This is a genomic window from Methylocystis sp. H62 (assembly GCF_015709515.1).
Taxonomy (GTDB): domain Bacteria; phylum Pseudomonadota; class Alphaproteobacteria; order Rhizobiales; family Beijerinckiaceae; genus Methylocystis.
This window is the reverse complement of the sequence record NZ_JADNQZ010000058.1, coordinates 225,021-281,366: the sequence shown is the minus strand read 5'-3', so window position 1 is coordinate 281,366 and position 56,346 is coordinate 225,021. Positions and strand designations below refer to the sequence as shown.

53 protein-coding genes and 1 tRNA gene (1 of these 54 cut by a window edge) are annotated in these 56,346 nt (G+C 63.0%); 28 read left to right on the top strand and 26 right to left on the bottom strand.

Annotated features, from left to right (window positions below):
- Positions 1-981 carry the 3' portion of a peptide chain release factor 1 gene (gene prfA, locus IYY11_RS18040; protein WP_196405131.1) on the top strand. It extends 90 nt beyond the left edge of the window, so 981 of the gene's 1,071 nt are visible here — the last part of the coding sequence; its start codon lies off the left edge, out of view; it ends in the stop codon at positions 979-981.
- A 122-nt stretch (positions 982-1,103) separates the two neighbouring features.
- Positions 1,104-1,367: a hypothetical protein gene (locus tag IYY11_RS18035; RefSeq protein ID WP_196405130.1), complete on the top strand. Its 264-nt coding sequence runs from the start codon at positions 1,104-1,106 to the stop codon at positions 1,365-1,367.
- A 66-nt stretch (positions 1,368-1,433) separates the two neighbouring features.
- Here IYY11_RS18035 and IYY11_RS18030 read toward each other — a convergent pair whose 3' ends face one another.
- From IYY11_RS18030 to IYY11_RS18020, 3 genes are all read right to left on the bottom strand, one after another.
- The gene (locus IYY11_RS18030) at positions 1,434-1,763 is read right to left on the bottom strand and encodes a cellulose-binding protein (RefSeq protein WP_196405129.1); all 330 of its coding nucleotides are present in this window, start codon (positions 1,761-1,763) and stop codon (positions 1,434-1,436) included.
- Between the two features lie 69 nt (positions 1,764-1,832).
- A complete protein-coding gene (gene purH / locus IYY11_RS18025) occupies positions 1,833-3,425 on the bottom strand; it encodes a bifunctional phosphoribosylaminoimidazolecarboxamide formyltransferase/IMP cyclohydrolase (RefSeq protein ID WP_196405128.1) in 1,593 nt (530 codons plus the stop codon).
- 25 nt (positions 3,426-3,450) lie between these two features.
- A complete protein-coding gene (locus IYY11_RS18020) occupies positions 3,451-5,172 on the bottom strand; it encodes a heparinase II/III family protein (protein ID WP_196405127.1) in 1,722 nt (573 codons plus the stop codon).
- Positions 5,173-5,384: 212 nt separating this feature from the next.
- Between IYY11_RS18020 and IYY11_RS18015 the strand changes: the two genes are divergently transcribed.
- On the top strand, positions 5,385-5,915 hold the full coding sequence (locus tag IYY11_RS18015; protein WP_196405126.1) for a gamma carbonic anhydrase family protein: 531 nt from the start codon (positions 5,385-5,387) through the stop codon (positions 5,913-5,915).
- An 8-nt stretch (positions 5,916-5,923) separates the two neighbouring features.
- Here the strand turns inward: IYY11_RS18015 and IYY11_RS18010 are convergent, their stop codons facing one another.
- Entirely contained in the window at positions 5,924-6,547 is a 624-nt protein-coding gene (locus tag IYY11_RS18010) for a transglutaminase-like cysteine peptidase (RefSeq protein ID WP_196405125.1), read from the bottom strand.
- Between the two features lie 485 nt (positions 6,548-7,032).
- On the opposite strand from IYY11_RS18010, the gene IYY11_RS18005 reads away from it, so the two are divergent.
- Entirely contained in the window at positions 7,033-7,620 is a 588-nt protein-coding gene (locus IYY11_RS18005; RefSeq protein ID WP_196405124.1) for a TMEM175 family protein, read from the top strand.
- On the opposite strand, the gene IYY11_RS18000 is transcribed toward IYY11_RS18005, so the two are convergent.
- The 7 genes from IYY11_RS18000 to ccmI form a co-directional block, all read right to left on the bottom strand.
- Positions 7,617-8,801: an FAD-dependent monooxygenase gene (locus IYY11_RS18000; RefSeq protein WP_196405123.1), complete on the bottom strand. Its 1,185-nt coding sequence runs from the start codon at positions 8,799-8,801 to the stop codon at positions 7,617-7,619. The two genes, IYY11_RS18005 and IYY11_RS18000, sit on opposite strands and share 4 nt — an antisense overlap.
- Before the next feature lie 13 nt (positions 8,802-8,814).
- Complete coding sequence (locus IYY11_RS17995; RefSeq protein WP_014890291.1) at positions 8,815-9,066, bottom strand: zinc-finger domain-containing protein; 252 nt, start codon at positions 9,064-9,066, stop codon at positions 8,815-8,817.
- Positions 9,067-9,162: 96 nt separating this feature from the next.
- Positions 9,163-11,442: a pentapeptide repeat-containing protein gene (locus IYY11_RS17990; protein WP_196405122.1), complete on the bottom strand. Its 2,280-nt coding sequence runs from the start codon at positions 11,440-11,442 to the stop codon at positions 9,163-9,165.
- A 70-nt stretch (positions 11,443-11,512) separates the two neighbouring features.
- Positions 11,513-11,971: a cytochrome c-type biogenesis protein gene (locus IYY11_RS17985; protein ID WP_196405121.1), complete on the bottom strand. Its 459-nt coding sequence runs from the start codon at positions 11,969-11,971 to the stop codon at positions 11,513-11,515.
- A gap of 128 nt (positions 11,972-12,099) precedes the next feature.
- Positions 12,100-14,067 carry a heme lyase CcmF/NrfE family subunit gene (locus IYY11_RS17980; RefSeq protein ID WP_196405120.1) on the bottom strand — a complete coding sequence of 656 codons (1,968 nt, stop codon included), beginning with the start codon at positions 14,065-14,067 and terminating at the stop codon, positions 12,100-12,102.
- Between the two features lie 166 nt (positions 14,068-14,233).
- On the bottom strand, positions 14,234-14,671 hold the full coding sequence (ccmE, locus tag IYY11_RS17975; protein ID WP_196405119.1) for a cytochrome c maturation protein CcmE: 438 nt from the start codon (positions 14,669-14,671) through the stop codon (positions 14,234-14,236).
- A 57-nt stretch (positions 14,672-14,728) separates the two neighbouring features.
- Positions 14,729-15,844: a c-type cytochrome biogenesis protein CcmI gene (gene ccmI / locus IYY11_RS17970; RefSeq protein WP_196405118.1), complete on the bottom strand. Its 1,116-nt coding sequence runs from the start codon at positions 15,842-15,844 to the stop codon at positions 14,729-14,731.
- A 92-nt stretch (positions 15,845-15,936) separates the two neighbouring features.
- Between ccmI and IYY11_RS17965 the strand changes: the two genes are divergently transcribed.
- On the top strand, positions 15,937-17,091 hold the full coding sequence (locus IYY11_RS17965) for an AAA family ATPase (RefSeq protein WP_196405117.1): 1,155 nt from the start codon (positions 15,937-15,939) through the stop codon (positions 17,089-17,091).
- 89 nt (positions 17,092-17,180) lie between these two features.
- A complete protein-coding gene (locus tag IYY11_RS17960; protein WP_196405116.1) occupies positions 17,181-17,657 on the top strand; it encodes a DUF2721 domain-containing protein in 477 nt (158 codons plus the stop codon).
- Here the strand turns inward: IYY11_RS17960 and purB are convergent.
- Positions 17,611-18,954 (bottom strand): adenylosuccinate lyase, encoded by a 1,344-nt coding sequence (gene purB, locus IYY11_RS17955; protein ID WP_196405115.1) that lies wholly within the window; start codon positions 18,952-18,954, stop codon positions 17,611-17,613. The two genes, IYY11_RS17960 and purB, sit on opposite strands and share 47 nt — an antisense overlap.
- Before the next feature lie 92 nt (positions 18,955-19,046).
- On the opposite strand from purB, the gene IYY11_RS17950 reads away from it, so the two are divergent.
- Complete coding sequence (locus IYY11_RS17950; protein ID WP_196405114.1) at positions 19,047-20,291, top strand: FAD-binding oxidoreductase; 1,245 nt, start codon at positions 19,047-19,049, stop codon at positions 20,289-20,291.
- Between the two features lie 30 nt (positions 20,292-20,321).
- Here IYY11_RS17950 and IYY11_RS17945 read toward each other — a convergent pair whose 3' ends face one another.
- Complete coding sequence (locus IYY11_RS17945; protein WP_196405113.1) at positions 20,322-20,732, bottom strand: DUF2794 domain-containing protein; 411 nt, start codon at positions 20,730-20,732, stop codon at positions 20,322-20,324.
- Between the two features lie 470 nt (positions 20,733-21,202).
- Between IYY11_RS17945 and htpG the strand changes: the two genes are divergently transcribed.
- From htpG to IYY11_RS17930, 3 genes are all read left to right on the top strand, one after another.
- Positions 21,203-23,113 (top strand): molecular chaperone HtpG, encoded by a 1,911-nt coding sequence (gene htpG, locus IYY11_RS17940; RefSeq protein WP_246720068.1) that lies wholly within the window; start codon positions 21,203-21,205, stop codon positions 23,111-23,113.
- 2 nt (positions 23,114-23,115) lie between these two features.
- Positions 23,116-24,015: a peptide chain release factor N(5)-glutamine methyltransferase gene (gene prmC / locus IYY11_RS17935; protein ID WP_196405111.1), complete on the top strand. Its 900-nt coding sequence runs from the start codon at positions 23,116-23,118 to the stop codon at positions 24,013-24,015.
- Positions 24,016-24,510: 495 nt separating this feature from the next.
- Positions 24,511-25,419 carry a DUF4167 domain-containing protein gene (locus IYY11_RS17930; protein ID WP_246720067.1) on the top strand — a complete coding sequence of 303 codons (909 nt, stop codon included), beginning with the start codon at positions 24,511-24,513 and terminating at the stop codon, positions 25,417-25,419.
- Here the strand turns inward: IYY11_RS17930 and IYY11_RS17925 are convergent.
- A complete protein-coding gene (locus tag IYY11_RS17925; RefSeq protein WP_196405109.1) occupies positions 25,416-26,186 on the bottom strand; it encodes an MOSC domain-containing protein in 771 nt (256 codons plus the stop codon). The two genes, IYY11_RS17930 and IYY11_RS17925, sit on opposite strands and share 4 nt — an antisense overlap.
- 94 nt (positions 26,187-26,280) lie before the next feature.
- Here IYY11_RS17925 and IYY11_RS17920 point away from each other — a divergent pair, with 94 nt between their 5' ends.
- Both IYY11_RS17920 and clpB read left to right on the top strand, forming a co-directional pair.
- On the top strand, positions 26,281-26,691 hold the full coding sequence (locus IYY11_RS17920) for a hypothetical protein (protein WP_196405108.1): 411 nt from the start codon (positions 26,281-26,283) through the stop codon (positions 26,689-26,691).
- Between the two features lie 177 nt (positions 26,692-26,868).
- Positions 26,869-29,493, top strand: coding sequence for an ATP-dependent chaperone ClpB (gene clpB, locus IYY11_RS17915; RefSeq protein WP_196405107.1), 2,625 nt, complete (start codon positions 26,869-26,871; stop codon positions 29,491-29,493).
- A 168-nt stretch (positions 29,494-29,661) separates the two neighbouring features.
- Here the strand turns inward: clpB and IYY11_RS17910 are convergent, their stop codons facing one another.
- The 8 genes from IYY11_RS17910 to hisB all read right to left on the bottom strand — a co-directional run bounded on the left by IYY11_RS17910 (position 29,662) and on the right by hisB (position 36,006).
- Positions 29,662-31,272, bottom strand: coding sequence for a Na+/H+ antiporter (locus IYY11_RS17910; protein WP_196405106.1), 1,611 nt, complete (start codon positions 31,270-31,272; stop codon positions 29,662-29,664).
- A gap of 56 nt (positions 31,273-31,328) precedes the next feature.
- The gene (gene coaA / locus IYY11_RS17905; RefSeq protein WP_018408999.1) at positions 31,329-32,291 is read right to left on the bottom strand and encodes a type I pantothenate kinase; all 963 of its coding nucleotides are present in this window, start codon (positions 32,289-32,291) and stop codon (positions 31,329-31,331) included.
- Positions 32,288-32,611 (bottom strand): phosphoribosyl-ATP diphosphatase, encoded by a 324-nt coding sequence (locus IYY11_RS17900; RefSeq protein ID WP_196405105.1) that lies wholly within the window; start codon positions 32,609-32,611, stop codon positions 32,288-32,290. Before IYY11_RS17900 ends, coaA begins: the two co-directional genes overlap by 4 nt.
- A gap of 175 nt (positions 32,612-32,786) precedes the next feature.
- Positions 32,787-33,563, bottom strand: a complete 777-nt coding sequence (hisF, locus tag IYY11_RS17895) for an imidazole glycerol phosphate synthase subunit HisF (protein WP_196405104.1) — start codon at positions 33,561-33,563, stop codon at positions 32,787-32,789.
- Positions 33,563-34,306 carry a 1-(5-phosphoribosyl)-5-[(5-phosphoribosylamino)methylideneamino]imidazole-4-carboxamide isomerase gene (hisA, locus tag IYY11_RS17890; RefSeq protein ID WP_196405381.1) on the bottom strand — a complete coding sequence of 248 codons (744 nt, stop codon included), beginning with the start codon at positions 34,304-34,306 and terminating at the stop codon, positions 33,563-33,565. Before hisA ends, hisF begins: the two co-directional genes overlap by 1 nt.
- On the bottom strand, positions 34,303-34,953 hold the full coding sequence (hisH, locus tag IYY11_RS17885; RefSeq protein WP_196405103.1) for an imidazole glycerol phosphate synthase subunit HisH: 651 nt from the start codon (positions 34,951-34,953) through the stop codon (positions 34,303-34,305). Before hisH ends, hisA begins: the two co-directional genes overlap by 4 nt.
- On the bottom strand, positions 34,950-35,375 hold the full coding sequence (locus IYY11_RS17880) for a DUF2628 domain-containing protein (protein WP_196405102.1): 426 nt from the start codon (positions 35,373-35,375) through the stop codon (positions 34,950-34,952). The genes hisH and IYY11_RS17880 overlap by 4 nt, the downstream gene beginning before the upstream one ends.
- 34 nt (positions 35,376-35,409) lie before the next feature.
- Positions 35,410-36,006: an imidazoleglycerol-phosphate dehydratase HisB gene (hisB, locus tag IYY11_RS17875; protein ID WP_196405101.1), complete on the bottom strand. Its 597-nt coding sequence runs from the start codon at positions 36,004-36,006 to the stop codon at positions 35,410-35,412.
- A 394-nt stretch (positions 36,007-36,400) separates the two neighbouring features.
- On the opposite strand from hisB, the gene IYY11_RS17870 reads away from it, so the two are divergent.
- The 4 genes from IYY11_RS17870 (at position 36,401) to trpS (ending at position 40,401) form a co-directional block, all read left to right on the top strand.
- On the top strand, positions 36,401-37,084 hold the full coding sequence (locus IYY11_RS17870) for a hypothetical protein (protein ID WP_196405100.1): 684 nt from the start codon (positions 36,401-36,403) through the stop codon (positions 37,082-37,084).
- Between the two features lie 120 nt (positions 37,085-37,204).
- Positions 37,205-37,768, top strand: a complete 564-nt coding sequence (hslV, locus tag IYY11_RS17865; RefSeq protein ID WP_196405099.1) for an ATP-dependent protease subunit HslV — start codon at positions 37,205-37,207, stop codon at positions 37,766-37,768.
- Between the two features lie 69 nt (positions 37,769-37,837).
- Positions 37,838-39,142 (top strand): ATP-dependent protease ATPase subunit HslU, encoded by a 1,305-nt coding sequence (gene hslU / locus IYY11_RS17860; protein ID WP_196405098.1) that lies wholly within the window; start codon positions 37,838-37,840, stop codon positions 39,140-39,142.
- A 224-nt stretch (positions 39,143-39,366) separates the two neighbouring features.
- Positions 39,367-40,401, top strand: a complete 1,035-nt coding sequence (trpS, locus tag IYY11_RS17855; protein WP_196405097.1) for a tryptophan--tRNA ligase — start codon at positions 39,367-39,369, stop codon at positions 40,399-40,401.
- Here the strand turns inward: trpS and glcF are convergent.
- From glcF to IYY11_RS17840, 3 genes are read right to left on the bottom strand one after another with little or no spacing between them, the layout of a single operon-like run.
- Positions 40,398-41,684, bottom strand: a complete 1,287-nt coding sequence (gene glcF / locus IYY11_RS17850; RefSeq protein ID WP_196405096.1) for a glycolate oxidase subunit GlcF — start codon at positions 41,682-41,684, stop codon at positions 40,398-40,400. The genes trpS and glcF overlap by 4 nt on opposite strands.
- A gap of 6 nt (positions 41,685-41,690) precedes the next feature.
- Entirely contained in the window at positions 41,691-42,905 is a 1,215-nt protein-coding gene (gene glcE, locus IYY11_RS17845) for a glycolate oxidase subunit GlcE (RefSeq protein WP_196405095.1), read from the bottom strand.
- A 2-nt stretch (positions 42,906-42,907) separates the two neighbouring features.
- Complete coding sequence (locus IYY11_RS17840; RefSeq protein ID WP_196405094.1) at positions 42,908-44,401, bottom strand: FAD-linked oxidase C-terminal domain-containing protein; 1,494 nt, start codon at positions 44,399-44,401, stop codon at positions 42,908-42,910.
- 239 nt (positions 44,402-44,640) lie between these two features.
- On the opposite strand from IYY11_RS17840, the gene IYY11_RS17835 reads away from it, so the two are divergent.
- The 8 genes from IYY11_RS17835 to IYY11_RS17800 all read left to right on the top strand — a co-directional run bounded on the left by IYY11_RS17835 (position 44,641) and on the right by IYY11_RS17800 (position 51,587).
- The gene (locus IYY11_RS17835) at positions 44,641-45,015 is read left to right on the top strand and encodes a response regulator (protein WP_196405093.1); all 375 of its coding nucleotides are present in this window, start codon (positions 44,641-44,643) and stop codon (positions 45,013-45,015) included.
- Between the two features lie 243 nt (positions 45,016-45,258).
- Positions 45,259-45,334 (top strand) — tRNA-Ala (locus tag IYY11_RS17830).
- Between the two features lie 349 nt (positions 45,335-45,683).
- Positions 45,684-46,043, top strand: a complete 360-nt coding sequence (locus IYY11_RS17825; RefSeq protein WP_196405092.1) for a hypothetical protein — start codon at positions 45,684-45,686, stop codon at positions 46,041-46,043.
- A 119-nt stretch (positions 46,044-46,162) separates the two neighbouring features.
- Positions 46,163-46,684 (top strand): (2Fe-2S)-binding protein, encoded by a 522-nt coding sequence (locus IYY11_RS17820; RefSeq protein ID WP_196405091.1) that lies wholly within the window; start codon positions 46,163-46,165, stop codon positions 46,682-46,684.
- The gene (locus IYY11_RS17815; protein ID WP_196405090.1) at positions 46,681-47,697 is read left to right on the top strand and encodes a xanthine dehydrogenase family protein subunit M; all 1,017 of its coding nucleotides are present in this window, start codon (positions 46,681-46,683) and stop codon (positions 47,695-47,697) included. Before IYY11_RS17820 ends, IYY11_RS17815 begins: the two co-directional genes overlap by 4 nt.
- 9 nt (positions 47,698-47,706) lie before the next feature.
- The gene (locus tag IYY11_RS17810; protein WP_196405089.1) at positions 47,707-49,965 is read left to right on the top strand and encodes a xanthine dehydrogenase family protein molybdopterin-binding subunit; all 2,259 of its coding nucleotides are present in this window, start codon (positions 47,707-47,709) and stop codon (positions 49,963-49,965) included.
- Entirely contained in the window at positions 49,966-50,982 is a 1,017-nt protein-coding gene (locus IYY11_RS17805) for an XdhC family protein (RefSeq protein WP_196405088.1), read from the top strand.
- On the top strand, positions 50,979-51,587 hold the full coding sequence (locus IYY11_RS17800; protein WP_196405087.1) for an NTP transferase domain-containing protein: 609 nt from the start codon (positions 50,979-50,981) through the stop codon (positions 51,585-51,587). The genes IYY11_RS17805 and IYY11_RS17800 overlap by 4 nt, the downstream gene beginning before the upstream one ends.
- A 42-nt stretch (positions 51,588-51,629) precedes the next feature.
- On the opposite strand, the gene IYY11_RS17795 is transcribed toward IYY11_RS17800, so the two are convergent.
- The gene (locus tag IYY11_RS17795) at positions 51,630-52,058 is read right to left on the bottom strand and encodes a cupin domain-containing protein (protein WP_196405086.1); all 429 of its coding nucleotides are present in this window, start codon (positions 52,056-52,058) and stop codon (positions 51,630-51,632) included.
- 187 nt (positions 52,059-52,245) lie between these two features.
- Between IYY11_RS17795 and IYY11_RS17790 the strand changes: the two genes are divergently transcribed.
- From IYY11_RS17790 to IYY11_RS17775, 4 genes are all read left to right on the top strand, one after another.
- Positions 52,246-52,962, top strand: coding sequence for a glutathione S-transferase (locus IYY11_RS17790; protein WP_196405085.1), 717 nt, complete (start codon positions 52,246-52,248; stop codon positions 52,960-52,962).
- Between the two features lie 108 nt (positions 52,963-53,070).
- Complete coding sequence (egtB, locus tag IYY11_RS17785; RefSeq protein ID WP_196405084.1) at positions 53,071-54,372, top strand: ergothioneine biosynthesis protein EgtB; 1,302 nt, start codon at positions 53,071-53,073, stop codon at positions 54,370-54,372.
- Positions 54,372-55,334, top strand: coding sequence for an L-histidine N(alpha)-methyltransferase (gene egtD, locus IYY11_RS17780; RefSeq protein ID WP_196405083.1), 963 nt, complete (start codon positions 54,372-54,374; stop codon positions 55,332-55,334). The genes egtB and egtD overlap by 1 nt, the downstream gene beginning before the upstream one ends.
- A 30-nt stretch (positions 55,335-55,364) precedes the next feature.
- A complete protein-coding gene (locus IYY11_RS17775; RefSeq protein WP_196405082.1) occupies positions 55,365-56,333 on the top strand; it encodes a DUF5996 family protein in 969 nt (322 codons plus the stop codon).
- Positions 56,334-56,346 lie beyond the last annotated feature (13 nt).

The window sequence follows — 56,346 nt, the reverse complement described above, 5'->3', positions numbered from 1 at the left end:
GTCGCGCTCTCGCGCGAACGCGCGACGCTCGACGCGGTCGTCGACAGGATTCGCGCCTATCGCGCGGCGCAAAAGGAATCCGACGATCTTTCCGCCATGCTCGCTGACGCCTCGCTCGACGCCGACATGCGCGGACTGGCTGAAAGCGAGACGGAGGCCGCACACGAACGACTTACTGCGGCGGAAAGCGCGCTGAAACTGGCGCTGCTGCCGAAGGACGAAGCGGACGAGAAAGGCGTCATTCTCGAAGTGCGCGCCGGCACCGGCGGCGACGAGGCGGCGCTGTTCGGCGGCGATCTTTTCCGCGCCTATCAGAGATATGCGGCGCTCAAGGGCTGGCGTATTGAGATCGTGTCCGAAAGCCCAGGCCCGCTTGGCGGATTCAAGGAAATCGTCGCCGAGATCATCGGGCGCGGCGTCTATGGCCGGCTGAAATTCGAGTCGGGCGTGCACCGCGTCCAGCGCGTGCCGGAAACCGAAACGCAAGGTCGTATCCACACGTCGGCCGCGACGGTCGCGGTGCTGCCGCAGGCCGAGGACGTCGACGTCGACATCGACGAGAAGGATTTGCAGATCGATACGATGCGCGCGCAAGGCGCCGGCGGGCAGCACGTCAACAAAACCGAGTCGGCCATCCGCATCACCCATATTCCATCGGGCATTGTCGTGATGATGCAGGAGGAGCGCTCCCAGCATCGCAACAGAGCCAAGGCGATGAACGTTCTTCGCTCGCGTCTCTACGACGCCGAGCGCCAGCGCCTCGACAATGAACGTTCGGAGGATCGCAAGCAGCAGGTCGGCTCAGGCGATCGCTCCGAGCGAATCCGCACCTATAATTTTCCGCAGGGACGCGTCACCGATCATCGCATCAATCTCACGCTGTATAAGCTCGACCGCGTGATGGAAGGCGAGTTCGACGAGATCTTCGACGCGCTGACGACCGATCATCAGCAAAAACTCCTCTCGCAAAGCGAGGCGTAGACGCGCGCCGCCGAAATGACGTGCGCATGCGTCCTGTGCGCCGACGCACGAACGTCGGGGCAGGCTCTCGCTAGAGTGCGGCTACTCGCCAAGTGACGAGTGAGAACGCCGAGGAGAACCTCATGTCTACGTTGAAAAAGATTGTCTCTACGAGTCTCGCCGCCAGCGTCATGTTGGGGGCGGTCGCGAGCGCCACGCCGGCATTGGCCTGGTCCAAATGGCATCATCACGGCTATGGCTGGGCGCCTTTCGCCGTGGGCGGCGCGCTCGCGTTAGGCGCAGTGGCGGCGGCGGCCGCGAGCGAGCCGGATTGCGATTACGTTCGCGAGCCGATCTATAGCCGCCGTGGCTATGTCATCGGCTACCGCGCCGTGCCGATGTGCTGACGCAGCCATGATCCAATCGTCAGGAAGGGGCCGGCCTACGCCGGCCTTTTCATTGTGAGGCGCCGCTCACCAGCCGTAATCGAAATACTGACCGATTTCATTGTAGCGCTGCGGATCTTGCAGCGAGAAATCCTGCTGCTCCAGGAAGTAATTGTCATTGGCGTATCGATTGGGCTGCAGATTTCCCTTCGCCGCGTCCGGCGCCGAGCCGTCGTCGAGCCAGTCCTTGCCCGTCGTCAGATTATGCGGCAGAGGAACCGGAAAATCGTCGCCCTGCGTCGCGGTGACCTGACCCGTCGCGACAGGCGCGCGTTGTTTCGATTTCGCGAGAGCGTCGCTCGAAGCAAGCGCGCCAACCAACGCGAGGCCCAACGCCAGTTTCAAAGACTTACGCATTTTTTGAACTCCATTTCGCGTCAAGCGCCACTCTAGCCGGATCGCGCGGCGCATGGCTAGTGTCGATGGCTAGTGTCGGAAGTGGCGCACGCCAGTGAAAACCATGGCGAGACCCTGCGCGTCCGCCGCGGCGATCACGTCCTTATCATTCATGGAGCCGCCCGGCTGGATGACGGCCGTCACGCCTGCCTCGGCCGCGGCCAATAGTCCGTCCGCAAAAGGAAAGAAAGCGTCGGAAGCGACGACGGCCCCTTTCGCGAGACTCACCGTTAACCCCGCCGCGCGCGCGGCCTCCTGCGCCTTGTGCGCGGCGGTGCGCGATGAGTCGACGCGTGACATTTGCCCGGCGCCGATTCCCACCGTGGCGGCGCCCTTCGCGTAGACGATGGCGTTCGACTTGACGTGCTTCACGACGCGGAAAGCGAATTTGAGATCCGCGAGCTCTTCGGCCGTCGGCTGGCGCTGCGTCACAACCTGCAGATTCATCTCGTCAACGACGGCGCGATCGCGCGATTGCGCAAGAAAGCCGCCTGAAACCGAGCGATAGGTCAAGCCGGCCGCGCGCGCATCCGGAACGCCGCCGGTCAACAGCAGACGCAGATTCTTCTTGGCGCCGATGATCGAAATCGACTCTTCGTCAGCGTCGGGCGCGATGATCACCTCGGTGAAAATCTTGACGATCTCGCGCGCCGCGTCGGCGTCGAGTTTGCGATTGAGCGCGACGATGCCGCCGAAGGCGGACATCGGATCGCAGCGCAACGCCTTGGCGTAGGCGTCGACAAGAGTCGCGCCTTCCGCGACGCCGCAAGGATTGGCGTGTTTGACGATGACGACGGCCGCGGTCCGCGCCGGATCGAATTCCGCGACGCATTCGAAGGCTGCGTCGGTATCATTGACGTTGTTGTACGAGAGCTGCTTGCCCTGAATCTGGCGCGCCGTGGCGACACCCGGCCGCTTCTCGCCGGTAAGATAGAAGCCCGCGGATTGATGCGGGTTTTCGCCGTAGCGCATCGGCTCGGCGAGTCGTCCGCCGAAGGCGCGTAGCGGCGGCGAGGCTTCGCCGAGCTGCTGCGCGAGCCAATTGGAGATCGCGGCGTCATAAGCGGCGGTGCGCGCGAACGCCTTCTGCGCGAGCCGCCTGCGCGTCGCGAGCCGCGTTGCGCCCGTCGTCGACGCGAGTTCCTCGACGAGCATCGCGTAATCATCGGGATCGACGACGACCGCGACGTCGTCGTGATTCTTCGACGCGGCGCGGATCATCGCCGGCCCGCCGATGTCGATGTTTTCGACGCATTCTTCGAACGGCGCGCCTTTCGCAAGCGCCGCCTCGAAGGGGTAGAGATTGACGACGAGCAGATCGATCGGTCGGATGTCATGCGCGAGCATCGCCGCTTCATGTTCGGGATTCTCGCGGATCGCCAGAAGGCCGCCATGCACCTTGGGATGCAGAGTCTTCAGCCTTCCGTCCATCATCTCCGGAAACTGCGTGAGATCGGCCACGTCACGAACCGCGAGACCCGCCTCGGCGAGCGCTTTGCGCGTGCCGCCGGTGGAGACAAGCTCCACGCCATGCGTCGCCAGAACGCGCGCGAACTCGACAAGGCCGGTTTTGTCGGAAACGGAAATCAGCGCGCGCGCCACGTGGCGCAAATCGACGGGCATTGCATACTCCTGACTGGCGCCGCGCTTAGCATACCTTGCCGCGGGGAGGAACCTGCGCGCCTGCGCGCCGCCGGAAACTCCAAGCGATCTCAGCCCCGGGAGCCGCCGCCCCTCGCACGATGATTTGGGCGCATTTGCGCGCGCCGCCGGGCGCGGCGAAGAAAATACTGTCTTCGATTTCCGGCGTCAGGTCTTGCGCTTCAAAGATGAGGATTTCGCCATCGGCGAGCGTGAGTTCGATTGCGCCGTCGGCGTTCGTTGCGATGCGCACGCGCGGATGAATGTGAAAGCGCAGAGCGAAATCGCTTGCTTGCGCATGTTTTCCACCGCGCTCCGCAGCGATGAGCCGATCGACTCCGAGGAGTGCGGCGCCATCGGCCGGAAGGGTCAGTTCGCGCTGATGGACAAGGCCGAAATCGCGCACATAGCCGTCATGCGACAAAACGAGCGTCGTCTCGCCCTCGAAACGGCGGCGCTCGACCGCCGTGTTGCGTGGGCCGCCAAGAACGCGCCCGGCGCGCCGGCGTGGCGCGCTCTGCGGCGCGATGCGGGCGCTGGAGCGATCGCCGACGATGAGCGTCGAATGCGCGGCGGTGGCGCGCGCCAGTTCACGCGCATCCAGATGCGGCGCCGAGGGAGCGCCGCAATTGACGACGACCCGCTCGATTCCCAGCGAATATTCGAAAGACAGGCAGCCGGCGTGGGCCGATAGGGAAAATTCGAAAGGCGGCGGCCCGCCGGCGTCGACGATGACCAGCGCGTCGCCGGCCTCCATGCGCTGATAGCCGGCGTATGGGGCGTTGACGGGCGGCGCGCCGCGCGTGTCCTCGTGGGCGAGCGCGCTCGCCAGCCGGTCCAGCGCCGTCGCGCCCATGCCGTTGAACAGCGCCAGCGAGCCGTCGCCATGCTGCAGCATCCGCAGCATCGGCATCATCCGGTCGATGGCGCGCAGGACGGCGGACGGCGTTTGCAGGCCACGCGCCGCAATCACCTGCCGCAATGGCAACAGGTCGAGCAGCAGGTCGACCGCGACCTGCGGATTGCGGCTGGCATGGCCGCCGTCAATGAGGATCTGGCGATCGAGCTCCGCGCTGAGCGCGCGCGACACATGCGGGGCGATCTTGCGGCCGGTGTCCGCGCAAACGGCGAATTCGGCAAGCGCGATGGCGCAGAAGGCGCGATCGGCGCCCCGCGCCCCATCGCCGGCCAGCGCCCGCCAGAGCAGCCGCGCGTTGCGCGCGAGCCCCAACATGAAGGCGTCATAAAAATCGGCGTCGGCGCCGTCGAGCAGCGTCGGCGATTGCGACAGAAACGAGAGGAGGCGCCGCGCGACGACGGCAGGCTCCATCGCCGGATCGTCGGCCGGAATTTTCGGAAGCGAAAGAAAATCCGCGACGAGTTCCTGCGCGGTGGCCAGCGCCACCCTCTTGTCCGAGGCCTGCAAATGCCGCAGCCAGGAAAAGCCTGCAAGGGAGCGCCGCCAGCATTCGGAAGGCGGCGCGACCAGAAAAGGCGATACGCCCCGCGCCTGCACGGTTTTTCCCTCGAAGGAGAAATAGCCGGCGTAGATCTGATCGGCGACCGTCGAATCGGTGGTTCTGATGTCGGGAGGCGCGATGCGCAGCCGCTCCGGCGGCGCGATCGCCATCGACTTCATGAGGTGATAGGGCGCGGCGGCGCCTCGCGCGAAGGCGCCCGCCGCCCGCGCCGCGGAAACGCTCGCCAGCCGAACCCGATCCCGCAACATGATGGCGCTCAGTGGGCGTCCTCCGACAGCGGCTCTCGCGCGATAGGTCCCCACCGGCCGCGCGCCAGCGGGCAATATCAAACCCCGCCTTCCGCTTATAGTCCAAATTTCCGTGACTTCCGAATGAGATCGCGCCGGCTTATGCGCTACGCCATTGCATGCGAAAGGGGGAAAATGGCAATGTCGCGCCTCTTTTTTAGGAGGCTTCGCCCATGCCGCTTTACACGATCGACGGAATCGCGCCGCGCCTGCCGGCTCCCAGCCGGTTCTTCGTGGCTCCAGGCGCGCATGTCATCGGCCGCGTCACGCTGGAGGAAGACGCCAATGTCTGGTTCGGCTGCGTGCTGCGCGGCGACAATGAGTGGATCACGGTCGGCGCCCGCACCAATATTCAGGAAAACAGCATTCTCCACACCGACATGGGCTTCCCGCTCGTCATCGGGCCGGACTGCACGATCGGCCATGGCGTCATCCTGCATAGCTGCATCATCGGCGAAGCGACGTTGATCGGCATGGGCGCGACAATCCTCAATGGCGCGAAGATCGGCGCGAACTGCCTCGTCGGCGCCAATGCGCTCGTGACCGAAGGCAAGGAGTTTCCCGACTATTCGCTGATCGTCGGCTCCCCCGCCAAGGCGATCCGCACGCTCGACGAAGCGGCGCGCGACCGCCATCTCGACTCGGCGAAACATTATGTGGAGAACGGCCAACGCTACGCGAGCGGGCTGACGCTGATCGGCTGAAAGCAGCCTCACCGCGACACATACAGCGGGGCGCTGGTCGCCGGGCCAATCGCCACCCAGGCGTTCTGATTTTGCTGCGACTGCCGCTTGACGAAGCGATAGGGAGCGCGCGTCCAGGGCCGCATCTCGTTGGAAAGATTGTCGAGCACGAATTCGCCGTGGTTGGTCTTGACCGTCAGGACGGAATGGCCGTCGCCGTTTTTCTCCTTCACCACGGTCAGCAGCAGCGCCTGCCGGGGAAAGCCTTCCTCGATCAGCATGCGGCGCTTTAGAAGCGCGAAATCCTCGCAGTCGCCCTTGCCGTCGCTCGGATAATCCCACTGATCGACCGCGCCCCAGTGATCGGCGTCGGCGATCGGGTCGATATTCTCATTCACCCAGGCGTTGATGCGCGCGATCTTGCGATAGACGGCGGCGGTGAGTTCGACCTCCTGCGGCGCGGTTTCCTCGTTCTGGCATTCGCCCCGGTAGCGCTGGCAGAAGTCCACCCAGCCGTAGGGCACGCTGGTTTCGGCGCCAAGCGTGGCGAAACTCGCGGTTTCGGGTCCGGCGAAACTTTTTGCATTGACGGCGATAAGCGCCGCGCCCGCCATCCCGAGAGCCACAACCGCCTTGCTAACGATGCCCAACATAACCCGCCTCCGTGACATGAGGCGAGGTTAGTTTTCTTGTTTTGCTTTCGATGAAAGTATTTCAGCCGCATTTTACGCGAACGCGTTTAGATTTTCTGAGGTCTTCGGTAAGTATAATTTCGTCTTATGGGAATGCATAAAATTTGATGCGATCTCCTATCACACTGAACTGCATCAATTTTTTTCCTGCCAGGCGTTTCGTTTTCGGCCCTTCCGGCCAACCCCACTTAAGCTTCGAGGACCGCCGGTTAATATGCGACCGTTCCGGCGGTTAACGCGCCCGCTCGGCGCGCAATTTTTTTTAGCGAGTGTGACGGCGCGCCTTCGTGGAAGCGCAAATTCGTCACAGAGGTTTACGCACTGGCCGAGGAATGGGACCGTTGCGAGACCGGCTGACGCCCGGTTGGCGAGCAGGAAACGGGCGAGCGCATTCCCGCGCGAATGCGTATAGCGTCGGAAAAAACAATCGGCCTTGGAGCAGACCTTTGGAGAAGCAGCGGCTTGAAGCCTTCAGCGACGGCGTCATTGCGATCATCATCACGATCATGGTGCTCGAACTGAAGCCGCCGCATGAGGCGAGCTTCGCGGCGCTCGCGCAGCTCGCCCCGGTGTTTTTCAGCTATGTTTTGAGCTTCGCCTATATCGCCATCTACTGGAACAACCACCATCATTTGCTGCAGGCGGCGTCGCATGTGACGGGCCGGGTGCTGTGGGCCAATATCCATTTGCTGTTCTGGCTGTCTCTCATTCCCTTCGCCAGCGCATGGATGGCGGAGAACCATTTTGCTGGAGCGACGGTCGCGGTCTATGGCGCAGCGCTGCTGGCGCCAGCCATCGCCTATTTCATCCTCAGCCGAATGCTTCTGAAGACGCACGGACCCGAGTCGACGCTCGCGCGCGCGCTGGGCGTCGACGTCAAAGGCAAGATTTCGGTGGTGCTTTATCTTCTCGCCATCGGGCTGACGCTGATTGATCCACGAATTTCGCTGGCGATTTACGTGCTCGTGGCGCTGATGTGGCTTGCGCCAGATCCGAGAATCGAGCGCGTTCTTACCGAGAAGCGCGAACGCTAACGATACAGCCAGGCGTTCCGCGCCAGCATGCCGCGTCCGCCGAGCGCGCGGATCGCAAGATTGCGCGCCGCGGCCGGCAGTCCGCGCATATGGAAATAGCCGCCCTGGCGACGAGACGCGCCCACGACCCGATCGGCGCGGGGAAGCCTTGCGCCCTCATAGGCGGCGAAGGCGGTTTCCACCGTCGCGCCCAGTCGCATGAAGGATTCGCCCAAGGCGTCGGCGTCTTCGATCGCCTGCGCCGCGCCTTGCGCCAGAAAGGGGACCATCGGATGCGCGGCGTCGCCGAGGAGCGTCACCGGTCCCTGCGTCCAGTGTTCCAGGGCCGGCCGCGTGAACAAAGGCCAGTGGCGCCAGGAGGCGCCGGCTTCGATCAAGTCGCGCAGTTCCGCCGCGATTTTACGCGGCGCGAGTCGGCGCGTGAGCGCGGCGCCGTCAAGCGACAGGCTTGAGCCGGCGTCCTCCGCCTCCAGCGGCTCTTCGATGATGACGACGGCGTTGATCATTGAGGCGTCGCGCAGCGGATAATGCACGACATGGGCGCCCGGCAGCAGCCAGAGATGCGATTCGCGCACGCGCAGCGCCGCCGGAACCCGGTCGGCGGGCAGCGTCGCGCGCCAGGCGACGCAGCCGGAATAGGCGGGCGCGTCGCGCTCCGACGGGACGAGATGGCCGCGCACGCTCGAGCGCACGCCGTCGGCGCCGATTAGGCCCGCCGCCTCGATTTCCTCGACGCCGTCCTGGGTGTGCACGCGCATGCGAACGCCTCGGGCGGTCGCTTCGAAATCGCCGACGCGGGCGCCGGCGCGGACATGCGTCTGCGGATTGTCCAGCGCCGCCTGCAGCAGCGCGCCCTGCAAATCGGCGCGGTGGAAAAGCCGGAACGGCGCGCCCCAGCGGGTTCTTGCGGCGGAAAGATCAAGCCGCGCCAGAACGGCGCCGTCCCGCCCGCGGCGAATATTGATGGCCTGCGGCTCCAGAGCGACGGCGGCGAGGGCCGGCTCGAGCCCGAGCTTGGCGAGAATACGGCCGGCGTTCGGCGCGATCTGAAATCCGGCGCCGATCTCTTCGATCCGAGCCGCGCGCTCGAGGACCAGCGTGCGCTTGCCGGCGCGCGCCAGCGACAGGGCCGCGGCGAGGCCGCCAATGCCCGCGCCGGCGATGACGATCGGCGCGTTCACCCGCGAGCTTCTATCAGGCGGCGGTGTCTTCAGAGATGCGATAGACGCATTCGGCCGGGTCGGCGCCGCCGCGCAGCGCCGCGTCGTAGACGTAATGCGTCGAGCAATAGGGGCAGATCGCCTCCGAGCCAGCGCCCATATCGAGATAGACATGCGGATGGTCGAAGGGCGGGAGCGCCCCGATGCACATGAATTCCTTGGCCCCGATCCGGATCTGCGCGACGCCGGGCTGATTGTGGAAATGGGGCGTGTAATGCTGGGCCATGATCCGCTCCTTGAGAGGCGCCGGGGCGGCGGGAACTGTCCCGCCCCTATAGTCCAGCGGGCGTGCGTTGGATAGGGGTTCGAGCAGTTTCGTTTTTTAAAAGGGAGCCACTTTACGTGTTCCGGTTTTTCTGCTTCGGTCCCCAAACAATTCGTCAACTGGCGGCGGAGATATCTCCGGCTCAGGAGGTATTTTCGGCGCTGTTGAACGTTGGAGCATTACCTCGTCCAGTTTTTTCCTTTTCTGTTTTTCCAACTCTTCCTTTTGCTTTGATAACTGCAACTTGTCTTCGAACGTCAATTGAGCTGAAACGGGACACTCCCCATTCTGATTACCGTTCAGAATGAGTTGGATTAGTTCTAGAGCGCCTTCGCCGGCAGCTGCGATCTGAGACAAGCCACGATATGAGTCTCGCAAAAGCCCTCGCAGAATGAAAATGGCGTTTACGTCACGAACACAAATGAGATCATGCAGTATATCGCCCACCGCCTTCTCACGATCAGGTCCCCGGGCCTTATTCAGTTCGCCTTGCCAATTTGCAACGGCCGCGGGCGATTGGGCATAGCGACACTTTTCGTCAGTATTGCTATAAGCGAGGCAAGCAATTCGTGAAAGCGCTTCCGTTCGTACTCTTCCCTCCGGAAAGCCTTCTATTAAGGCTTTCAAATCTGTATAGGACGCTCTGCTCCACAGAGAGCCATCCATTTGCGCCGAACTCCAATCCGGATTGTTAAGCTGCATAGGCGCATGTTCTTTGCCACTAAATTTTTCTCCGAAATTGGCCCGCCAAAAATAAGGGGACTGTAACGAAGCAGCCCTGAAAGTAACGTCGACTAGCGAGGTTCCCTGAAGTTGTGTGCTATCTAAAGAGGCACCTTCAAGCTGAGCATTGTCGAGCGATGCTCCATGCAATTCAGAGAAATGCAAAATTGCTCCCTTTAGATTTGCATTTTCAAGCGACGCAGCCTGTAAGTGAGCTGTTGACAGCAAAGCGCCTTGAAGATCAGCATATCTAAGTTGGGAACCCTCCAAGTGCGCTCCGCTTAGGAAGGCACCCTCAAGGTGAGCGGAAGCGAGCGAAGCAACTTGAATTGTGGCCAAGTTTAGATGTGCCCCTTGCAATTTTGCAACAGCCAATGAAGCTCCAGTTAAGTCTGCAAAGCTGAGCATTGCCCCTGTCAGCTTTGCCCCCACTAAGTATGCGCCTTCAAGGTCTGCCCAACGGAAATCTGCGCCTTTACCGAAGTCCGCCGCCAGGAAATCCGCATACTCTAGGTGTCTCTCTCGAAGGCTGATAGAATGCTCTTTCTTATCCAGTTTTTCGTGATCCATATCTAACGCGTCATAAAGGTTAAACTCGGGTAACCGCAAAGTATTTAAAGGCCAACTTCCAGTCGTTAGCCCGTCCATGGCGCGGACTTCTCCAAATATAAAGTTTGTTGCTGCCTTGGGTTCGATTATCGCAAACCATGCGTATGGATAGCGCTTCCATTCTCCCGGGAAGGTAGCAACTATCCACGAGAAATATATTGCAAGCCCGCTGACGGCTCCGCTCATTAACGCAGCGGACCGAACGTTCGACATCCTGAAATCTGTTGCTCGGCGTTGAAATGGATTGAATGCGGCTAAAGAGAAGCGTGAATGCAATTGCTTAGTTTCGGCGTCCCTCGCAGCGAGAATTTCCACCCAGAGCCACCAAACCAGCCCAAGATCGGCAAGCACCGTGAAGCGATGCAGCCAGGTGATTCGCCAGTCGTGATATGGTAGAAACTGTAACTGTACCAGCACAAGCAATGCGACTGGCAAGATGGCTAGCGTCATCCAGGCAATAGATTTCAATAGCAATCCGAAAGCACCCTCGCGAAAGTCGTCCGGGCCGGCGAGAAACTGCACAAAGATATTGCTCGGCAGCTGCCGTCGCAGACCGGTGCGAATTCCATGTGCCTGCGCCTCCTGCGCGGAATGACTGTCGCCGCTCTTGATTTGCTCCCGCAGTAGCTTGTGAAACCGTTTCGCTTTGTCGGAAAGCATGACGAAGTGCGCCATCGTATAAGCGTGGCTGATCAGGAACAACAGGGGCGCCAGTATGAAAAAGGCGAGCAGCGGAAGCTTAATGTTATTTAAGAATGGTAGGTCTATTGGTCTTTCCAGCAGCAAATCGACGTGGGTTACCGCGCCTGCTGCGAGGGCCAGGTAAAAAAGAACAAAGAGATAGGAAATCCAAAGCGCTCCACTGACAGCTGCTGCATCCTCCACTGCTTTCTTAATCGCCTTGAGATCATCGGCTTCTGAGGCAATTGGGGGCAAAACCAGCGATTTTTCTGATTGGCGCTGATGATCTTGCGCTCTCTTAAGAAAGGGCAATCTGTCGGGCATTGAAATGACCCCTTATTAAAGAAGGCCATTTTGTGCCTGGTGGACGGAAAAAAGCAATCTTCGCGAAGCGCTAATCGCGGTCCGATACGCCGAGGGCCCTCAGCCGCGCGCGCTCTTCTTCGCTGAGCGCCTTGGCCGGCGTGGCGGGGAAGCCTGCCCGTCGCCGCGCCGCCATCCAGATGGCGGCGGCGCCCGCGAGCAGCGCGATCAGCGGTGCGGCCCAGAGCAGCAGCGTGCCGAGCTTCACCGGCGGGCGGAGCAGCACGAAATCGCCATAGCGCGCATGGACGAATTCGCGCACCTGCGCGTCGCTCATCCCCTCCTTGAGCTTCTCGCGCACGAGCACGCGCAAATCCTTGGCGAGCGAGGCGTCGGAATCATCGATCGACTGGTTCTGGCAGACGAGGCAGCGCAGCTCCGTGGTGATCGCCCGCGCCCGCGCTTCGAGCGCCGGATCGGCAAGCCTTTCGCCCGGCGTGACGGCGTAAGCGGTCAGGGGGAAGAGAACGAGCGCGATGAAGACCCCCACCCCAACCCTCCCCCGCTTCGCGGGAGAGGGAGCCAGATTCGGCGATTTCTCGCCATCCGACAAATACCGATCGTTAGGGTCCCCTCTCCCGCGACAGCGGGGGAGGGACAGGGAGGGGGCTTCGACGCTCATTCCGCCGGCTCCAAGGCTGGCGCGGCGGCGCGGCGGGCGACGCCGATGCGCAAGCGCCGGTCGGCGAGCGACAGCCCGCCGCCGATCGCCATAATCAGCGCGCCGATCCAGATGAGCGTCACGAGCGGCTTCCAATACAGCCGCGCGTCGATCGTTCCGTCCTCATGAGAGTCGCCAATCGCCGCATAGACTTGGCCGAGCCCGAGCGTCACGATGCCCGCCTCCGAGCGCGCCATGCGCCGCGCCTGATAGAAGCGCTTGGCCGGTTCGATCGTCGCGAGCGTCGCGCCGTCCTTGCGCACCGCCATCACCGCATAGACTTCCGAATAATTCGGTCCCTGGCGCGGCGAAACGGAGTCGATGCCGATCTGATAGGGACCGACGTCGTAGAAGCTCGCGGGCTTCATCGCGACGATGGTTTCGACGCCCCAGCCGGTCGCGGCGAGGCCGAGCAGAGTCAGCCCCATGCCGGCGTGAGCGATCGACGTGCCGAAGACGGACAGCGGCAGCCCGGCGAGCCGCTTCAGGCTCGCGCGCCCCGAGCTTCCCCGCACGCGCAGCGCGAGATCGCTCAAAGCGCCGACGACGAGATAGATCGCGATGCCGGCGGTAACGATGGAGAGGAAGGGCGTTCCGTACCAGGCGCCGAAAGCCGCCGTCGCGACGACGCCGACAATGAAGGCGATGCGCAGCCGCTGCAAAGCGGCGGCGAGATCGCCGCGCTTCCAGGCGAGCATCTGGCCGATCGGCATCAGCAAGGCGAGCGGCAGCGCGATCGGGACCAGCACGGTGTTGAAGAAAGGCGCGCCGACGGAAATCTTTTCGCCGGTGATCGCTTCCAGCGCCAGCGGATAGAGCGTTCCGACGACGACGGTGGCGCAGCACGCCGAAAGCAGCAGATTGTTGAGGACGAGCGCGCCTTCGCGCGAGATGGGCGAAAACAGGCCGCCGACGGGCAGCGCGCCGGCCCGCAACGCGAAGAGCGCCAGCGCGCCGCCGATAAAGAACCCGAGAATGGCCAGAATGAACACGCCGCGATCGGGATCGCTCGCGAAGGCATGCACCGACGTCAGCACGCCGGAGCGCACGAGAAACGTGCCGAGCAGAGAGAGCGAGAAGGCGAGGATCGCGAGAAAGATCGTCCAGACCTTGAGCGCCTCGCGCTTTTCCATCACGGCGGCGCTGTGCACAAGCGCCGTGCCGGCGATCCAGGGCATCAGCGACGCGTTCTCGACCGGGTCCCAGAACCAGAAGCCGCCCCAGCCGAGCGTGTAATAGGCCCAATACGACCCCATCGCGATGCCGAGCGTCAGGGCGATCCAGGCGAAGAGAGTCCAGGGGCGAATGACGCGCGCCCAGCCGGCGTCGATGCGTCCGCCAATGAGCGCGGCGGCGGCGAAAGAGAACACGATCGAAAAGCCGACATAGCCGAGATAGAGCAGCGGCGGATGGATCGCGAGGCCCGGGTCCTGCAGGATCGGGTTGAGATCGCGCCCTTCCCACGGCGCCGGCGCGACGCGCGCGAACGGATTTGAGGTCAGCAGAATGAAAAGGAGAAAGGCCGCGCCGAGCAGCCCCTGCACGGCGAGCGCGTCGGCGCGCAGCCGGTCGGGAATTGCGTTGGAGAAAACCGCGATCAGCGCGCCGCAAAAGGAGAGAACGAGCACCCACAGAAGCATCGAGCCTTCGTGGTTCCCCCAGACGCCGGAGATTTTATAGATGAAGGGCTTCAGCGAGTGCGAGTTCTCGATCACGTTGACGAGCGAGAAGTCGGAAACGACATGGGCGTAGGTCAGCGCGCCATAGGAGAGCGCGACGAACAGGAATTGCGTGATCGCCGCGGGGCGCGCGACGCGCATCAGCGCGGCGTCATTCAAGCGCGCGCCGATGAAGGGGATGGCGAATTGCGCCAGCGCCAGGGCGAGCGCGAGGACAAGCGCGTAATGTCCGGTTTCAACGATCATGCAGACCTTCCAAGGATCGCAAGAAAGGGCGCATATCCCTCCCCTTGACGGGGAGGGTCGAACCGCGACGCGGTTCGGGGTGGGGTGATCTCGCAGAGGGACTGTGAAATCGCCCCCCACCCGTTCGCTTCCCGCAAGGGGGAGGTATGAACACGGCAGCCGCCCATCACTTCGTCTCTCCCTGCCAGACGCCCTGCTTCTTTAGAGCGTCCGCCACGTCGCGCGGCATGTAGCGTTCATCGTGCTTGGCCAGCACGCTGTCGGCGCGAAAGCCGCCGAAGGGCTGCAGCACGCCGTCAACGACGACGCCCTGCCCTTCGCGAAAGAGATCCGGCAGCAGGCCCGTGTAGGACACCGCAAGATCGCTCGTCTTGTCAGTGACCGTGAAGTTCACATCTTGGCCATTCTTGACCACCGTGCCTTCCTTCACCAGACCGCCGATGCGCAGCCGCGCGCCGGAGGCCGTTTGCTTCTTCGCAAGCTCCGAGGGCGTGTAGAAGAACACGATATTGTCGCGAAGCGCGAACAGCATAAGCCCGGCGGCGAGGCCAAGAACCGCCATCGCGCCGCCAATCAACGTCAGCCGCTTTCCCTTACGCGTCATTATTCTGAACGCTCCCATACGGCCCCGCAGGGCCGCTCTCGCGAAGAGGCAAAACGTCTAGCCTCCGATATTCAGCTCCTTCGCCAGCGCCTCGATGCGAGCCATGTCGTCCTGCTTACTGGCGAGCGCCTTGCGCGCGTCGGTCACGGCCTTTCTGGCCTTTTCGGTCTCGGCGAGGACGCTATAGGCGCGAATGAGCTTTAGCCATCCCTCGACGTCGTCGCTCTTGGATTCGAGCCGCGAGGCCAGCCGATCCACCATGCCGCGGATCATCTCCTGACGTTGGTCGGCGGGCATCGCCGCGATCGCTTTGCCCTGCTCGCTCGACGGCCCGCGCGCGACGACCGGCGGGCTTGCTTCGCCGCGCAGAATGGCGAGCTGGGCGTTGACCGCCTTCAGATAAGCGGCGTCGGCGGGCGCGTCAGCAGCCATCTTCGAAAAGATTGCGATCGCCTTGTCCTTCTCGCCGGCCTGCGCCGCCGCCACGCCGAGGTAATACTGCGCCTCGGGCGCCGCCGCGTCGAGCGCGAGCGCCGCCTCGAAATCGTTCCTGGCTTGGGGCGTCACCACGCCTTGAGCGACGACGACGCGCGCTTCTCCGAGCGCCGCATGTCGCGCCGCGGTTGCGCCCAAAAGTCGCAGCGCCTCCGAATAGGCGTGGACGGCGTCTTCGCCGCGCCCCGTGCGCAGCAGATATGGCGCGATGACTTCGTAGCCGCGGCCGTCTTCGGGATGCTCGCGCAAATGCTGTTCGATGCGCGCGACGGCGCCGGAGAGGTCGTTGCGGTCCGGCGCGGAGTCGAGCCGCGCGGTCAGCGGCATGTCCGGAATGTCGGAATGGCCGAGCCGCGCATAAAGCATCAGCGCGACGGCGGGGATGACCACGATGGCGGCGAGGGCCGCGCCGAGCGCGAGTTTGCGCGAAGCGACGACCCGCGCCTTTGGCGCGGCTTCCGCGCGCAACAGACGGCGCGCCGCCTCGGTCTTCGCGGCCTCAGCGTCCGTTGCGTCGAGGCGACCTTCCTCGCGCTCGCGCGCGATTTCGGCGATCTGCTCCTCGAAAAAGGCGACGTCGGCGGCGCTTTCATCCTGCGCCCCATTCCGCATGGCGAGCGGCGCCAGCACCGCCATCACCGCGGCGCCGGTCAGCAAGGCGAAGATAAGCCAGATCATGCCCGCTCTTTAAGGCTTTGCGCTCCCTATTGGAAGGGCGGCCATTGCCCCTGCACGCCCGTCCATCGGATATTCGCCCCAAGGGAGGCTCGGTGATCACGCGGCTTGCAATTTCCGGCTATCGGTCGATTCGCGATCTGGTCCTTGCGCCGGGGCGGCTCACCATCGTGACTGGCGCCAACGGCGCCGGCAAATCCAGCCTTTATCGCGCGCTACGCCTTCTTGCCGATGTTGCGCAGGGGCGCATCATCCAATCCCTTGCCCGGGAGGGCGGACTGAATTCGACGCTTCGGGCTGGGCCAGAGAAATTCTCCCGCGCCATGAAAGCAGGCGAAACGCCGATAGAGCCGTTGGCGCGCCAGTCGCAAAAGGCGGTGAAGCTCGGCTTCGCTTCGAAGACCTATGGTTATGCGATCGACCTCGGTCCAACTTCCAATGCTACGGAGGCCTTCCCGCTCGATCCGCAGATCAAGCTCGAGGCGCAATGGACCGGAGAATATCTCGGCCATGCTAATCTTTTCGCCGAGCGACGGGGACCGAGCGCACGCATTCGCGGGGAAAATGGCGAATGGCGGCAGGCCGCGGCTTCACTCGCCGGCGTCGACAGCATGATGACGCACTGCGCCGACCTGCGCGAAGCCTATGACCTCTCAATCTTGCGTGAGACGGTGCGGAGCTGGCGCTTCTATGACAATCTGCGCGCCGACCGCGAAGCGCCGGCGCGACGCCCGCAGATCGGCACCTTCACCCCCGCGCTCGCCGATGACGGCGCAGACCTCGCGGCGGCGCTCGCAACCATTCTGGAAGTTGGCGACGCGGACGGCCTGGGAGAGACGATCGACGACGCCTTTTCATCCAGCACGATCAATATTTCGGCATCGGACGGTTACGTGGAGACGCTGATGCGCCAGCACGGTTTGCTTCGGCCGCTACGCGCCGCGGAACTCTCGGAAGGCACGCTGCGCTATCTGCTGCTCGTCGCTGCGCTGCTGACGCCGCGCCCGCCGCCGCTGATGGTGTTCAACGAACCTGAAGCGAGCCTCCATCCCAATCTCATCGGCGCGCTGGCGCGGCTGATGCGCAAGGTCTCCAACAAGACGCAGCTTTTCGTCGTGTCGCACTCTGCCCAGCTGGTCTCGGAACTGAGAAAAGACCATTGTTGCGTCGAAATCGCGCTAGAGAAGCGTCTGGGCGAGACCCTCGCGCCCGAACATGAGTCGCCAAAATGGCGCTGGCCGTCACGGTAGCGCTTGACTGGCGGGCGCGCCTAATCGGAACTGCGCTGGATCCTCATGCGAGACCTCATGCTCCGAGACCCTCTTTCTCCGAGACCCTCATGCTCATCAACACGCCCTCCATCGAACAGCTTTCCAACGTCATCTCGCAGGTCACTGGCCCCGCTTTTCTGCTTGCAGCCGAGGCGCAGCTCTTGTCGGTGCTCGTCTCGCGGTTGGAGCGCATCGTCGATCGTTCGAGAAGCATCGCCGGGATGGACGCAGACAGCGCCGAATACGCCCAGCTGAAAGCTGAATTGCCGATCCTCAGAAAGCGCGGCTTGCTGATGCATTACGCGATGTATTGGGGCGTGGCGAGCTGCATCGTGACGAGCGTTCTCGTGATCGTCAGCTTCGGGGCGGCTTACCTTCATGTGCGCCACGAGTATGGCGCGGGATTGCTGTTCGCCGTGGCGATGGCGCTCTTCACCGCCGCGCTGGTCGCCTTCGCGAGAGAATTGCAGCTTGCATATCTGGAGATTAGCGGCGGCGCTATGCCTTCCCAAAGACCCGCGCAAAAATCACGTCCACGTGTTTGAAGTGGTACGAGAGGTCAAAGAGCGCGTCCAACTCTGACGGCGATAGTTTCGCGCTTACATCCTTGTCCTGCCCGAGCAGGGTGCGGAAATCGCCATCGAGATTATTTTCTTGCGACGGGCGTCCTTCGAACGCCCGATGCCAGACCGGCATGGCGTTACGCTGCACCATGGCGTAGGCGTCTTCGCGCGAGACGCCTTTTTGGGTCAGCGCCAGAAGCACGCGCTGCGAATGAATGAGCCCGCCGAGCTTCTCCAAATTCTTGCGCATATTTTCGGGGTAGACGACGAGATTGTCGATGACGTTCGTCAAGCGCGCCAGCGCGAAGTCGAGAGTGACCGTCGCGTCGGGCCCGATCATGCGCTCGACGGACGAATGCGAAATATCGCGCTCATGCCAGAGCGCGACGTTTTCCATGGCGGGAATCGCCATACCGCGCACCAGCCGCGCAAGGCCGGTCAGATTCTCGGTCAGCACCGGATTGCGCTTGTGGGGCATGGCGGACGAGCCCTTCTGCCCGGGGGAAAAATATTCCTCCGCCTCGAGCACCTCGGTGCGCTGAAGATGACGGATTTCGATGGAGAGCCGTTCGACCGACGACGCCACGACGGCGAGCGTCGCAAAAAACGCCGCGTGGCGGTCGCGCGGAATGACTTGCGTCGAGATCGGCTCGACGGTCAGTCCCATCTTATGCGCCACATAGCCTTCGACCCGCGGATCGATGTTGGCGAAGGTGCCGACGGCGCCAGAAATCGCGCAGGTCGAAATTTCCTTGCGCGCTTCAACGAGCCGCTGCCGCGCGCGGGTGAATTCGGCGTAGGCCTGCGCCAGTTTCAGCCCGAAGGTCGTCGGCTCGGCGTGAATGCCGTGCGAGCGGCCGATCGTCGGCGTGTATTTGTGCTCAAAAGCGCGCGTTTTGAGCGCGGAGAGCAGCGCTTCGACGTCGGCGATCAAGAGATCCGCGGCGCGCGACAATTGCACGGCGAGACAGGTGTCGAGCACATCTGAGGACGTCATGCCCTGATGCACAAAGCGCGACTCGGCGCCGATGAATTCGGCGAGATGGGTCAAAAAGGCGATCACGTCATGTTTCGTCACCCGCTCGATTTCGTCGATCCGCGCGACGTCAAAGGTGACGAAATCCGCTTTGTCCCAGATCGCCTTGGCGCTCTCCCGCGGGATGACGCCGATCTCCGCGAGCGCGTCGCAGGCGTAGGCCTCGATCTCGAACCAGATGCGAAACCGCGTCTGCGGCTCCCAAATCACGGTCATCTCGGGTCTGGAATAGCGGGGGATCATCCGGCGCGCCCTGAAAATTTGTGGAAGAAGAGAGGCGCTAGCATGCGCGTTGCATCAAAGTCCATATATGGGGCGACCAGCTTGGAGGATTCATGCAGTCGACGGATGTCGTCGTTCTTGGCGCCGGAATCGTCGGCGTCAGCGCCGCGCTGCATCTGCAGGCGCGCGGCCGCGACGTCGCGCTCATCGATCGCGTCGGCGCTGTGGGACAGGAGACGAGCTTTGGCAACGCCGGCCTGATCGAACGTTCTTCCCTCATCCCCTATCTGTTCCCGCGCGATCCGGCGAAACTCATCAAATATGCGCTGAACCTTCTGCCGGAGGCGCGTTATCACGTCTCGGCAATGCCGGCGGTGGGGCCCTGGCTTTTGCGTTATTGGCGCGAGAGCGCGCCAGAGAGGGTGCAGCGAAATATTGAGGCGCGACGCCCGCTGATCGAACACAGCCTGAGCGAGCATGAGGCGCTGATCCAGCAGGCAGGCGCCGGCGAGCTGTTGCGCAGAACCGGCTGGATCAAGCTGCATCGCAGCGAGCGGACTCTCGCCGCCGGCCTTGCCGACGCGGAGCGGCTGCGCGCCTATGATCTGCATATCGATACGCTCGACTCGGCCGGGGTCGCGGCGCTGGAGCCCGATCTCGCGCCGATCATGGGCGGTATCCATTACCGTGACACCGCTGCGATCATCGATCCCGCCGCTCTGTCGAAAGCCTATGCCGATCTGTTTGTCGCACGTGGCGGGCGATTGCTCGCCGGCGACGCGCGCAGCCTTTCACAAGAGCCGGACGGGCGCTGGCGCGTCGAGGCCGCGCAAGGGCCGCTCGTCGCCGGCGCCGCGGTCGTGGCGCTCGGCCCCTGGTCGGACGCCGTCTACGGACCGCTCGGCTATCGGATTCCGCTCGGCTGGAAGCGCGGCTACCATATGCATTACGCCGCCAAGGACGGCGCAAAGCTCAATCATCCGATCCTCGACGCCGACGTCGGTTATCTTTTGGCGCCGATGCGCCGCGGCGTCCGGCTGACGAGCGGCGCCGAATTCGCCCGCCGCGACGCGCCGCCAACGCCGGTGCAGATCGAGGTTTGCGAACCGACGGCGCGGCGATTGTTTCCGCTCGCCGAACGGCTGGACCCCGAACCCTGGCGCGGCGCGCGGCCCTGCCTGCCGGACATGCTGCCGATTATCGGTCCGGCGCCGCGTCATCGCGGCCTATGGTTCGATTTCGGCCATGCGCATCATGGGCTGACGCTTGGGCCGGTGTCCGGCCGGCTCCTCGCCGATATGATGACGGGCGAACAGCCCTTCATCGATCCCGCGCCGTATCGGGCCGATCGATTCTGAGCCGGGGTGGTTTGTGGGACTCCCGCGAGGCTATTCCGCGCCGACGAGCTTTAAGGCGCGATCCAAAACCCTCACCACGCGCGCGAGATCATGTCCGCGCCGAAGCACGAGCCCCGTCGCTGCGATCACGGCATAGGCGCCCTGCCGACGCGCCAGCGCCGGGTCCTTCTCGATTCGATACAGCGGCGCCTCGCTCGCCCGCCGGAAAATGGAGAACACGGCCTTGGCCGGCGTGAAGTCGATGGCGTAGTCGCGCCATTCCCCCTGCGCGACTTTCGCGCCGTAAAGATTGAAGATGACGTTGAGTTCCGGGCGGCTGAACGAGACCGCCACGCCGCGCTTGTCTCCCCGACCTCCCGACGCCGCGTCCGGCGAAGCGCCGTTCACGACGACGAGCGCGGGTCGAACCCGGCTGGGCTCCGTCGTCTCCGACTCCGCCATGCGTCCCGTTCTCCTCGACCTCTCTTAACCATGTTGGCCCGCAAGGATGCGCCGGGCAAGACTTAATGACTGGTTTACGACGAGAATCTTCGCGTCCGTGCGCGATGATAAGATTTGGCTGGGAAGAATCATACTTTCGCCGGCATGGCGCCCCTTGCCAGCCAAACGGGCCGCCCAAAATGAGGTTCATTGCCTCGACAGCTCGAGGCCACGCGTTTTCGGTTTCGTCAGCCCCCCAGCCCCCCGAAGGCGTGCGGTTCAGAGATTTAGAGGTCGTGGCGATGGTCGGGCCGGCCGGGAGTTTCGCTCCCGCGCCGGCTCGTCTAGCTTTGGCTCAATCCAGCTTTAGCTGGCGCGATGGGCCGGCGAGCCGGCGAGCCTCTTGCAAATTCCTCATCAATGACGAATTCAGGAGCCGCAGTCGCGTCGCCCGCGACGCCCCTTCTCTTTTTGTATTCATTGGAGAGAACATGACCGACGACGCCGCATCCGTCGACGCGGCGGCTCCCGCCGCCGATCCGCAACCCGCCGCCAATTTCGGTTTTGAGGCCGACGTCGCGCGGCTGCTCGAGATGATGACGCATTCCGTCTATTCGGAGCGCGACGTCTTTCTGCGCGAACTCGTCTCGAACGCCGCCGACGCCTGCGAAAAGCTGCGTTACGAGGCGCTTTCCGACGAAAAACTCGCCACGCAAGCCGCCGCGCCGCTCGTTACGATTTCACTCGATCAGGAGAAGCGCACGCTGACCGTCGCCGACAATGGCGTCGGCATGTCGCGCGAGGAGCTGATCAGCGCCCTCGGCACCATCGCCAATTCGGGCACGCGCGCCTTTCTCGACAAACTCGGGAAGGAGAAGGACGCCGGCTTCATCGGCCAGTTCGGCGTCGGCTTCTATTCCGCCTTCATGGTCGCCGACCACGTCGAGGTCGCGACGCGGCGCGCCGGCGAGGATCTGGCCTGGCTGTGGCGTTCAGACGGCAAGGGCTCCTATCAGATCGCGGCTCTGCCGCTCGAAGAGGCGCCCGCCGTCGGCGCCCGCGTCACGCTGCATCTCAACGCCGACAGCGATGAATTTCTCGACGGCTCGCGGGTTGAAAGCGTGGTGTGCGAGCACTCGGGCGCGATCGCCGCGCCGATTGATCTCATCGCGGCGCCGGGCGAAGAGCCTCGGCGAATCGCCGAAGGCGTCGCCCTGTGGACGAAGCCCAAGTCCGACATCACGCATGAGCAATATGTCGACTTTTACCGGCAATTGTCCGGTCAGCTGGACGAGCCCGCGCTGATCGCCCACTGGCGCGCCGAAGGACGCACCGAATATACGGTGCTCGCCTTCGTTCCTGGGGCGCGGCCCTTCGATCTCTTCGACCCGGCGCGAAAGAGCAAATCCAAGCTGTATGTGCGCCGCGTGCTGATCTCGCGCGACATGGAGCTGCTGCCCGCCTGGCTGCGGTTTATGCGAATCGTCGTCGACAGCGCCGACATTCCGCTCAATGTCTCGCGCGAGATGGTGCAGAAAAGCCCGGTCGCCGGCGCGATCGGCAAGGCCATCGCGACCCGCATTTTGCAGGAACTCAAGAAGCTCGCCGACGCCGAGCCCGAAAAATTCGCGGACGTGTGGAAGAACTTCGGCTCCGTGCTCAAGGAAGGGCTGCATGAAGACCCGAGCCGCCGTGACGCTCTGTTCGAAATTGCGCGATTCGCCTCGACGAAATCCGAGGAACAGACCCGCACGCTCAAGGATTACGTCGCCGATCTGAGGGAAAATCAGACGGCGATTTATTATCTCGTCGGCGACGATATGAAGCGGCTGCGCGCCAGCCCGCAGCTTGAAGGATTCCGCGCGAGGGGCGTCGAAGTGCTGCTTCTCGACGACGCCGTCGACGCCTTCTGGGTGACGAGCGCGCTCGGCTACGAAGGCAAGCCGTTCAAATCCGTCACGCAGGGCCAGGCCGACATCGATTCGATCGCGCTCGTCGAGGACGCCAAGACGGAGGCGACGCCGCCGGCCGACGTCGCCGACCTGCTGGCGGCCCTCAAGGAGACGCTTGCCGAATATGTGGACGACGTGCGCGCCTCGACGCGTCTGACAGACAGCGCCGTCTGCCTCGTCGCTCCCGACAGCGGGCTCGATCGCCAATTGTCCCGCCTTCTGGCCGAACATGGACAACAGGCGGCCTTCGGAAAGCCGGTTTTGGAGATCAACCCGAGGCATGAAGCGATCGTTGCGCTGGCGACGGCGTTGCGCGCAAAGGGGCGTGAAGCGGCGCGCGACGAGCAGTTCCTGCTGCTCGATCTCGCCCGCGTCGCCGACGGCGAGCATCCCATCGACGCAGCGGCTTTCGCGAAAAGACTGACGGCGCTTCTCGCCAGCCGGGGGTAGAGATGAATCTGGGCGCGAGGAAAGCCGCAACGAGCGATCCGCTGACGCGCGCCCAGGCGATCGCGACAGTTGCGGACTATCTTGGCGCGCGGGGGGTCGATGACGCGCAGGAGGACGCACGCGCCCTGCTGCGCGCCGCCACGGGGCTGACGCGGCTCGAACTCGCCATGACGCCGCGCGCGCCGCTTTCGGACGAGGAGGCGCGCGCCCTCTCCCGCTACGCGGCGCGACGGGCCGCCCGTGAGCCGGTGTCGCGCATTCTTGGAGAGCGCGGATTCTGGACGCTCGACCTCGCCGTCGCGCCGTCAGTGCTCGATCCGCGGCCCGACACGGAAACGCTGGTCGAGACGGCGCTGCGCGTCGTTGCGGACAGGCGCGACGCGCCGCTCTCGATTCTCGATCTCGGCGCCGGCTCGGGCGCTATCGCCTGCGCGCTCCTCAGCGAGCTTCCGGCGGCGCGCGCCCTCGCCGTCGATCTCTCGCAGGACGCCTGCGCGGCGACCGCTGCAAATCTCGCCCGTTGCGGCCTGTCGGACCGCGCGGCGGTTGTGCGCGGCCGCTGGGCGGAGGCGCTCCAGGCGCGTTTCGACCTTATCGTGTCCAATCCCCCCTATGTGCGCACCGAGGATATTGCAGGGCTCGATCCCGAGGTGCGGCTCCATGATCCGGCGCTGGCGCTCGACGGCGGCGCCGACGGGCTCGAGCGATATCGGGAGATCATCGGCGACCTGCCGCGGCTGATCGACGAGGACACGGTCGTCCTGTTCGAGGTCGGCTTCGATCAAGCTGGCGGCGTCGCCGCGCTGTTGGAGGCCCAGGGCTTCAACATCGAGCGTGTGGCGCGCGACGTTGGGGGCCACGAGAGGGTCGTGGCGGCGCGGCTTGGCCCGCCAATGCCGTGACATATTGGCGACAGTACCCGCTTTTTTGGCTCGTCTCGCCGCGCTCGGCCTTGTTGCCGGCCACCCCCTCCACTATAGTCATCCCCAGGTCCAGCCGATCGCCGACTTCGAGAAGAACTCGAACGCTTTGGCTCCGCTTCGCGAACGGAAGCCCGAAACGACCGGCCAGGAGCAACGTCGAAATCGACATGAAAGCGCCGGAGTGAAGACCACTTCGATTGTCGGGAGCGTTGCGATCCGGCAGGCAGGCATGCAATCGCGTTGGACGTCAAGCCGTTGCGCTGAGGGGAATTGGCGCAAAGCTACGTGGGGCCGCCGATTGGCGCCGACTTGAGGAAAATCGACTCGCGCACAGCGTTATCGAAGCTTGAGGTCCGAAAACGGATTGCTGTCGCCTGTCCGTTCGCGCATGCGCCGGGCGAAGGAATTTAGCGGCGACGTTATTGGGAACGCCGCGCAGGCGGGGCCGAGCGCAGCAAGATTTCGGGGAGTTTGATGAGACCAGGGCAAAACAAGAGAATGCGCGGACGGCCCAACAACAACCGCAAAGGGCCAAATCCGCTTACACGGTCCTATGAGTCGAATGGCCCCGACGTGAAGATCCGCGGCACGGCTCAGCATGTCGCCGAAAAATACCTTCAGCTGGCGCGCGACGCGCAGTCCTCCGGCGACACGATCATGGCCGAGAGCCTGCTGCAGCATGCGGAGCACTATTTCCGGCTGATCGCCGCCGCGCAGCAGCAACAGCAAGTCAACGGCTATGGGCGCCCGCAGCTGGAAGCGGAAGTCGACACTTCCGAGGACGACGACGATTTCGCCCCGCTTCCGGACCGTTTCGCGCCGCTTGCCGAACGGCTCCCAGCCCCGGCTTTCCAGCCGCCGCCGCCCTTCGCGTCGCAACCACAACCACAGCCGCAGCCGCATTTCTCGCAGCCGCAGCCGCAGCCCCAGCCTTTCGAGGAGCGCCCGATCGGCGAGATGCGCGCCGGCGAGCGCGTGGAGCGTCCGGAACGGCAGCAGCGGCCGGAACGACCGCCGTTTAACCGGGACCGAAACGCCGAAGGCGGCGAGCGTCCTCGCCACCAGGGATATGAGCGCGGTCGCGACCGCCGCTTTCAGCCGCGCCCGGAGGCCAGCGCGGCCGAGAGCGAACCAGGGACGGCGCTTCCTTCATTCATCACCGCGCCAGTGGCGCGCGCCGCTGTTCCCAGCGAGGGCGCGGGCGCGGAACCCGTTCTCGAGCGCGAGAATGCGCCGCGTGAAAACGAGGGCGGAGTCAATTATCATTTGAGTTCACGCCGGCGCCGGCGCCCGCGCCCGCCGATGGATGACGTCGCTGGCGGCGCACGGGACGATGAATCGCCGCAGGTGGGCGAACTTCCGCTGGAGCCCGATCGGTTCTAGCAGAAAGCTTCGGGGTCGAAGCTGATCGCGTCGCCGGCCTTGATCCGGCCACCCGCGATCACCCGCGCGTAAACGCCGCAATCGATGTGGCCGAAGTTCTGGCGCAGCGTTTGAACGAGATCCATGTCGCGTCGCCCCGTGCCCGGCTCGACGCCTATGGCCGCGCAGCGATCGGTCATTTTGAGCACCTCGAGCCGGGCGCCGCCGATCGACAGGGTTCGCCCCAAGAGCGCCGCTTCGGCCCACGCGTCCATGTCTTCGACATAGAGATTGGCGCGAAACCGCAGCGGATCCAGCGCGGCGCCTTGCGCCTGCGCAATCGCCGCAACGCTCGCCAAATTGACGAGTGAGACGAATCCCGACTTCGAATCCGTGAAGCGAAAGCCGTCGGGCGCCGCCAGAAGCCGCACGGGGCCACGGATTTCGGGCCCAAGAAAGCCAGTCAGGAAGGCCTCGATGGGTTGGCGCCCTTCGGCGAACCGCAAATCCCCTCGCGCGACCTCGCGCCCTGCCCTGGCGATCGTCAATACGCCTGTCGCGTCATCGTAGCGCGTCGCAAGACCCGCGAGCCCGCCGTTCCTCATCAGCATCAGAAATTTGATTTTTGGCTGATGCTCGGGCGCCGCGGGATCGAAGCCTGAAGCGCCGTTTTCCAGCGCGAACAGCCGATCTCCCGGAAAGTAATCCCCAGTCTTCAGATCGGCGGCGTCCAGCGGCTCCGGCGAGAGGCCCTTGACGGGATAGCGGTAGAGAGAGGCGAGTCGCATGGACGTCCCTGTTCGGTGACAAGTCGAGGCGAATTGCCTACACCTCCCCAGCCGTCACGAAAACAGCGCCGCCGTTTCGCAAGGAGAGCCAGCCATGCCGGACAAGACGCTCACGGTCCTCGTTCTGGCCGCAGTGGCGTTTTCCGCCGCGCATGATCTCGACCACCTGTTGCGCGACGATTTCTCGCAACCAAGGGCATGGGCGATCGCCGCCGCCTTTCTTTCGGTGAAATACGCGCTCACGGGCGCCGCGCTGTATTTCTATTTCCGCGGCAAGATCGGCGCGGGGTTCTGGGCGGTCATCGGCGTTCTTGGCGCCGTGGCGCTGTGGTTCGCGCATCTGAGCCCCGCCGCCGAGCAGCGGCCGCCTGACATTTCTGCGATGTACGGCAGTCCCATCGCTGGGTTCATCGCCTCGGGACTGGTCTATGCGATGACGCTGTCGCTCGCGGCCCTCGCGCTCTATGGCGGATGGCGCGCGGTTTGGACGGACAGGCGCGGTTAATCGATGCATCTTCGCTTGCGGTCGAGTCCGCGCTTTCGCGCCGCACCCCCTTTAACCTCGTGCAGCCCTTCCCATATCGACCACGAGGGCAGCCGCAAGGGGCCTTGAACGAGAAATTTTGGACGCGAGGCGCGCCGCTTAAAAGAAAGGGCCGCCTCCTGGTCAGAGGGGCTAAAAATGAATTTTGAGAAATACACCGAACGCGCGCGCGGATTCGTTCAGTCGGCGCAGTCGATGGCGACGCGCGAAGGCCACCAGCAGTTTACGCCCGAGCACATATTGAAAGTCCTGCTTGATGACGAGCAGGGCTTGTCCGCCGGGCTGATCGACCGCGCCGGCGGCCGCTCGCGCGAGGCGCTGGCGAAAACCGAGGCCGCGCTCGCGAAATTGCCCAAAGTGATGGGGGCCGGCGCCGGCCAGCTCTATCTCGCGCCGGCGACCGCGCGCCTCTTCGACAACGCCGAGAAGATCGCGCAGAAGGCGGGCGATTCCTACGTCACCGTCGAGCGGCTGCTGTTGGCGCTGGCGATGGAGAAGGACTCCGAGGCCGCGAAAATTCTTGCCGCCGCCGGCGTCACGCCGCAGACTCTGAACGCCGCGATCGAAGATTTGCGCAAGGGCCGCACGGCGGATTCGGCGTCCGCCGAAAACGCCTATGACGCGCTGAAGAAATACGCCCGCGACCTCACCGAAGCGGCGCGCGAGGGCAAGCTCGATCCGGTGATCGGCCGCGACGAGGAGATCCGCCGCGCCATTCAGGTGCTGTCGCGCCGCACCAAGAACAATCCGGTGCTCATCGGCGAGCCCGGCGTCGGCAAGACCGCGATCGTCGAGGGTCTCGCTTTGCGCATCGTCAATGGCGACGTGCCGGAGTCGCTTGAGGACAAGAAGCTGCTCGCGCTCGACATGGGCGCGCTGATCGCCGGCGCGAAATATCGCGGCGAATTCGAGGAGCGGCTGAAGGCGGTGCTGAACGAAGTCACCGCCGCCGAAGGCAATATCATCCTGTTCATCGACGAGATGCACACGCTCGTTGGCGCCGGCAAGGCGGATGGCGCGATGGACGCCTCCAATCTGCTGAAACCGGCGCTGGCGCGCGGCGAACTGCATTGCGTCGGCGCGACGACGCTCAATGAATACCGCAAACATGTCGAAAAGGACGCGGCGCTGGCGCGACGCTTCCAGCCGGTTTTCGTCGACGAGCCGACCGTCGAGGATACGATCTCGATCCTGCGCGGCCTGAAGGAGAAATACGAACTCCATCACGGCGTGCGCATCACCGACAGCGCGATCGTCGCCGCGGCGACTCTGTCGAACCGCTACATCTCCGACCGCTTCCTGCCCGACAAGGCGATCGACCTCATCGACGAGGCGTCGTCGCGCCTGCGCATGCAGATCGACTCGAAGCCCGAGGAGCTCGACGAACTCGATCGGCGCATCATCCAGTTGAAGATCGAGCAGGAAGCGCTCAAGAAGGAAACGGACACCGCGTCAAAGGATCGCCTGGCGAAGCTCGAAGGCGAGCTTGCCGACCTCGAAGAGAAATCGGGGGCGCTCACCACGCGCTGGCGAGCCGAGAAGGACAAGCTCGGCGCGGCGCAGAAGCTCAAGGAGCAGCTTGAAGCGGCGCGTAACGAACTCGCGCAGGCGCAGCGGCGCGGCGAATATCAGCGCGCCGGCGAACTCACCTATGGCGTCATTCCCGATCTCGAAAAGAAACTCGGCGAGACGGAAGGCGAAGCCGACACACTCGTCGACGAGGAGGTCACCGCCAATGACGTGGCGCAGGTCGTCTCGCGCTGGACCGGCGTGCCGGTCGACAAGATGCTCGAGGGCGAACGCGAGAAATTGCTGCACATGGAGGACGAACTCGCAAAGCGTGTCGTCGGCCAGCATGACGCGGTGGTCGCCGTGTCGACCGCGGTGCGCCGCGCGCGCGCCGGACTGCAGGACCCGAACCGCCCGATCGGCAGCTTCATCTTCCTTGGCCCCACGGGCGTCGGCAAGACCGAGCTGACGAAGGCGCTCGCGGCGTTTCTCTTCGACGACGAGACCGCGATGGTGCGGCTCGACATGTCCGAATACATGGAGAAGCATTCGGTGGCGCGGCTCATCGGCGCGCCCCCCGGCTATGTCGGCTATGAGGAAGGCGGCGCGTTGACCGAAGCCGTCCGCCGCAGGCCGTATCAGGTCGTGCTCTTCGACGAAATCGAAAAGGCGCATCCGGACGTCTTCAACGTGCTCCTGCAGGTGCTCGACGACGGTCGCCTGACCGACGGCCAGGGCCGCACGGTCGATTTCAAGAACACGCTGATCATCATGACGTCGAATCTCGGCTCGGAATTCCTCGTCATGCAGAAGGAGGGCGAAGATTCCTCCGCCGTGCACAGCGAAGTCATGCAGGTCGTTCGCGCGCATTTCAGGCCGGAGTTCCTGAACCGCGTCGACGAGATCATCCTGTTCAACCGCCTGCGGCGCGAGGACATGGGCGCCATCGTCGACATCCAGGTCAAGCGGTTGCAGAAGCTGCTCGAGGATCGCAAGATCACGCTGCGCCTCGACGCCAAGGCGCGCGATTGGCTGGCGGCCAGGGGCTACGACCCGACCTATGGCGCGCGGCCCTTGAAGCGCGTCATGCAGAAGGAGCTGCAGGACACGCTCGCCGAGCGCATCCTGGCCGGCGAGATCGTCGACGGCGCGAGCGTCGAAGTTTCGGCGGACGCTTCGGGCCTCATCATCGACGGCAAGGCGGCGCATCGAAATGTCGCGCCGCCGCTGCTGCGCACGGTGGGGAACGCGTAACCCCTCCCCAACCCTCCCCCGCTTCGCGGGAGAGGGAGCAGATTCCGCGCTTCGTCGGGATTTCGCTAACGCCGATCGTTAGCGTTCCCTCTCCCGCGAAGCGGGGGAGGGACAGGGAGGGGGCTCTTGACGTTTCCCGAGCGCCGCGTTCTTGGCGCGCCGCGCCGCCTACCCCAGCCGCTCTTTCCTCCGATTCAGCGTGTCCGCCTCGCGCAGATCGAGTTCGCGCTCGATGCGGCGGCGCGCTTCGTCGGTAAGTTTGTCTTCGCGTAGCATGCCGTTGATCAGATTGCGCTCCTCGGCGATGAGCTGCAGTTCGATCTCATCGTGCAGCGCCGTCAGCGCACGGCGTTCTTCACTTGCCTCACATTTCATGCGTACGCGCGACAGAAAATAGTCCTGTTGCGCGAGAAGCGAGTTCATCGCTTCTTCCGGCACGTCATTTTCCGCGCCAAAACGCGCGAGTTTTGCGCTCGACGCCTCGATCGCGGCGTGGCGGGCGCGCAGCTCTTCAGCCCGGTCGAGGACGCGTTCCCTCATGCCGGTTTTGACGAGGCCGAGTTTGCGAATGATCCAGGGCAACGCCGACCCCTGGAAGACGAGCGTCACCATCACGACGCAGAAGGTGAGAAAAAAGATCGAGTCGCGATAGGGAAACGGCGCGCCGTCCGCGGTGGCGAGCGGGATCGCCAGCGCCGCGGCGAGCGAGACAATCCCGCGCACGCCAGTGAAGGAAATGATGAACGGCCACTGCCACGGCGGCGAAGGATCGCGTCGCGCCAGCGGCGGAATCAGCCATCGCGGCAGGTAGGTGATCGGAAACGTCCACACGAAGCGCGCCGCGATTACGACAAGCGAAACGATCGCGGCGGACGTCGTCAGTTCGTACAGCGAATGGTCTTGGATTCGCGCAAAAAGCGCCTGCGCCTGCAGGCCGGTGAAGAGAAAAACCAGGCCTTCGATCAGAAAAAGGAAGAAATCCCAGAAGAACACGCCTTGCAAGCGCGTCGCGGCGCTGATCAATCTGGGGCCGTTCCAGCTGATATAGAGGCCGGTGGCGACCGTCGCGATGACGCCCGAGCCGCCGAGATGTTCAGGCGGCCAATAGGCCAAGAACGGGGTGATCAGCGAGAGAGTGATTTCAATGCGCGGATCGCGCATGAAGCGACGCAGCCGCAGCATCGTCCAGCCGACGCCAATGCCCCACACGATTTCGCCGGCGATAATCGCCGTGAAGGTCTCGCCTCCTTGCGCCAGCGAAAAGGAGCCGACGCTGACCGCCGCCACCGCGAAGCGATAAAGGACAAGCGCGGTAGCGTCATTGGCGAGACCCTCTCCCTCCAAAATGACCGAGATGCGCCGCGGCAACTGCATGCGGCGCGCAATGGCGAGCGGCGCCACGGCGTCGGGCGGCGACACGATGGCGCCGAGCACGAAACCGACGGCCAGCGGCCAGCCGAGCAGCCATTTCGTCGCGAGCGAGACGGAAATGGTGGTGAAGACGACGCAGCCAACGGCGAGCAGAAGGATCGGCCGCAGATTAAATTTGAACTCCCGCCAGCTCATATTGACCGCGGAGATGTAGATCACCGGCGGCAGCACGAGGAGCAGCACGAATTGTGGCTCCAGCACAAGGGCGGGCACGCCCGGGGCGACGGCGATCAGCACGCCGGCAGCGACCAGCAGGATTGGCGCGGCGGCGCCGGAGCGCGACGCGATGAAGGCGACGAACGCCACCGCCGCGAGAAGAAAGACAAGCGTTTGCAGACCCGCGATCATTCGCCTACCCTATAAGCCTTACGCAAGCGAACTCCACATCGTCGTCGAAGCGAAGCTTATAATTTGCGCAGCGACACTTCCTCGATCCTGTGATCGGCGTCCTTGGTGAGGATCAAACTCGCGCGCGGGCGGGTCGGGGCGATGTTCTGGCGCAGATTCTCGAGATTGATGCGCGTCCATATGTCTTTTGCGACGCGCGTCGTCTCCTCTGCATCGAGATCGGCATAGACGCGGAAGTAGGATTTCGGATCGCGGAACGCGGTCTGCTGAAGGCGCCGGAAGCGCTCCACATACCATCGCTCCAGCACGCCTTCGGGCGCATCGAGATAGACCGAGAAATCGAAGAAGTCGGAGACGAAGGGAATTTCGCGGCCGTCGCGCATGCGCGGCGCAAGCAAGACGTTGACGCCTTCGACGATGAGAATGTCGGGACGATCGACGCAGCTCGCTTCGCCCTCGACGACGTCATAGGTCATGTGCGAATAGACCGGCGCGCAGACGTTGCGCCGTCCCGCCTTCACGTCGGAAAGAAATCGCAGCAGCGACTTGTTGTCGTAGCTTTCCGGAAAGCCCTTCTTGTCCATCAGCTTTTCGGCTTCAAGGATCCTGTTGGGCAACAGAAATCCGTCGGTGGTGATGAGCTCCACTTTCGGCGTATTCGGCCAGCGCGACAGCAGAGCGCGCAATACGCGCGCCGTCGTGGACTTCCCCACGGCGACGGAGCCCGCGACCCCGATAATGTAAGGAACCTTGCCGTCCTCGGCGCCGAGAAAGCGCTGCGTCGCCTTGAAGAGGCCCTGCGTCGCCGCGACGTATAGCGCGAGCAGGCGCGACAGCGGCAGATAGATTTCGATGACTTCCTCGAGCGAGATCGGATCGTTGAGGGACTTCAATCGGACGAGATCATCGAGCGTCAGCGTCAGCGGCGTATCGGCGCGCAGCGACGCCCATTCGGCGCGCGTAAAATGCCGGTAGGGGGAAAGAGCCTCGTTGTTGGGGACGAGCTCCGCCACCGTCATTCCTTTGCTCCACGCGCGGCTTTCTCCGCAAGCCCGGACTGTTTCGTGCGCCGCTCCAGTTCGTGCAACACGTCGCCGAGCGAAATGTCCCGCGCTTCGAGCATGACCAGAAGATGATAGAACGTGTCCGCGGCCTCGTTGACGAGCGCGCTTCGGTCGCTCTCCATCGCTGCGATCACCGTTTCGACCGCCTCTTCGCCGAATTTCTTGGCGATGCGCGGCATTCCGGCGTCGAGCAGGGTCTTCGTATAGGAGGTCGAGGCGCTGTCATTGCGCCGTGCTTTGATGAGCGCGGCGAGATCGTCGAGCGTGAAACTCAAGACAGCCCCCCTCCCCAACCCTCCCCCGCTGCGCGGGAGAGGGAGCAGATTCCGCGCTTCATCGGGATTTCGCTAACGCCGATCGTTAGCGTCCCCTCTCCCGCGAGCGAAGCGAAGCGGGGGAGGGACAGGGAGGGGGTCATCGCCCCCGCGCTGCAACTGGATTTTGCCATCATCACATCGCCTCCAGGCCGTCGAGGCGCATCGGCAGCCCCGCCGCCGCCATGTGCAGCTTCGCCTGCGGGATCGAATATTCGCCGAAATGGAAAATAGAAGCGGCGAGCACGGCGCTCGCATGGCCTTCTTTGACGCCGGCGACGAGATGGTCGAGCGTTCCAACGCCGCCCGAAGCGATGACCGGCACCTGCACGGCGTCGGCGACGGCGCGCGTCAGCGCGATGTCGAAGCCGCTTTTCGTGCCGTCGCGATCCATCGAGGTGAGCAGGATTTCGCCTGCGCCGCGTTCGCTGACCTCCCGCGCAAATTCCACTGCGTCGATCCCCGTTGCGCGGCGCCCGCCGTGGGTGAAGATTTCCCAGCGTCCCTCGGCAGCGCGCTTGGCGTCAATAGCCACGACGATGCATTGCGCGCCGAATTTTTCCGACGCTTCGCGAACGAAGCCGGGATTGGCGACGGCGGCGGAATTGATCGAGACCTTGTCGGCGCCGGCGAGCAGCAGATTGCGAATGTCGTCCAGCGTGCGCACGCCGCCGCCCACGGTCAGCGGCATGAAGCAGGCTTCCGCGGTGCGCTGCACGACGTCGAGCAGAATGCCACGGTCTTCATGGCTTGCGGTGATGTCGAGAAAGCAGAGTTCGTCGGCGCCGGCGGCGTCATAGGCGATGGCGCATTCGACCGGATCGCCGGCGTCGCGCAGATCGACGAAATTGACGCCTTTGACGACGCGTCCGCCTTTCACGTCCAAGCAGGGAATGACGCGCGCCTTCAGCACTAAGCGTCCTCCGCCGCCCGCGCGCGGATCATCGCCAACGCCTGCCCCGGATCGAGCCGCCCGTCATAGAGCGCCCGTCCGGTGATCGCGCCGGCGAGCTTGCGGCAATCGGGCTGCAGCAGCCGCTCCACGTCGGCGAGCGACGCGAGGCCGCCGGAGGCGATGACGGGAATCGTCAAGGCGTCGGCGAGCGCCAGGGTCGCCTCGATGTTGAGGCCGGTCAAAACGCCGTCGCGCGAGATGTCGGTGTAGATGATGGCGCTCACGCCCGCGTCTTCGAAGCTCTTGCCGAGATCGAGCGCCGACATGCGCGTGGCGCGCGCCCAGCCGTCGACGGCGACAAAACCGTTCTTGGCGTCGACCCCTACGGCGACGCGGCCCGGGTGAAGGCGCGCCGCCTCGCGCACGAAAGACGGGTCTTTGACGGCCGCCGTGCCGATGATGACGCGCGCAACGCCTTTTTCCAACCAGCGCGACAGCGTGCGCATGTCGCGAATGCCGCCGCCGAGCTGCACGGGAATCGTCAGTGCGGCGAGAATGGATTCGACCGCCTGGGCGTTGCGCGGCGCCCCCGCGAAGGCGCCGTCGAGATCGACGACATGCAGATATTCGAAACCGACTCGCTGGAAAGCGCGCGCCTGCTCGGCGGGATCGTCATTGAACACGGTCGCGCGGTCCATATCGCCCTGCGCGAGGCGCACGCACTGACCTTCCTTCAAATCGATTGCGGGAAACAGAATCACGGACGCCACCTCAGGAAATTGCCGATCAACGCTAGGCCCAGCCTCTGGCTTTTTTCGGGATGAAACTGCACGCCGACGAGATTGTCGCGCGCCACGGCCGCGGTGAGCGGCGCGCCATAGTCGGTGGTCGCCAGAACGTGCTCCGGCGACGTCGGCGCCAGCTGGAACGAGTGCACGAAATAGGCGTGCAAGCCACGCTCTCCCGTCGGCACGCCGGCAAAGAGCGGATGTTCCCGGCTCAGCGTCAGCGTATTCCAACCCATATGCGGGATTTTGAGCGACGGGTCGGCAGGCGCGATCGCCGCGACGTCGCCCGGAACCCAGCCGAGGCCCGGCGTTTCGCCATGTTCAAGACCGCGCGCGCCCATAAGCTGCATGCCGACGCAAATCCCTAAGAACGGCCGGCCACGGTCGATGACCGCCTCTTGCAGGGCGGCGTAAAGACCTTTGATCGCCATCAGGCCGCGGCGACAATCGGCGAAAGCGCCAACGCCCGGCAGCACGACGCGCTCGGCGGCGCGAACGACGTCGGGGTCGCTGGTGACGCAGATGTCGCCTTGCGCCTGCGACTCGCGGGCGGCGCGCTCAAAGGCTTTCAAGGCGGAATGCAGATTGCCCGACCCATAGTCGATGATCGCGGTCGTCAAGGAGCAAGTCCCCCAGCGACATCGTCTTTCACGGTCGGCTCAGAAAGGCGATGGCGGTGGAAGTAGGCCGCCTCCGCCTCGTCGAGGTCATCGCCGATGACGAGATCCTGCTCGACGTAGCCGCGACGCGCCAAATTCCAGCCGACGAGCCGTTCCCCCTCGAAACCGAGCCAGACAGCGAGTCCGAGCGTCAGCCAGGACATCGCGTCGCGCGACACCCGCAGCTGCCAGGCGATAAGCGCCAAGGCGACGAGAAGAAGCGTCCAGAGGACCGCGACCAGCCAGGCGCGCCGCCACGCAAGCCAGAACGGACCGAAAATAAAGGCCGGCCAGGAAAACCCGTCGCGCAAGAAGACGATCTTGTCCGGCGCGGGAAGCTGGCCCGGCGCCATCCGCGGAAAATAAATAGTGAATATCGCCATCGGCCGTCCCCTCGTCGGCGTCACCCGCCTTTTTTCAGGCGGTGAGCGTTCCCTTGGTGGAAGGCGCTTCCCCCTGCGTGCGGCGCGGATCGATCGCCACCGCCTTGCCGAAGGCGCGCGCGAAGCCTTTGAAGGCGCTCTCGGCGATATGGTGGCTGTTGACGCCGCGCAGACATTCGATGTGCAGCCCGACGCGGGCGTGAACCGCAAAGGCCTGGAAGAATTCGCGCATCAGCTCGGTGTCAAAGCCGCCGATCCGCTGCGCCGGAAAGGCGACCTCGTAGACGAGAAAGGGCCGCCCCGAAACGTCCACGACGACGCGGGTCAGGGCCTCGTCGAGCGGCACATGCGCGTCGCCATAGCGGGAAATGCCCTTGCGGTCTCCAAGCGCGCGATCCACCGCCTGGCCCACGGCGATGCCGACGTCCTCGACCGTGTGATGGCCATCGATATGCAGATCGCCCGCAGCGCGCACGGCAAGATCCAGCGGCGCATGACGAGCGATCTGGTCGAGCATATGATCGAAAAACCCCACGCCGGTCGATATATCCGAGCGGCCGTCCCCGTCGAGGTCGACGGTGACCGAGATTTTGGTTTCCTTGGTGTTGCGCTCGATCGTCGCGCTGCGCATTTCCAACCTTTTCTTGGGCCCTGCCGGCGCTTCCGGCGACTTTGGCCGCAAGCGGCCAGCTTGTAGCAACTCCGCCCTGGATTCGCCACCCGAACCGCTTGGGCGTCAAGGAGAAGCGAGATGCGCGCCAACTCACTCTTGTTTGTCGGCAAATCGGCCTAAACCAAATCGGTCTAACCAAAGAAGAGAATGGTCCATATGTTCGCGCTGATTCCTCACCCAAGCGCAACCACGGCAATTAGTCGGATGCCGATAGGCGCTTGTAGCTTCGCGACAAAGGATCAAGAACACGCTAAATGCCGCACCGGCGGCGACTTCGGCCGTTGGGGACGAATAGATCGTGAAGTCGTGGCGAGAATCTGCCGCTCCGCAAGAGCGCAAGGAGACTTATAACATGCGACTTGGGCTCGGTTTCGCGCTCCCCCTAGCGGCATTGATATCGGTTCCGGCCGCCGGCGAGCCATGGCGGGACGGCTTCGTGCCGCGCATCGAAGCGCTGGCGCTCATGCAAACGCTCAACGCCTCCCTGCTCGCAAGCCGCAGCGCGACGGCGACGCTCGAGAAATGGTGCGCCGATCACAAAATGTCCGCGGAGCCCAAGATCGTCGCCCGCCGCGTCGCTGGAATCGAGCAGCAGCCGAGCGCGGAGACGCGCCGGCGGCTCGACGTCAGCGACGCGGAGCCGGTGAACTACCGGCGCGTGCAGCTCGCCTGCGGCGATCACGTGCTCTCCGAGGCCGACAATTGGTACGTGCCTGGGCGGCTTTCCGACGAAATGAACCGCACGCTGGAGACGACGGAAACGCCCTTCGGCAAGGCCATCGCACCGCTGCAGCCGTTCCGTCGCACCATAGACATGAAGATGCGCTGGTCGCCCTTGCCCGAGGGCTGGGAGCTCTCGGCCCCGACGGCCGCGCCTGAAAAGGCCAGCGGCGCGCTCTCCATTCCGCACGACCTCTTCGAGCACACGGCCGTCGTCTATGCGCGCGATCAACGTCCTCTCTCCGAGGTGCATGAGACCTATACGCGTGAAGTCCTGGATTTTCCCGCGCCGCTCGCCGGGGCGCCGCGCGAGTGAGTCTTGCATCAAATCCGAGCCCGACTGGCGAATAGCGCGGCTGCCCCCTCGCCGCTCCGCCCTTGCTCAAATCGCCGCCAAACCTTACATCGGCTCCACATCTCTGGCTGGATGAGGCGAATGGATAGCGAAAAACACCGCTTTGCGGCCATGCACGCGACGACGATCATCCTCGTCAAGAAAGCCGGAGAAACGGTGATCGCCGGCGACGGCCAGGTCAGCCTCGGCCAGACGATCATGAAGGGCAACGCCAAGAAAGTGCGCCGTTTGGGCAAGGGCGACGTGATCGCCGGTTTCGCCGGCGCGACCGCCGACGCCTTCACGCTCTTCGAACGGCTTGAATCGAAGCTCGAGCAATATCCCGGACAGTTGATGCGCGCCTGCGTCGAACTCGCCAAGGACTGGCGCATGGACCGCTATCTGCGGCGCCTGGAGGCGATGATGCTCGTCGCCGACAAGAGCGTCGGCCTCGTGCTCACCGGCTCCGGCGACGTGCTTGAGCCGGAAGGCACCGGCGAGGGCGCGGTGGCCGCGATCGGCTCGGGCGGAAACTACGCGCTCGCCGCCGGTCGCGCCCTGCTCGATTCGTCCCTCGACGCCGAAACCATCGCCCGCCGCGCGATGGTGATCGCCTCCGAGATTTGCGTCTACACCAACCAGAATGTGGTGGTGGAGAAGATTTAGGGCAGTCGGTGTTCGGCAGTGGGATGATACGACTGCCGACTGCCTAATGCCGTTCCGAAGGAACTTCCCATGGCCGACTTCTCGCCGCGCGAGATCGTTTCCGAACTTGATCGCTACATCGTTGGACAAAGCGACGCCAAGCGCGCCGTCGCCATCGCGCTGCGCAACCGCTGGCGGCGACTGCAGCTCGAAGGCCAGATGCGCGAAGAGGTGCTGCCCAAGAACATCCTGATGATCGGCCCGACGGGCTGCGGCAAGACCGAAATCGCCCGGCGTCTGGCGCGTCTCGCCAATGCGCCCTTCATCAAAGTCGAAGCGACGAAATTCACCGAGGTCGGCTATGTCGGCCGCGACGTCGAACAGATCGTGCGCGATCTGGTCGAGGTCGCCATCCTGATGGTCAAGGAGCGCCGCCGCAAGGACGTGCAGGCGCGCGCGCAGCAAGCGGCCGAAGAGCGCACGCTCGATGCGCTGGTGGGGCCCGCCGCGTCGCCCGGCACGCGTGAAACGTTTCGCCGCCGCCTGCGCGCGGGCGAACTCGACGACAAGGAAATCGAAGTCGAGCTGACGCAGTCGGGCTCCTCGATGCCGATGTTCGAACTGCCGAACATGCCCGGCGCCAGCGTCTCCGCCTTTTCGCTCGGCGATATTTTCGGCAAGGCGATGCAGCGCGGCAAACCGCGCAAACTCTCGGTCAAAGAGGCGCAGGGACCTCTGATCGCCGAAGAGAGCGACAAGCTGATCGATCAGGAAGCGAGCGTCCGCGAGGCGATCCACGAGGTCGAAAACAACGGCATCGTTTTCATCGACGAGATGGATAAGATCTGCGCGCGCGAAGGACGCGGCGGCGCCGATGTTTCGCGCGAAGGCGTGCAGCGTGACCTACTGCCGCTGATCGAAGGCACGACGGTCGCGACGAAACATGGAACGGTGAAGACCGACCATGTCCTGTTCATCGCCTCCGGCGCCTTCCATGTGGCGAAGCCCTCCGACCTTCTGCCGGAACTGCAGGGACGCTTGCCGATTCGCGTCGAACTCGCTTCGCTCAACGAAGACGACTTCCGCCGCATTCTCACCGAAACCGAAGCCTGCCTGACGAAGCAGTATTCGGCGCTATTGGGCACCGAGGGCCTGACGCTCGAATTTTCGCCATCCGCCGTCGACGCGATCGCCAAGGTCGCCGTGCAGGTGAACACCTCGGTCGAGAACATCGGCGCGCGGCGTCTGCAAACGGTGATGGAGCGCGTGCTCGACGACATCAGCTTCTCGGCGTCCGACCGCGCAGGCGACAGTATCGTGATCGACGGCGCCTATGTCGAGGAGCACATCGGCGATCTGGCCAGAAACAGGGATTTGAGCCGGTTTATTTTGTAACGCAATTTAGCCAGCGCTCATCGCACAAGCCCCTCACCGTACCTCTCCCCGCAAGCGGGGAGAGGGGTCTTCAGCGCAACGCCTAACGCCACTTCTCCCCGCTTGCGGGAGAAGTGAGATGGGGGGCTGGGGCATTTGACAAATTCTATTCGCAAACAGCACGCTTGCCTCAGCCCCCGCTTCTCGCCATAAGACCGGCCAAACCCAAAACCTTGGCCAATCACATGTCCCCATTTCCTCAGCGCGTCTTCTCGGGCGTGCAGTCCACCGGCAATCTGCATCTCGGCAACTATCTCGGCGCGATCGTCAAATTCGTCGAGCTGCAGAAGAACTTCGACTGCATCTATTGCGTCGTCGACCTGCACGCGATCACGGTGCCGCAGGATCCGATCGCGCTGAAGGCGAACACGCGCGAAATCGCCGCCGCCTTCATCGCCTGCGGCATCGACCCCAAAGAGAACATCGTCTTCAACCAGAGCCAGGTGCCGGAGCACGCCGAGCTCGCCTGGGTGTTGAATTGCGTCGCGCGCATCGGCTGGCTCAACCGCATGACGCAGTTCAAGGACAAGGCCGGCAAGGATCGCGAGAACGCCTCAATGGGCCTGCTAGACTATCCGGTGCTGATGGCCGCCGATATTTTGATCTATCGCGCGACGCATGTGCCGGTCGGCGACGACCAGAAGCAGCATCTCGAACTCGCGCGCGACATCGCGCAAAAATTCAACAACGACTTCTCGGAATCGATCGCGCGCAACGGCTTTGGCGAGGCCTTTTTCCCCCTGCCCGAGCCGCTGATCTCCGGCCCCGCGACGCGGGTGATGAGCCTGCGCGACGGCACGAAGAAAATGTCGAAGTCCGACGCCTCGGATTATTCGCGCATCAATCTCTCGGACGACGCCGACCAGATCGCGCAGAAGGTGAGGAAGGCGAAGACCGATCCCGACGCGCTACCTTCCGAGGAAAAGGGCCTCGAAGGGCGCCCCGAGGCCTACAATCTCGTCGGCATCTTCGCGGCGCTTTCGGGCCGCAGCAAAGCCGATGTGCTCGGCGAATTCGGCGGCGCCAATTTCTCAAGCTTCAAGAGCGCGCTTGTCGATCTCGCCGTCGCCAAGCTCGCGCCGATCACCGACAAAATGCGCCGCATTCGCGAGGATGAGAGCTATGTCGACGGCGTGCTGCGCGACGGCGCCGAACGCGCCCGCGCCATCGCCCGCGAGAACATGAATGCGGTGAAGGATATCGTGGGGTTTTTGCGCTAGCCGAGCATCGTAGGCTTCGGCCCCCCGCTCGCCCAGTCGAGCAATTCCACTGTGTGGACGACTGGGACGGGCGTTCCCGACCTGATCTGCACGATGCAGCCGATGTTGCCCGCCGCGACAATGTCCGGCGCGACGCTCTCGATATTTGCGACTTTTCGCGACCGCAGCTCATCGGCCAGCTTCGGCTGCAGCACATTATAGGTTCCCGCCGAACCGCAGCAGATGTGACCCTCCGGAACGGAGACGACATTAAAGCCCGCGGCGGCCAGCAGCGCGATCGGCTCTTGCGATACCTTCTGCCCATGCTGCAGAGAGCAGGCGGAATGGTAGGCGACCCGAAGTTTCGGCGCGTCGACCGACAGCGCAAAGCCAATCTCAGTCATCAGCTCCGTCACATCTTTCGTCATCGCCGAGATGCGCGCAGCCCTGTCCGCGAGAGTCGGATCGTTGCGGAACATATGGCCATAGTCCTTCACGCTCGTGCCGCAGCCCGACGCGTTGACGACAATATGATCGAGTCCGCCAGAGTCGATTTCGCGCCACCAGGCGTCGATGTTCGCGCGCGCATAGCGTAGCGAGTCGTCCACCTTTCCCAGATGATGCGGCAGCGCCCCACAGCAGCCGGCGCCCTTCGCGACGACGACCTCGACGCCGTGACGCGTCAGGAGCCGTATCGTCGCCTCGTTGATCGATGTGTCGATGACCGTCTGAACGCAGCCATTGAGCAGCGCAACGCGCATCTTGCGCGCGCCTTGCGCGGCGAAGACCTGCGGGGCGTCGACGCTGGAAACAGGCGGAAGGCTGGACGGCGCCAGGGCGAACGGCGCCGCGAGTCGGCGCGGCAGCAAGCGCGCCAAGGGGCGCAGCGCCGCCGCGACGCGAAACAGCGGGCGCGCGAGAAAAGGACGCGGCAAGACGAAAGCGAGCGCCGCGCGCATGGCGCGCTCCTTGAAGGGTCGCGCATATGTTTGTTCGATATGCGCCCGGGCGTGATCGACAAGATGCATGAAATGCACGCCCGAAGGACAGGTGGTCATGCAGGAGAGGCATGACAGACAACGATCGATATGAAGGGCCGTGCGCGCGTCAGCCGGCCGCTCCTTCTCGAACATCTCCTTAATGAGATAGATGCGGCCGCGCGGGCTATCGAGTTCGTCGCCGGTGAGAAGATAGGTCGGGCATGTCGCGTTGCAGAATCCGCAATGCACGCAGGCGCGCAAAATCTGCTCCGTCTCCGCCACGTCGGGATCGGCGAGCGCCTGCAGCGAGAAGAACGTCTGCATCGTCTCTTAAAACTCCGCGCGCATGCGGCCGCGCTCCAAAATATGCGCCGGATCGAAGCTTGCCTTGACGCGGCGCGTCAGCGCCGCAAGCGCGGCCGGTTGCGGATGGAAGACGTCGACTGTCGCGCGAATCTCTGCGCTCGCGCGGATCAGCGTCGCATGGCCGCCGCAGGCGTCCACCGCGCGGCGCACGACGGCGGCATGCGCGTCGGGCGCGGCCTCGAGGCGCAGCCAGATCAGTCCGCCGGCCCAGTCGTAGAAATGCGCGAGCACGGGCGCGCCCGTGCGGCGGATGCGCTCGACGACCGCGAAACCTTCACTCGGCGCAACGGAAATGCGCCAGATTTGGCCGACCTTGGCGGCGACGGGCGCGGCGTCCCGCAAACCTCGCCACAACGCCGCGGAGTCGTGTTCATCGAGCGTCTCAAATCGGAGACCGCCGCTCGCCAGTCGCGCGACGAGATCGTCGCGGCGCGCCGTCACCGAAATGGCGGGACCCTCGAGGCGTATCGCGGCCGCATCGGCGTCCAGCGCCAAAGCCGCGCCTGCTGGCAGCATCGCGAGCGCCGAAGGCTCGCAAGGCGTCGCGGTGGCTCGGCGTAGCAGCGCGAGGCTCTCCGCCTCATCCGCGCCGATCGCCAGCAACGTGCATTCGGTCTGCGGCTTCGGGAGCACCTTGAGCGTCAGCTCCGTCAGAAGCGCCAGCGTGCCGTAAGAGCCGCAGACGAGCTTCGACAGGTCATAGCCGGTGACGTTCTTCATGACGCGGCCGCCGGATTTCACCAGTTCGCCGCGGCCGGTGATGCAGCGGAACCCGAGCAGATGATCGCGCGCCGCGCCGGCTTTGATGCGCCGCGGGCCCGCAGCGTTCACCGCGATGACGCCGCCGATGGTGGCGCCGCCCGCTTCTGCGCCAAACAGCCGTCCGTAATCCATGGGCTCGAAGGCGAGCTGCTGTCCATGCTGATCGAGCAGCGCTTCGATCTCGCTCAGAGGAACGCCGGCGCGCGCCGAGAGCACGAGTTCATCGGGTTCATAGAGCGTCACGCCCGTCAGCGCGGCCGTGGAGAGCGCCTGCGCTTGCGGCGCGAAGCGGCCGAGCCCCGACTTGGAGCCGCCGCCGACGATCGCGCAGCAGTCGCCTTTCGCCTTCGCCGCGCTAATGGCGTCGACCGCGTCCGCCTCGTCGCGGATGTCGAGCGTCGCGCAAGCGGACTGCATTGCTAAAATCTCGGCAGGTTGGGAAAGGGCATTTTACCGCCCGAGACATGCATCATCCCGAGTTCAGCGCAGCGATGCAGCGTCGGAAACACCTTGCCCGGATTCAGCCGGCCCTCCGGATCAAAGGCGCATTTGAGCCGCATCTGCTGCGCGAGATCCACCTCGGTGAACATCTCGCCCATGAGGTCGCGCTTCTCGACGCCGACGCCATGTTCGCCAGTGAGAACGCCGCCGAGCGAGACGCACAGGCGCAAAATGTCGAAACCGAGCTTTTCCGCGCGCTCAATGTCGCCCTCTTTCGACGCGTCGTAGAGAATGAGCGGGTGGAGATTGCCGTCGCCGGCATGAAAGACGTTGGCGACGCTCAGCCCCTGCTCTTTGGCGAGCCGATCCATGCCGGCGAGCGCTTCCGGCAGCCGCGCCCGCGGGATCGTGCCGTCCATGCAAAGATAGTCGGGCGCGATGCAGCTCACCGCCGGAAAGGCGTTCTTGCGACCGGCCCAGAACTGCAGCCGCTCGGCCTCGCTGGTCGACGCCCGTATCGTGGTCGCCCCTTCCTCGCGCGCGATATCCTGCACGACGCCGACAAGATGATCGACTTCGGCCTGCGGCCCGTCGAGTTCGACGATGAGGAGCGCCTCGACGTCCAGCGGATAGCCGCAGGGCTGAAAGCGCTCGACCGCATGAATTGTCGCCTTGTCCATCATTTCGAGCCCCGCGGGGATGACGCCGCGCGCAATGATCGCGCCGACGCAGCGCGCCCCCGCCGCGACGCTCGCAAAGCCGAGCAGCAGTCCCCGCGCCATGGGCGGCTTCTGGAGCAGACGCACCGTCACCTCGGTGACGACGCCAAGCAAGCCTTCGGAGCCGGTCATCAGGCCGATAAGGTCATATCCCTCGCTGTCGAGATGCTTGCCGCCGAGCCGGATGAGGTCGCCGCCCATCAGCACGACGTCGAGTCCGAGGATATTGTTGGTCGTCAGGCCGTATTTCAGGCAGTGAACGCCGCCGGAATTCTCGGCGACATTGCCGCCGATCGAACAGGCGATCTGCGACGACGGATCCGGCGCGTAATAGAAGCCCTGCGCTTCGACGGCTTTCGAGATCGCCAGGTTCTGCACGCCCGGCTGCACGCGCGCGCAGCGGTTTTCATAGTCGATTTCGAGAATGCGATTGAACTTGGACATCCCGAGAAGAATGCCGTCTTCGAGCGGCATCGAACCGCCAGACAGCGACGTGCCAGCGCCGCGGGGCACGACCTTGACGTTCATCTCGGCGGCGAGCGCCATGATCGCGCGCACCTGTTCGACGCTCTCCGGCAGCGTGACGACCAGCGGGAGCGCCCGATACATGGTGAAGGCGTCACATTCGTAGGCGCGACGTGCGACCTCGTCGACGATCAGGCTTTCGGGCGGCAGCATGGCCCCGAGGCGCGCAATGAGTTCATTGCGCCGCGACATAATCGCCGGCTCGGGCTTCGGCATGAGAAGCGTCATGGACTCGCGCCTCCAACGCGAGCGAGAGCGCTGCTGAACCTGCAGCTCTTCGCCTAAGCGGCGATGGACCCAGCTCCGGGCCGCGCCCTATGGTTTGAACCGTTTAGAGGAGCCTCGAATTGCCCGCAAGCATGGTCCGATCGCGCAACCGTTAGAAATGCGCGGATTTCTGGCGCTTTTCATTAATCCGCCTATGCTAGGTGAGATCGATCGCACACGGAAACACGGGCCGAAGGGAAATGACCAAGACCATCCTCATCGTCGAGGATAACGAGCTCAATATGAAGCTCTTTAATGATCTCTTGGAAGCGAACGGCCATGCGACGCTGCAAACAAAGAGCGGCTTCGAGGCGATATCCCTAGCGCGCAGCCATCGGCCGGATCTGATCCTGATGGATATCCAGTTGCCCGAGATCAGCGGTCTGGAAGTCACTCGCATTCTCAAGGAGGACGACGATCTGCGCGCCATTCCCGTCATCGCGATCACCGCCTTCGCGATGAAGGGCGACGAGGAAAAGATCCTGCAGGGCGGCTGCGAAGCCTATTTGTCGAAACCGATTTCCGTGGCCAAATTCTTGGAAACCGTGAATTCCTTTCTCGCAGAGAAGCGCTGAGAGTTCTGTCTTCACCTGAGCGCGCGCGTTCGCGTCATGACAATCTGCCCGCGAAGGGCCGCGCATCGTGCAGCCGTTACCGTGACGGCTCTTGATCGCCCCTCGATGGTCCGGCCACGGCGGAGCGGCGACCCTCTTTGAGCGGGCTTGTTGAGCGGGCTTGCAGGCGACGCGCGGCTGAACTATACAGCGCGCGACGACGTCAAGCCGTCCGGCCTCCCCCAAGAGGCGTCCGAATAAAACGGGGCCATAGCTCAGTTGGGAGAGCGCTTCAATGGCATTGAAGAGGTCGTCGGTTCGATTCCGTCTGGCTCCACCACTATCCTAATTCGCTGTTTTAAAGTGGTTTTTCGAAGAAACCAACGGAATGGTTCTCGTCAAATCCCGGACTTGGCCCTAGCCGAATCGTAAGAGCGCCGCGCAGCCTCTGAGCGTCGCGGCCAGTCTCGGCGTGCAAAAATCATTCTGGGGTCGAAACGGGCGATCCCGCGACGAAACCTGGCGCGAGAGAACCATTCAAAGACGCTCAGCAAATGGACGAATTGAATACAAAATGCGTTTTCCGACGTGGGATGGCGCCGATCTCGCGACAATGGCGCTGCCCGCCAATGAGGTCGAGCGACGCCGTCGGCGCGACGGGCGACACTTCCAAAGAAGGAACTTGCGAAATGAAATTAAGACTCTGCGTTGCGACGATCATATCTTTGCTTTGCGCGGGTTGGGCCTTCGCTGAAGATGCGCCGGTGACATATCAATGCGAAGTCTCGGCTCAGCAGAGCGACGCAAGCCAGTCCGCGCCATTTTCCATTGAGATCAAAGGCGCTGCGGTGAAGCTGACTAACGTCAGCGCCCTTGATGGCAATTTTTCCCTCATTCGAAAGAATGACGCCTATTACGTCTTCAAAAATAAGAAGAATCAGGGGGGCAACATCAACCGTTCCAACGGCGCTGTGGAATTATATGCCGTTAACGCCGCCTCCCACGAGATGACGGTGTCGATCAACGGCGCGTGCGTCGAACAGAAATGACCTAGCATTTCGAGCCATCGTGCTCTTCTCCGCTCGATCTGATTTGCGATGCTCTCCTGAAGCTGCAAGGGAACCAATCCTAATGCTGGCGGTTCTAGTTCCGCGTTCTTGGATCAGCCATGCAGGGAAGACCACAGGCGACATCGCACCCTCCTGAGCGAAGCTTGCCGCCGAAGCTCGAGGTGAACTTGCACGTCAATGGCGTGGAACACCGCGTGTTCCTGCGGCCGTGGACCACCCTCCTCGACGCCCTTCGTGAAAATCTAGACCTCACCGGAACCAAGAAGGGTTGCGACCACGGCCAATGCGGCGCGTGCACGGTGCTGATCAACGGACGACGCGTGCTTTCATGTCTCACGCTCGCCGTCATGAAGGACGGCGCCAAGATCACCACCATTGAGGGATTGGCGCAAAATGGCGAGCTGCATCAGCTTCAGACCGCCTTCATTGCGCATGACGGCTTTCAATGCGGCTACTGCACGCCCGGACAGATCTGCTCGGCGGTGGGACTGATCGCCGAGGGCCGCGCGAAAACGAGTGATGAAATCAGAGAATTGATGAGCGGCAATATTTGTCGCTGCGGCTGCTATCCCAACATTCTGGCGGCGATCGAGGCGGTCATGCAAGGAGCGCAGACATGATCGATTTTGATTATGTCCGGGCGAACGACGTCGGCGACGCTCTTAGCCAGATTACGAAACATCAGGCTGCGAAGTTCATTGCGGGCGGCACCAATCTCATCGATCTGATGAAGGAGGACGTCGAACAACCGACGCGCTTAATCGACATCACAGGGCTGCCGCTTAACGAAATTCATGAGACGCAAACAGGGGGCCTGAAGATCGGCGCTCTTGTACCCAACAGCGATCTTGCTTACGACGAACGCATCACACAGCGTTATCCCCTTCTCTCGAGCGCCATTCTTGCGGGAGCCTCGCCTCAACTGCGCAACATGGCCTCGACCGGCGGCAATTTATTACAGCGAACGCGTTGTCTCTATTTTTACGACACCGCGACTCCCTGCAATAAGCGAAGTCCAGGGTCGGGCTGCGGGGCAGCAGAAGGCTTTAACCGCATGAATGCGATATTGGGTTGGAGCAAATCCTGTATCGCCGTTCACCCCTCGGATATGTGCGTCGCGCTCTCTGCGCTTGACGCCGTTGTCCATGTCTCCAGCGCGAAAGGCGATCGCGCCATCAACTCCACCGATTTTCACCGTTTGCCGGGCGACACGCCCGAAATCGACACAAATCTTGCTCGTGACGAGATCATAACGGCGGTCGAATTGCCATCCGAAAAGTTTGCTCGTCATTACAGCTATCTGAAGATTCGCGATCGGTTGTCCTACGCTTTCGCACTTGTTTCGGTCGCTGCTGCTCTGAAGATTGAAGAAGGGGCGATTACCTGCGCTCGCGTCGCATTGGGCGGCGTCGCCCACAAGCCGTGGCGCGTTCCTGCCGCCGAGCAGAGTCTCGTGGGCGAGCTAGCTGATCGAAAAGCATTCTCCAGCGCAGCCGATATCATCTTGCAGGGCGCTATCGGTTTTGCCCATAATCGCTTCAAAATCGAACTTGCGCGGCGGGCGATCGTCCGCGCCCTTGAGCAGGCGGCCGCCGGAACGCCGCAGTCCCAATCCGTGAAAGTGATCGTTTAGGTCCGCGCTATGTCTGTCGGAACAAACAGCATCGGAAAGCCGGTCTCGCGAATTGACGGTCCGGCAAAGGTCACGGGGCGGGCGAAATACGCCGCTGAATTTAGCGCGCCCGGCCTCGCCTATGGCGTTGTGGTCTCAAGCGTGGTCGCCAAAGGCCGAATTATAAGCATAGACCGAAGCGCGGCGCTCGCTGTGCCCGGTGTGATCGAAGTGTTCGCCCACGACAACAGGCCCTCCCTCCCCTCTTCGCATGAAAAATATACGGATCAAGTCGCCGCGCCGGGATCGCCCTTCCGCCCGCTTTACGACGGCGAGATTCTGTTCTCGGGGCAACCCGTGGCGCTCGTTGTTGCGGAGGAGCTCGAAATTGCGCGCTTTGCCGCGAGTCTTGTCGATATAAGATATGAAACTGAAGAGGCGGTCACCGATCTCGATACGCAGATCGACCAAGCTTTTGAGCCGCCGGAGAAGCGAGCGCCGGATTGGGATCCGCCCGCCCGCGGAGATGTCGACAGCGCCTTGTCGCGATCGCCCACGCGTATTCGAACAGAATATCGCACGCCGGTCGAGCACCATAACCCGATGGAAACCTTCGGGAGCACGGCGGTTTGGAACGACGGCCGCCTCACGGTCTATGATAAAACGCAGGGCGCGCCCAATTGCCAGGAATATTTGTGTAGCGTATTCGGCCTGGCCAAGGACAAAGTGCGGGTCTTGTCTCCCTATGTCGGTGGCGCCTTCGGAGCCGGTCTTAGGCCAAATTATCAGCTGTTCATGGCGGCGCTCGCCGCCATTGGCCTCAAGCGATCGGTCAGGGTCACGCTGACGCGCCAGCAGATGTTCACGCTTGGCTATCGTCCGCAAACACTCCAGACGCTAACGCTGGGAGCCGAGAACGATGGACGATTGGTGGCCGTGAAGCATGATGCGATCGCCAATACGTCTCGCTTTGAAGACTACCAGGAGCCCACCGTCGTTTGGTCTGGCGCGCTTTATTCATGCGATCACTCGACGGTCACGTCGAGGCTTGCACGGCTCGATCTCTTCACGCCTTGTGACATGCGGGCGCCCGGCGGCGCTGTCGGCATGTATGCGCTTGAAAGCGCTATGGACGAACTCAGCTATGCGGTTGGCGTCGATCCATTAGAACTTCGCCTCAAGAATTATTCCGAGAGGGATCAGAACAAAAACAGGCCTATTTCGAGCAAGGCGTTGAAGGACTGCTATCTGCAGGGCGCCGAGCGCTTCGGCTGGTCCAAGCGTCGGCCCGAGCCGCGTTCGATGCGAGAGGGACGCGAACTGATCGGCTACGGCATGGCGACGGGGATTTGGTCAGCGTTTTTTGTGCCGACGAGCGCCAGGGCGATTCTCGCGCCTGACGGGACATTGGAAATCGCCTGCGCCACGGCCGACATTGGCACCGGGACCTACACGATTCTGGCCCAGATTGGCGCTGAAATGCTCGGCCTTCCGCTCGACAAAGTCATTGTCAAAATTGGCGATTCCGATTTGCCGAGCGCTCCTGTCGAAGGCGGATCCTGGACGGCCGCCTCCGCCGGCTCAGCGGTGGTGGAGGCATGTAAAGGCATACGCAAAGAACTTCTCAAGCACGCAAGCGCGATCAATAGCTCACCACTCCAGGGCGTCGACGTTGCGGATGTGACGATAGTCGACGGTCAAATCCGAATGACGAGCGATCCCTCTCGCGCCATGCCGCTGTCGGAAGTAGTGATGGGTCTCAAGGAACCCATCAGGTCGGAAGTGTCGGCGGCGCCAGATGAGCGCGCCTTGGAAGAATATTCGCATTACGCGCATTCGGCGGTGTTCGCCGAGGTGCGGCTCGATGAGGAGCTTGGCATGCTGCGCGTCGCGCGCGTCGTCAGCGCGGTCGCGGCGGGGCGCATTTTGAATCCTAAAACAGCACGCAGTCAGATCCTTGGCGCCGTCGTCGGCGGCATCGGCATGGCGCTTCACGAAGAGACGGTGATCGACCATCGATACGGTCGGTTCATGAATCACAATCTCGCGGAATACCACGTGCCGGTGCATGCCGACGTCCACGCCATCGACGTTATTTTTGTCGACGAGCAGGAGCATCGGCTAAACCCGCTCGGCGTGAAGGGCGTCGGCGAAATCGGCATCGTCGGCACGGCCGCCGCGATCGCCAATGCAGTCTTTCACGCCACCGGCGTGCGCGTCCGCGATCTTCCGATCACCATCGATAAGCTGCTCGAGTTGAGGCAGCCCACGAGCAACCACGCGGCGTAAATGAATTATGTCCCAGACCATGGCCGGGCAAGAGACGCGCTGACGAGCGCCCGCAGCCGGCTGCAGGAATTCGGAGAGGCGGCGTTGGCGACCGTCGTCTCCACCTGGGGTTCGTCGCCCGTGCCGGTCGGCGGCCAAATGGCCATCGGTCCAGGCGGACAATTCGAGGGCTCTGTCTCCGGCGGTTGCGTCGAAGCGGACGTGATTACCGAAGCGGCGGACGTTCTGGCGCGCGACAAGGCGAGACTGCTGGAGTTCGGAGTCGGAGAGGAACGGGCGTGGAAGGCCGGCCTGCCCTGCGGCGGCGCTATCAGCATCTATGTCGAGCCGCTGCGGCGTGAGCGAGATTCAGCTTTTCTCGACAGAGTATTTTCAGCACGCCGCGCGCGGACGTCGCTTGCCGTGCTCACGACGCTTGCGACCGGCGAGCGGCGCCTATTCGACGCCGGGGAACCGATGCCGACTGAGATCGACCAATGCCTCGTTTCGGGTGAAAGTCGGCTTCTCTCTCTCGGCGATGCGCCGGTCTTCTTGCACGCGCTCACCCCGCCAGTTCGCGTGGTCATTATCGGCGCGACGCATGTCGGCCAAGTCCTCGCTGATCTCGCGAACCGCATTGGCTATGACGTCGTCGTCGTCGACCCGCGCGCCGCATTTGCCAGCGCCGACCGCCTCGGCGATCTCAAAAGTCTCACCGACTGGCCTGAAATCTCGCTGAAGTCCTTGGGGCTCGACCCAAGGACCGCAGTGGTCGCTCTGACCCACGCAGCCGCCATTGACGATGAAGCGCTCACCGAGGCGCTGCGCTCGCACTGTCTGTATATTGGCGCCCTGGGCTCGACGCGGACACACGCGAAGCGCCTGCAACGCCTCGTCGCCGCAGGCTTCAACGATACGGAGCTGGCGCGCATCAGCGCCCCGGTCGGACTGCCGATTGGCGCGAAGGGACCAGCTGAGATCGCCGTCTCGATTCTCGCTGAAATTGTCAAGGTCGCGCGCGCAACGAGGCAAGGGTGAACATTGCAGCTGTGCTTTTGGCTGCTGGAGCCTCGAAGCGGTTTGGGGAGAGCAACAAGCTTCTCTGCGACCTTGGCGGGAAGCCGCTCATCCGCAGGGTGGCCGAAGCAATCGTCTGCAGCGGCGTTGAAGTTGTCGTCGTTACCGGCTGCGATCACCCGCGGATCGAAAACGCTCTCGAAGGCTTGCCGCTTCGATTTGCACATAATCTGAACTGGGAAAGCGGCATGGGATCGTCGATCGCCGTCGGCGTCATGGCGCTCGGCCAGCAAGTTCAAGGGGCGTTTGTGGTGCCGGGCGATCTGCCTTTTTTGACATCGGATCTGATCAAAGACCTGACGGCCGATTTTATTGAAAGCCGGGGCGCTTTGATCACCTATCCAACGACGTCAAAGGGTGAGCAGCGTAACCCGGTTTTGTGGCCCCGGCGATTCTTCGCCTCGCTGGCGTCGCTCTCTGGGTCGCCGGGCGCCAAGCATTTGCTGCAGAACTGCGAGGATTCTCAAAAGCAGGCGCTCGTCCTTGATGAAGGCGCCCATATCGACATTGATGTGCCCACTGATTTGGAAGCTGCGCGTTTGCGATGGAAAATCGCGAGTCCTTAAAGGGCTTTTGCGCCCGCTGGCGCTACTCGGTCCCCAAGGCGTTCAGCGAAGTTTGCTTCTTGGATCGTCGTTCGCGTCCATATATTCGAGTCCCAATGGACCCATGGCCGTCACCTGCGTGACATACTCGCCAGACTTTGCCCAATGAAAATGCGCCGTATCGCCGGGCAGAATGATGACGCTGCCTGGTGGATAGGCGTTGACCTTTTCGCCGTCAAATCGATCGCCGAGGCCGATATAGAAAACGCCTGACATGACCGTGTAGACTCGGTCTTCAGGATGTCTATGCGGCATGAGTTTCACGCCCGAAGGCACCCTGACCCTTATCAAGTAAGGCCCTGCTTGTGCGGGATCTCCAACAAGCACGGCCAGTCGCGCCTGGGGAGGAAAGCCGGGAAAGGGTTTCCAGTCGATGTCTTCCGGCAGAATCGTTCTAAAATCGGCTTGACCTGGCTGGTGGCTTCGATCCATCGCGCCCTCCGGCCGCGAGAACCCGCGCGACTGCGTTGGGGCTTCCATGCACATCAAAGAGCGGCGCCACCTTGATGTGTGCGGCTCAGGGAATATGTTGCAGCATAAGCGGCCATCAAGCGATTGACGTTCGAGACGACCTCCCGCGCTGGATACTTCCAGCGCCGCAGAAACTGCAGGCTCAGTCATGCCCTATGAGCTCTATTATTGGCCCGGCATTCAGGGACGTGGAGAGTTCGTGAGGCTCGTGCTGGAAGAGGCCGGCGCCAGCTACATTGATATGGCGCGTGAGCCAAACGCCGAGGCGACGCTTGTGGCTTTTCTCGAGCGAACCGACCTCGCCCATCCGTCATTCGCACCGCCGTTCTTGAAAGACGGACAGGTGGTCATCGGACAGACCGCCGCAATATTGCTTTATCTCGGAGATCGTCACGATCTCGCTCCGAGCGACGCGGCGCGCAGACTTTGGGTTCACCAAATTCAGTTGACGATCGCTGACCTGGTCGGCGAGGCTCACGACACCCATCACCCGTTGGGCGGCGATTTGTACTACGAGGAGCAGAAACCCGAGGCCTCACGCAGAGCGAAGTGGTTCCGCGAGGAAAGGATACAAAAATATCTCGATTGGTTCGAAACGATCCTCGCCCGCAATCCCGACGGCGACGCGCACCTCGTCGGCGATACCTTAAGCTACGTCGATCTCTCCCTATTCCAAACCGTCGAAGGCTTGCTCTATGCGTTTCCCGACACAACAAAACCCATCCTCGCCAAGTCGCCGCGCGTGTCCGCCCTTTGCATGATGGTCGCACAACGCCCGCGCATTCGCGCATACCTCGATAGCGATCGCAGGGTGAAATTCAACGAGCAAGGTATATTTCGTCACTATCCTGAACTCGATGACTGATCAGCGGGATCAATCCCTGCACGGACCTTAGATTGATCGCCTCGCCCTATATGCTCACCTTGTCCGGGCATGCCGCTCGGGTTCGGCTTGCTTCTTGGAGAGATCTTGATGGGTGGATTAGCCTTGGTTCCGGATTCGCCGTTTTCGGCGAGCGCCTCCAACGCCTTGAGCGATCGTCTTTTTGAAACCCGCAGGCTTTCGATCGAACTTGCGGCTCCGCTCAGCGCCGAAGACATGGTCGTCCAAGCGATGGAGGACGCCAGCCCCATCAAATGGCATCTCGCTCATACGACCTGGTTTTTTGAGACCTTTGTCTTGACGCCGTATCTAACAGACTATTCGCTATTCGATGAGGCGTTCAACTATTGCTTCAACTCGTATTATGAGCACCTTGGCGCTCGGCAGCCGAGGCCGAAGCGCGGACTTCTCACTAGGCCGTCGCTCGATCGCGTTCTCGCCTATCGGCAGCATGTGGACTTGGCGTTGACGCAGCTCCTTGCTGATCAAACCGAGGCGCCGCCAGCGTTGATTCATACGCTCGAGGTTGGGATCAATCACGAGCAGCAACATCAGGAGCTGATGCTCACAGACATCCTCTCCCTTTTCGCTGCGAATCCCCTAAAGCCAGCCTACCGCCCGCCGCAGCCACGCTCCGTTCCCGCGCCAAGCGAACCGCTACGCTGGATCGATTTTGCCGGCGGCGTCTATCCGATCGGTCACCAGGGAAAGGGTTTTGCTTGGGACAATGAGGGCCCCCGCCATGATGTGCTCCTGCGCCCGTTTCGGCTTGCTGACCGCCTGGTCACAAACCGGGAGTGGTTGGCATTCGTCGACGACGGCGGCTACGAGACCGCGACCCTATGGCTGTCCGATGGCTGGGCCGCGATCATGCGCGAAAACTGGCATGCGCCACTCTATTGGGAGTTTCGTGACGAAGAGTGGTTTGAGTTGTCGCTCGAAGGATCGCAGCCGCTAAGCCTCGACGCGCCGGTTGCGCATGTGAGCTACTACGAAGCCGATGCTTTTGCGCGATGGTCTGGCAAGCGATTGCCGACCGAATTCGAATGGGAGGTCGCCGCGGCCACAGCGCCCAACAAGGGAAACTTTCTTCAAAGGGGGGCTGCATTGCGCCCGTTGCCGGCTGAAGCCGAACCCAATGGGTCGCCGCGTCAGATGTTCGGCGATGTCTGGGAATGGACCCAGAGCGCCTATCTGCCCTATCCGGGCTATCGCGCCCCCGAGGGAGCGCTCGGAGAATACAACGGCAAGTTCATGGTTGGTCAGCATGTGTTGCGCGGCGGCTCCTGTGTGACCCCGCAAGGTCACATCCGCCCGAGCTATCGCAATTTCTTTTATCCCCATCAGCGTTGGCAGTTTTTAGGCCTGCGCCTCGCTTCGGAGGTTGCCTGATGTCGAAGGCCTCGGAACGCTCAGCGCCGCTCGTGCGGCAAGCGGACGACTTCGCCGTTAGCGTCCTGGAGGGCCTGTCCCGGCCGAAGAAGAGTCTTCCCTGTCGCTTCCTGTATGACGCCGCAGGCAGCGCGCTCTTCGAAGACATTACGCGGCAGCCCGAGTACTATCCCACGAGAGTCGAAGTTGGGATTCTCACAGCCAATGCGATGCAGATGATCGAGGGAGCGGTCGGAGAGACGGTTCTCGTCGAGTTCGGCTCCGGTTCGAGCATCAAGACGGAAATCCTGCTGGGACATATGCGGCGACTACACGCTTATGTGCCGATCGATATTTCGGAAAGCGCTCTCAGAGATGCCCGAGAGCGGCTGACGGCGCGATTTTCCGGGCTCAATATTCAGCTGCTACTGGCCGATTTTTCGCATCCGATCGAGCTTCCTCCCGAATTGGCGCCACGGCCTAAGCTGGGATTTTTCCCTGGATCGACGATCGGCAATTTCGTCCCTGCGGAGGCGACGCAGTTGCTACGCGCGATGCGAGAGACGCTTTCGCCGCGCGGAAAGCTGATCATCGGCGTCGATCTGAAAAAAGACGTTCGCCAGCTTGTTGCGGCTTACGATGACGCAAATGGCGTCACCGCCGCCTTCAATCTCAATCTCCTTGCGCGCATCAATCGTGAACTCGATGCGACGTTCGATCTTCAAGCTTTTCGCCATGCGGCGACCTACGAGCCCTTCGAAGGACGCATTGAGATGCATCTCGTCAGTTTGAAGGATCAGGACGTCTGGGTGGCGGGAAGAAAAATTCGCTTCCGGGAAGCGGAGACGATTCACACCGAAAGCGCTTACAAATACACGATCGAGGAGTTCCATCTGATCACGCAGGCGGCGGGGTGGACCCCTCTGCGCGTATGGAAAGATGACCTAAGCTTGTTCAGCGTACATAAATTGGTCGCGCCTTGAGCGGAGGGCGACGCAGCCGGGACGCGTTAAATGACTGCGACCAAGGTGAGCGAAGCAGAGCGAAACGCTTGGCCAGCGTTGCCTTACTTGGCTTGGCGAGAGACCTATACGACTCTGCATCTCTGGACTCAGATCGTCGGCAAGATCCGGTTGTCGCTGACTCCCTGGCAAAACCACTCCTGGCACGTTGCGCTTTATGTGACGACGCGTGGCCTCACCACGTCGCCAATCGCATATGGCGCAAGCGTCTTTCAGATTGATTTCGATTTTATAGATCACGTGCTTCGCATAACCACGAGCGATGGCGACGAACGCCAAATGCAGCTCCGATCTCAGACTGTCGCCGACTTTTACGCGCATCTTTTCAGCAGGCTCGAAGAGTTGGGGATTTTTGTGCGCATCAACGAACATCCCAACGAGATATCAGATGCGCTTCCCTTCACCGCGGACCGGATTCATGCCGACTACGATCCTGTCTATGCAAACTGCTTTTGGAGATTGCTTGTGCAAGCTGATCGCGTCTTCAAAACCTTTCGCACGGGCTTCGTCGGCAAGGTCAGCCCTGTGCATTTTTTTTGGGGCAGTTTTGATTTGGCGGTGACCAGGTTTTCTGGTCGCCGTGCGCCGCGCCATCCCGGGGGCGTTCCAAATCTTGCGGACGTTGTTGTGCGCGAAGCTTACTCGCATGAGGTGAGCAGCGCGGGCTTTTGGCCTGGCGGCGGCTCGATCGACTTTCCCGCTTTCTATTCCTACGCCTATCCCGCGCCGCCTGGATTCGATCGCGCTAAGGTTGAACCCGACGACGCATTTTTTAGCCAGGATCTCAAGGAATTCATCCTGCCCTACGACATCGTGCGAAACGCCGAACATCCAGATGCGACACTGCTGCGCTTTTTGCAAAGCACATATGACGCTGCCGCCGACGCCGGCGGATGGGACCGCGTGGCGCTCGAATGTCCATTAGGACATGTCGGCGTCCCGCGTCCCATTCGCGGATAAGGTGTTCTACCGA

Bases quoted from the DNA above. Each gene is read 5' to 3' on its own strand.
- IYY11_RS17790 (WP_196405085.1), top strand. From the start codon at position 52,246: ATGCCCTATGAGCTCTATTATTGGCCCGGCATTCAGGGACGTGGAGAG.
- IYY11_RS17775 (WP_196405082.1), top strand. From the start codon at position 55,365: ATGACTGCGACCAAGGTGAGCGAAGCAGAGCGAAACGCTTGGCCAGCG.
- IYY11_RS17960 (WP_196405116.1), top strand. From the start codon at position 17,181: ATGCTCATCAACACGCCCTCCATCGAACAGCTTTCCAACGTCATCTCG.
- IYY11_RS17925 (WP_196405109.1), bottom strand. From the start codon at position 26,186: ATGCGACTCGCCTCTCTCTACCGCTATCCCGTCAAGGGCCTCTCGCCG.
- hslU (WP_196405098.1), top strand. From the start codon at position 37,838: ATGGCCGACTTCTCGCCGCGCGAGATCGTTTCCGAACTTGATCGCTAC.
- IYY11_RS17815 (WP_196405090.1), top strand. From the start codon at position 46,681: ATGATCGATTTTGATTATGTCCGGGCGAACGACGTCGGCGACGCTCTT.
- htpG (WP_246720068.1), top strand. From the start codon at position 21,203: ATGACCGACGACGCCGCATCCGTCGACGCGGCGGCTCCCGCCGCCGAT.
- IYY11_RS18010 (WP_196405125.1), bottom strand. From the start codon at position 6,547: ATGTTGGGCATCGTTAGCAAGGCGGTTGTGGCTCTCGGGATGGCGGGC.
- IYY11_RS18035 (WP_196405130.1), top strand. From the start codon at position 1,104: ATGTCTACGTTGAAAAAGATTGTCTCTACGAGTCTCGCCGCCAGCGTC.
- IYY11_RS17795 (WP_196405086.1), bottom strand. From the start codon at position 52,058: ATGGATCGAAGCCACCAGCCAGGTCAAGCCGATTTTAGAACGATTCTG.
- IYY11_RS18015 (WP_196405126.1), top strand. From the start codon at position 5,385: ATGCCGCTTTACACGATCGACGGAATCGCGCCGCGCCTGCCGGCTCCC.
- IYY11_RS17945 (WP_196405113.1), bottom strand. From the start codon at position 20,732: ATGGCGGAGTCGGAGACGACGGAGCCCAGCCGGGTTCGACCCGCGCTC.
- IYY11_RS17870 (WP_196405100.1), top strand. From the start codon at position 36,401: ATGCGACTTGGGCTCGGTTTCGCGCTCCCCCTAGCGGCATTGATATCG.
- glcE (WP_196405095.1), bottom strand. From the start codon at position 42,905: ATGCAGTCCGCTTGCGCGACGCTCGACATCCGCGACGAGGCGGACGCG.
- IYY11_RS17920 (WP_196405108.1), top strand. From the start codon at position 26,281: ATGCCGGACAAGACGCTCACGGTCCTCGTTCTGGCCGCAGTGGCGTTT.
- IYY11_RS17990 (WP_196405122.1), bottom strand. From the start codon at position 11,442: ATGCCCGACAGATTGCCCTTTCTTAAGAGAGCGCAAGATCATCAGCGC.
- ccmE (WP_196405119.1), bottom strand. From the start codon at position 14,671: ATGACGCGTAAGGGAAAGCGGCTGACGTTGATTGGCGGCGCGATGGCG.
- IYY11_RS17820 (WP_196405091.1), top strand. From the start codon at position 46,163: ATGCAGGGAAGACCACAGGCGACATCGCACCCTCCTGAGCGAAGCTTG.
- IYY11_RS17995 (WP_014890291.1), bottom strand. From the start codon at position 9,066: ATGGCCCAGCATTACACGCCCCATTTCCACAATCAGCCCGGCGTCGCG.
- IYY11_RS17840 (WP_196405094.1), bottom strand. From the start codon at position 44,401: ATGACGCTTCTCATGCCGAAGCCCGAGCCGGCGATTATGTCGCGGCGC.
- egtB (WP_196405084.1), top strand. From the start codon at position 53,071: ATGGGTGGATTAGCCTTGGTTCCGGATTCGCCGTTTTCGGCGAGCGCC.
- hslV (WP_196405099.1), top strand. From the start codon at position 37,205: ATGGATAGCGAAAAACACCGCTTTGCGGCCATGCACGCGACGACGATC.
- prmC (WP_196405111.1), top strand. From the start codon at position 23,116: ATGAATCTGGGCGCGAGGAAAGCCGCAACGAGCGATCCGCTGACGCGC.
- IYY11_RS17880 (WP_196405102.1), bottom strand. From the start codon at position 35,375: ATGGCGATATTCACTATTTATTTTCCGCGGATGGCGCCGGGCCAGCTT.
- glcF (WP_196405096.1), bottom strand. From the start codon at position 41,684: ATGCAGACGTTCTTCTCGCTGCAGGCGCTCGCCGATCCCGACGTGGCG.
- IYY11_RS17825 (WP_196405092.1), top strand. From the start codon at position 45,684: ATGAAATTAAGACTCTGCGTTGCGACGATCATATCTTTGCTTTGCGCG.
- IYY11_RS17930 (WP_246720067.1), top strand. From the start codon at position 24,511: ATGAGACCAGGGCAAAACAAGAGAATGCGCGGACGGCCCAACAACAAC.
- IYY11_RS17835 (WP_196405093.1), top strand. From the start codon at position 44,641: ATGACCAAGACCATCCTCATCGTCGAGGATAACGAGCTCAATATGAAG.
- trpS (WP_196405097.1), top strand. From the start codon at position 39,367: ATGTCCCCATTTCCTCAGCGCGTCTTCTCGGGCGTGCAGTCCACCGGC.
- purH (WP_196405128.1), bottom strand. From the start codon at position 3,425: ATGCCCGTCGATTTGCGCCACGTGGCGCGCGCGCTGATTTCCGTTTCC.
- IYY11_RS17810 (WP_196405089.1), top strand. From the start codon at position 47,707: ATGTCTGTCGGAACAAACAGCATCGGAAAGCCGGTCTCGCGAATTGAC.
- egtD (WP_196405083.1), top strand. From the start codon at position 54,372: ATGTCGAAGGCCTCGGAACGCTCAGCGCCGCTCGTGCGGCAAGCGGAC.
- clpB (WP_196405107.1), top strand. From the start codon at position 26,869: ATGAATTTTGAGAAATACACCGAACGCGCGCGCGGATTCGTTCAGTCG.
- IYY11_RS18020 (WP_196405127.1), bottom strand. From the start codon at position 5,172: ATGTTGCGGGATCGGGTTCGGCTGGCGAGCGTTTCCGCGGCGCGGGCG.
- IYY11_RS17910 (WP_196405106.1), bottom strand. From the start codon at position 31,272: ATGATCGCGGGTCTGCAAACGCTTGTCTTTCTTCTCGCGGCGGTGGCG.
- coaA (WP_018408999.1), bottom strand. From the start codon at position 32,291: ATGACGGTGGCGGAGCTCGTCCCCAACAACGAGGCTCTTTCCCCCTAC.
- IYY11_RS17980 (WP_196405120.1), bottom strand. From the start codon at position 14,067: ATGATCGTTGAAACCGGACATTACGCGCTTGTCCTCGCGCTCGCCCTG.
- IYY11_RS18030 (WP_196405129.1), bottom strand. From the start codon at position 1,763: ATGCGTAAGTCTTTGAAACTGGCGTTGGGCCTCGCGTTGGTTGGCGCG.
- ccmI (WP_196405118.1), bottom strand. From the start codon at position 15,844: ATGATCTGGCTTATCTTCGCCTTGCTGACCGGCGCCGCGGTGATGGCG.
- IYY11_RS17950 (WP_196405114.1), top strand. From the start codon at position 19,047: ATGCAGTCGACGGATGTCGTCGTTCTTGGCGCCGGAATCGTCGGCGTC.
- purB (WP_196405115.1), bottom strand. From the start codon at position 18,954: ATGATCCCCCGCTATTCCAGACCCGAGATGACCGTGATTTGGGAGCCG.
- IYY11_RS17805 (WP_196405088.1), top strand. From the start codon at position 49,966: ATGAATTATGTCCCAGACCATGGCCGGGCAAGAGACGCGCTGACGAGC.
- hisB (WP_196405101.1), bottom strand. From the start codon at position 36,006: ATGCGCAGCGCGACGATCGAGCGCAACACCAAGGAAACCAAAATCTCG.